Below are 57073 nucleotides of genomic sequence, written 5' to 3'. Positions count from 1 at the left end.
GGCGACCGCCCGTGCGGTCGAGATCGCGCCGCTGATCGAAATGGGCGAAGGCGTGCTGGCCGAAGGCGACGGCGCGCGCGCCGCGAGCATCTTTGCGCAGATCCTCGACATGGCACCCGACAATGCCCCCGCGCACGGCGGTCTGATTCGCGCATTCCTTCTCGCCGATGACATCGAAGGCGCGCAGGCCGCGCTCGACGCTGTGCCCGCCGACATCGCCGACGATCCCGCGATCGCGCAGGCGAAAAGCGCGCTCGCGCTTGCCGCCGATGCCCCCGACGCGGGCGAGCTTGCCGCGTTCGAAGCCGCGGTCGCGGCGAACCCGGACAACCATCAGGCGCGCTACGACCTCGCTGCCGCGCAAATCGGCGCGGGACAGCGCGACGCCGCCGCCGACAATCTCCTTCACATCGTTGCCGCCGATCGCGAGTGGCAGGACGGCGCCGCGCGCGCCAAATTGCTGTCGCTGTTCGAAGCCGTCGGGCTTGAAGATAGTTGGGTTGCGGCGCAGCGCCGCCGCCTGTCGCTGATCCTGTTCGGGTGATGGGCGAGACCGCGCCTTTGACAATCCAGCGGATCGCGATCTTTCCGCTGACCGGTGCGGTGTTGTTCCCCGGGCTGCACCTGCCGCTGCACATCTTCGAGCCGCGCTATTCCGCGATGGTGCAGGAGGTGCTGGCGCGCGACCGGCAGATCGGGATGATCCAGCCGCGCCAGATTCCCGGCGAAGAGGATCGCGAACCGCCCGCGCTCTATGACATCGGCTGCGTCGGCCGCATCGTCGACGTCGAGGCGCTCGACGAGGGCCGCTTCAATCTGGTGCTCGAAGGCGTCGCACGCTTTCGCGTCCGCCGCGAACTCGACGTCACGACGCCGTTCCGGCAGGTCGAAGCCGAGATCGAACTCGAAGCCGAAGACGACGCCGTGCTCGCGAGCATCGAGCGCGCGAGCCTCGAACGCGAGGCCAAGCGCTTCGCGGCGCGGCAGGGCTATGTCGTCGACTGGGACTCGGTCGGACAGCTCGACGATGCGACGCTGGTCAACGGCATCGCGCAGGTCGCGCCGTTCGACGCCGCGGCGAAGCAGGCGCTGCTCGAAGCGACGCCGATCGACGCACGCGCCGAGCTCGTCGTCCAGCTGATGCAATTCTTCGGCCGCTTCGACGGCGACGACGGCCGCGCCACGCTGCAATAATATTTGGCGGAACGGCACCGCTGCTTCGAATAGCGTTAGTGCGCCTTCCGCCCTGCGGTGTGGCGGATCATGTCGGCGAGCGCGCGGCGAACGATATGGCGATCGCTTTCGCGCAGCCGGTCGGCGGCCTCGGTCACGATCAGCTGATGACGGACAAGCTCCTTTTCGGCGGCGACGCGAACCATGATCCGCTTGCTGTCCCCGCCCGTTCCGCGGGACAGCCCGGCGCGCCGGCGCACCGCCCAGTCGCCGACGAGGCGATCGGCGACAAGCGCCGCGAGACTGTCTGCCGCGCCCTGTTCGGCCGCGGCTTCGGCGGCGGGGTCGACCAGCCAGTCATCCGCGCCATCGTCGCAGAGCGCGTCGAGCGACAGCGTTGCGGTGACGTGCCGCCGCCCGGCGCAGCGCTGGTCGCCGTGAAGACGGTGACGAAGCGCCTGTAATTCGGCGCGCAACTGCCAGTTTACATAGGTAGTGAAGCGCGCCCGCGCCGGATCATAGCGTCCGGCGGCGCGGTGGAGTGCGATCGCGCACACTTGCGCGGCGTCATCGGCGACGTCGGCGAGGCCATAGGCGCGGGTGAAATAGCGGATTCGCGGTGCCGCGAGCGCCGCGAGCCGGGCAAAAGCCCGATCGGCCAGCGCCCGGGTGCGCGCTCCCGGCGTCGCATCGAGCGCGGTTCGCGCCTGGATATAATCGGTCACCGCCGTTTCGAGCGCATCGCTTTTTGCCGACATGCTGCTGTCCCCATCCTGCCGCGGCATGGTTGCCGCCTCGACAGGGATAGGCGGTCATGCTTAGCACCGGGCTGCCCCGCGCCTAGGTAATAATACCTAGATTTCGGCGCCCGCGAGCAGGCGCGGCAGGTCGCCGGCCTCGCCGCGCGCTTCGTCCATGAAGAAACGCTTGAGCATCGGCATCCGCTGCACCGCGCCAAGCCCGGTGCGGCGCACCGCCGCGGCGGTGCGTCCGGGAATGCCGAACAGCCGCGTCAGCCCGTCGGTCGCGAGGCTGACCATCATATTGTCGAGCCCGCGCCAGCGCTGATAGCGCGCGAGCAGTGCCGCATCGCCGAGGTCGAGGCCAAGCCGTGCACCCTCGACGAGCACTTCGGCGAGCGCCGCGACGTCGCGGAGCCCGAGGTTGAGCCCCTGCCCGGCGATCGGATGGATACCGTGCGCGGCGTCGCCGACGAGCGCGAGGCGGTCGGCGACGATCGACGCGCTGTGATGGAAGCCGAGCGGATAGGTCATGCGCGGCGCGACGAGTTCCATCGCGCCCAGCACCCCGCCGGCGCGCTTCTGCAACTCGGCGATGAAGCCACGCTCGCCCAGCTTGGCAAAGCCGGGGCCGTCGGTTTCGGACACGGTCCAGACGAACGCCGAGCGGTGCCGGCCCTGCTCGTCGTCGACGAGCGGCAGCAACGCGAACGGTCCCGACGGATAGAAGATTTCGTGCGCGACGTTGCCGTGCGGCTTTTCGTGCGCGACCGCACCGATCATCGCATGATGATGGTACGACCAGTTCGCGATGCTGAACCCCGCCGCGTCGCGCGTCGGCGAACGGCGGCCTTCGGCGACGACCAGTAACGGCGCGGCGAGCCGCGTGCCGTCAGCAAGCGTCAGCGTGACGCCATGCGCGTCGGTGTCGCGCGCCACGACCTCGGCAGGCATGAACAGGCGAACGAGCGGCGTATCGGCGAGCCCCGCGGCGAGCGCGAGGCGGAGCTGGCGATTCTCGATCATCGTCCCGAGCGGCGGCGCGCCGTCGGCGGTGATGAAGTCGAGTTCACCGCCGCGGCCGCTGTCGGGCGCGCCGTCGCCGACCTTGATCGCGCGGATCGGGCAGCCATGGCCGGCGAGTCGCTCTGCGATCCCCAGCACCTCGAACATCTGCCAGGTCGCGCTGGCGATCGCCGAGGCGCGGCCGTCGAACCCCGGCGCGATCGTGCGCGTCGGGTCGGCGGGGTCGACGACCTGGACCGAGAGGCCGTGGTGGGCCAGGGCAAGGGCCAGCGCCTGGCCGACGAGGCCGCCACCCGAAATCAGGACATCGCTGCGCAGCGTTTCACTCATGCCGATGCCCTAGCGTGCGGCAGGACGGTTGGAAAGGCCGCGGTGGCGGCGGCCGCCCGCTTGACGGCGAGTCCCCCCCATGCGCATATCGCCGTGGTTAACTGACAGGGACCCGTAAAGAGCATGGCTAGCCGCAAGGCCGCACCCGTAAAGGCCGATTGGCGCACGGTTTTCCGCCAAAGCATCGCGCGATCGATCGTGATCGCGGCGGCGGCGCTGCTCGGGCTGTTCACGCTGTTCCTCGCCCTCGCGCTCCTCACCTACGACAGCACCGACGCCGCGCTCAACACCGCCGCGCATGGCACCGCGGCGAACTGGATGGGCAGCGCGGGCGCGTGGTTCGCCGACCTGGGCCTGTCGATCGGCGGCGTCGGCGTAGCGCTGCTGCTGCCGTTGCTCGGGATCATGGCGTGGCGGCTCTGGGCCGGCGAGGCGCAGCCCTATTGGCCGCGCCAGCTTGCGTACAGCTTCATCGGCATATTGCTCGTCGGGCTCGGCGCCGAACTCTGGTCGCCCGCGACCAACGCACCGATGCCCGCAGGCTGGGGCGGGATCATCGCGCTGCTGCTCGGCGGTGCGATCGCGCCTTTGTTCGCGCAGGCGGGCGAGCCCGCCGCGGCGCTGATCCGCTTTGCCACCATCCTGCTGCTCGTCGGGGTCGGCCTGTGGCTCGCGTGGCGCGCACTGCGGCTCGAAAAGGGCTGGGCGTCGCGTTTCAAACTGCCCGCGGCCGAGGGCAAAAGCCGCGTCGTCGAACCCGCACGCGTGGCGAGCGACGACATCCGCGCGCCCGAGCCGGTGGACCGCATCGTCCGCCCGCGCGCCGTTGCCGAACCGAGCGACCGCGCGCCGCCCGAAATCGCCGATCCCGCAGAACGCAGCGCGCCCTCGAAACCCAAACCCAAACCGCAGACCGAGCTGTTCACCAACTACCAGCTGCCTTCGATCGACCTGCTCGCGCCACCGCCGCCGGGGCCGACGGGGCAGATCGACAAGGCGGGACTCGAGCGCAATGCGCGCCTGCTCGAATCGGTGCTCGAGGATTTCCAGGTCAAGGGCGTCGTCACCGCGGTCCGCCCCGGCCCGGTCGTCACGATGTACGAACTCGAGCCCGCACCCGGTACCAAGGCGAGCCGCGTGTCGAACCTCGCCGACGATATCGCGCGCAACATGTCGGCGCTGTCGGCGCGCATCGCGCCGATCCCCGGGCGCACCGTGATCGGCATCGAACTGCCCAACGCGAACCGCGAATCGGTGGTGCTGCACGAAATCATCGGCAGCGCGCTGTTCCAGGACCAGACCGGCGCACTGCCGATCATCCTCGGCAAGAATATCAGCGGCGATCCGATGATCGCCGACCTCGCGCCGATGCCGCACCTGTTGATCGCGGGTACGACGGGTTCGGGTAAATCGGTCGGTTTGAACGCGATGATCCTCTCGCTTCTCTATCGCCTCGGTCCCGATCAGGTGAAGATGATCATGATCGACCCCAAGATGCTGGAACTCAGCGTCTATGACGATATCCCGCACCTGCTCGCCCCCGTGGTGACCGAGCCCAAGAAGGCGATCCGAGCGCTCAAATGGGCGGTCGAGCAGATGGAGGACCGCTACCGGATGATGTCGTCGCTGTCGGTTCGCAACCTTGCGTCCTACAACGACAAGGTGCGCGGCGCGCTCGCCAAGGGCAAGTCGCTCGGGCGACGCGTCCAGACGGGTTACGACCCCGACACCGGGCAGCCGGTCTATGAGGAAGAGACGCTCGACTATGCGCCGCTGCCGCAGATCGTCGTTGTCGTCGACGAACTCGCCGACCTGATGATGACCGCCGGCAAGGAAGTCGAATTCCTGATCCAGCGCCTCGCGCAAAAGGCGCGTGCCGCGGGCATCCACCTGATCCTCGCAACGCAGCGCCCGTCGGTCGACGTCATCACCGGCGTGATCAAGGCGAACCTGCCGACGCGCATCAGCTTCAACGTGACGTCGAAGATCGACAGCCGCACCATTTTGGGTGAAGCTGGCGCCGAGCAACTGCTCGGCAAGGGCGACATGCTTTATGTCCCCGGCGGCAAGCAGATCACGCGTATCCACGGCCCCTTCGTATCCGACGACGAGGTGCGCGCGGTCGCCGACCACTGGAAGGCACAGGGCCGCCCCGACTATATCGAAAGCGTCACCGAGGATCCCGAGGACGGCGGTTTCGCGATGGAGGGCGCGCCCGCGGGCGGCGACAGCGCCGAGGACCGCATGTACGCCAAGGCCTGCCAGATCGTCGTCGAAAGCCAGAAGGCCTCGACCAGCTGGCTGCAACGGCAATTGCGCATCGGATATAACAGCGCCGCGCGCCTGATCGAGCGGATGGAGGAAGAAGGGCTGGTCAGCCCGCCCAACCATGTCGGCCGCCGCGACGTGCTCACCGACCAGTACGGACAGCAAAGATGAGCAACCTTTGCCGGCTTCACGACTTGAACAGCGTCTAACGAAAGGTTCAGCGCGGGTTCAATGCCCGCCTGCGATGGACCGCAGACATATCGCAGAATGAGAGCCAGATGATCTTCAAGACCCCCATGACCCGCCTCGCCGCCTGGACGCTCGCCCCCGTCGCGGCGGCCAGCCTTGCCATCGGCGTTCCCGCGATCGCGCAATCGTCAGGCACGTTGTCGGCGGTACAGTCGCACCTCAAATCCACCAGCTCGATGACCGCAGACTTCGTGCAGACCGACCGCAACGGCCAGCGGCTAAGCGGCCAGCTGACCTTGAAGCGTCCGGGCAAGATCCGCTTCCAATATCAAAAGGGCGTGCCCTTGCTGATCGTCGGCGACGGCAGTTCGCTGACGATGATCGACTATGAGGTCAAGCAGGTGCAGCGCTGGCCGGTGAAGAACTCGCCGCTCGGTGCGCTGCTCGATCCCGACCGCGACCTGACCAAATATGCCAAGGTCCTGCCGACGGGCAGCGGCGACGTGCTGAGCGTCGAGGTCAAGGATCCGAAGCGCCCCGAATATGGCACGATCACGATGGTGTTCGTGCGCGACGGATCGGCGCCCGCGGGCCTGCGCCTGCGCGGCTGGGTCGCGCTCGATTCGCAAAACAACCGCACGCGCATCGACCTCAGCAACCAGAAATTCAACGTCGCGGTCGCCGATTCGGCGTTCAAATGGACCGATCCGCGCCCCAAGCAGCGCGGCCGCGCGGGCTGACCTACCCGCTCTTTTGACGACCCGTTCAAACGGCGCCGAATCCTCCGAAGGATTCGGCGCCGTTTTTCCGGACCAACCGTCGTCCTGCATCGACGAACTGCAAAAGCGACGCGAAGCCGTTCCTTTTCGTTCAGCTTGGCGACAGGGAAGACCCGCTATTCCAACTCTCGAAGGCGCCAACACGGCTCCCGGATTTGGGTTTCCCCCTGTTGCCCCACCCGGACTGCCAGGCACCTTCATTCAAGAGCGTGACGAACGCTGACCTTGAACCCCCGTTCCACCGCCCCTGGGACGGGGGTTTAATTTGTCCGGCATCCGGGCCGACAAAAGATTCGGCCGCAACGTTGCGCGCTTTCCCCCGCGCCGATAGAGCCACCGCATGACTCGCACCAGCATCGCTTCGTGGAACATCAACAGCGTCCGCGCCCGCATCGGTATCGTCGAAAAATTCCTGCGCGAAGAAGCCCCCGACATCCTCTGTCTGCAAGAGACCAAGGTCGAATGCACGCTGTTCCCGCCCGAGATGTTCAGGCGGCTGGGGTATGAGCATATCGTCACCCACGGCCAGCGCATGCACCACGGCGTCGCGATCGTCAGCAAGGTGCCGCTCGCCGACGTGCGCAAATATGACTGGCAGGCGAATGGCGAGGCGCGCCATGTCGGCGTGACGCTGCCGTCGGGCGTGCGGCTCGACAATGTCTATATCCCCGCGGGCGGCGACATTCCCGATCGCGAATTGAACCCCAAATTCGGCCAGAAGCTCGATTTCTTCGGCCGCATGACCGAATGGTCGGGCGCGCTGAATGAAACGCCGACAGTACTGACCGGCGATTTCAATGTCGCGCCGCTCGAAAGCGATGTCTGGAATCACAAGGCGCTGCTCGACGTGGTCAGCCACACGCCGATCGAGGTCGAAACGCTTGCGCGGTTGCAAGCAGCGTCGAACTGGGTCGACCTCGGCCGCCATTTCATTCCGGCGCCGGAACGACTCTATACCTGGTGGAGCTACCGCGCGAAGGATTGGGAAGCGTCGAACCGCGGCCGCCGGCTCGATCATATGTGGGTGACCCCCGACCTGACATCCAAAGCGGTGTCGCATCGTATCGTCCAGCCCGCGCGGAGCTGGGAACGGCCGTCGGACCATATTCCGCTCATCACCGAGTTCGATTTTTGAGCGATATCGGCGCCCGTCAGGCCGCGCGCGCGGTCGACGCGCTGCGGCGCGGCTGGCCGTTCCGCGTCGAGGGCGCGGACGGTGCGCTCGACCTGCTTGCGGTCGAAAGCGCGCGTGACGACGCGCTCGACGAATTCGCCAGTCACGACGTCCTGCTGTCGGGCGAACGCGCGGTCACGCTCAAACTCACCAACCAGCGCGTCGCCGCAACGCCCGGCCCAGTGCGGCTGGCAAAGGCCGCCGGCACGGTAGCCGCCGCGCTCGCGATCGCCGACCCGGCGCTCGATCTCGCCAATCCGCTCAAAGGCCCGTTCCGCACCGTGGCGACCGGCGGCGACGCCGCGGCCGCCGCCGCGATGACGATGGCACGCCACGCCGGCCTGCTCCCCGCCTTCTTCGTGCGCGAAGCGGCGGGGGAAGCCGAAACCGTCTGTACCACCGGCGATGTCGCCGCACTGCTCGACCCGACGCGGCTCGAAGTCGCGGCACGCGCGCGCCTGCCCGTCGAAGCCAGCGAAACTGCCGAGATCGTCGCTTTCCGCTCGCCCGAAGAAGCGTCGGACCATGTCGCACTGATCATCGGCAAACGCGACGGCAATCCGCCGGTCGTGCGCTTGCACAGCGAATGCCTGACCGGCGACGTGCTCGGCAGCCTCAAATGCGATTGCGGGCCGCAGCTTCACGCCGCGCTCCACGCGATGGCCGACGCGCCGTGGGGCGTGCTGCTTTACCTCCGGCAGGAAGGGCGCGGGATCGGGCTCGTCAACAAGCTGCGCGCCTACGCGCTGCAGGACCAGGGCTATGACACGGTCGACGCGAACCTGCGGCTCGGCTTCCCGGTCGAAGCGCGCGACTTCGCGATTGCCGGGCGGATGCTCGAACTGCTGAACATCCCGCGCATCCGGCTGATGACCAATAACCCGGAGAAAGTCGCGCGGCTCGAAAAAGAGGGCGTCGAAGTTGCCGAGCGCATCCCGCTCGCGCTGCCGACGAACAAATATAACGAGCAGTATCTCGCGACCAAGCGCGACCGGACAGGACACCAGCTCTAACGAAAAAGGCGCCGGACGATGCCGACGCCTTCTCAGATCATCAATGCACGAAGCGCGCGACGACGTCGCGATAGCTTCTGCTCACCTTCACCTGCGCGCCCGATCCGAGCACGAGGAAGCATTCACCGTTGGTGTGCGGTTTGACCTGCTTGACCTGGCTCAGGTTCACGATCGTCGAGCGATGGACGCGCTGGAAATTGCGCGGGTCGAGGCGCTTTTCGAGGTCCTTCATCGTCTCGCGCAGGATAAGCGAATTAGCGGCAGTGTAGATACACATATAATCGCCCGCGGCGTCGATGCGCTCGATGCTGTCGACGTCGACGCGAAAAATCTGCCCGCGATCCTTGATGTTGATCATCTTTTCATAGCGGTCGGCGGCGTGCGCGTCGGGGGCGGCCTCGGCGTCATAATCTTCGACCGCCTCGGGCGCGACTTCGGCGAGCACGGTCTTCAAGCGCTCGACTTCGGCGGCGCCGCGCTTTTCGGCGAGGCGCTGGCGCACGCGGTCCAGCGCATCGGCGAGCCGTTCGGGTTCGACCGGCTTCACCAGATAATCGACCGCCTGTGCCTCGAACGCTCGGATCGCATGGTCCGAATAGGCGGTGACGAAGACGACGAGCGGCGGCTCGACCTCCATCAGCCCCTGGATCACCGAAAAGCCGTCGAACCCCGGCATCTGGATGTCGAGGAACACGAGGTCTGGTTTGTGGGTCTTGATCTTCCTGATGGCTTCGCGGCCATTTTGCGCGGTGTCGACGACTTCGACATCCGAATGCGGTTCAAGCCGCAGTTGCAGGCCTTGGGTGGCCAATTTTTCATCATCCACGAGGATGGTTCTGATCGTCATGTTCTCTCGGTTCCAATCGTCATTTGCCCGTCGGGCTGGAACGGAAACTCGATTACCACCGTGAATCCACCCTCAGCGCCCATATGGACATCGAACCGGTGCTGGTCGCCGAAAGCCTGCGCCAGCCGGTCCCTGATATTGGCTAAACCCACACCGGTCGATTCCGTTGCAAAGCCAGTGGTGGGGTCCGTGGTCTCACCTGACAATCCCGCGCCGGTGTCAGACACGGTGATCCGGACATTTTGACCGGCCAGCTGTGCGGAAATGGTGATATCGGCTCCGTCCTCCTGCGGTGTGACCGCATATTTGATCGCATTTTCGATCAGGGGCTGGAGCAAAAGCGACGGCAAACGCGCCCGCGAAACCGCGGGATCGATCGCAAAATGCGGCCGCAGCCGTTCCTCGAAACGCATTTTCTCGATATCGAGATAGAGTTTCAGCGTCTCGATCTCCTGCGCCAGCGTAACCTGCGCGGTCGGCTCGTTCGCGAGCGTGTAGCGAAGGAACGCCGACAGGCGCGACAGCATCGCATTGGCGGGCTCCGACTGCTTGAGCAGGACGAGCGTCGAAATGCTGTTGAGCGTGTTGAACAGGAAGTGCGGGTTGAGCTGGTAGCGCAGCATCGCGAGCTGCGCCGACGCCGCCTGCGCCTCGAGCCGCAGCACGCGATCATTCTGTTCCTCGAGCTGGAGGAAATAGTTGATCGCGAAATAGAGCGCCGACCAGGCCGCGAGCGAGGTCGCGTCGATATACATCGCACCGAGCAACAGGCTGGTGAAGCCCGCTTCGCTCGCCGGATTCTGGATTTGCGCGACCCACGCGTCGATGAAGGCCCAGAGCGCGGTCGCGAGCCCCGCAAGGCCGAAGCTGACGCCCCACATCAAAAGCGGGCGGCGATTGATCAGCGCGCGATAGCAGACCGACAGGATCAGCGTCAGCGAGAAACCGGTGATCGCGGAGATCATCTGCGGAATCAGGAAGGTGAAGGCCTGCCCATTGGCAAGTCCCGACACCCCGCGCAGGCCAAGCCAGGCGGCCCAGCCCAACAGCTGCAGGTTCCAGAAAGCCCGCACCTTATTGTCGAAAAAGGGGCCGGGCGAAGTCAGTCGAAACAGCGGCATGGGGATCCGGGCGATAGGAAGATCAGCGGCCGCGCGCGCGGGGGTTGAAGCACGCGTCGCCGGTCATTCCGCCGCGACCGGCGCCGCGGCATTTTCGCTGCGCACGCGCGCCTGTCCCAGCGGCTGCAATTCCGAACGATGCTTCCACAACAGTTCCTTGTACCCGATCACGCGGCCGTCGTGCGCGGTCAGCGTCACCGGGCCGATCGGCTGTTCGTCGCGCGCGTCGACCAGCACCGGGGTCGAGGGAACGCCCGCCCCCATTTCTCGCCCCACTGGCGCAGCGCGATCATCGCGGGAAGCAGTTCGATGCCCTTTTCGGTGAGCTGGTAGCGAACCTTGCGCCGATCCTCGGCCATCACCTCGCGCGCCATGATGCCATGGTCGACCAGCTTCGACAGACGGTTCGACAGGATGTTGCGCGCGATGTTCAACTCCTGCTGGAACTCCTCGAAATGATGGACGCCGTTGAACGCCGCACGCAGGATCATGAACGACCATCGCTCGCCCATCGCCTCAAGCGCAAGCGGCAGGGCACAATTGCCCCCATCGAGGTCGTTCAACAGTTCGCGTAGTTTTCCCATAGCCAAAGCCCTAACGTAAAATCCGCCCATGCGCCAAAAAAATATAGTGCCTCCGTTGCATTTCGCAACTCAAACACTAGGCAGCGTTTCGCGACCTAGCGGTCGCGCAAAAACAGGAGGTCCAGATGCCCATATTCAAGCTTTCTCCCCTTCCAAATTCACGTTCGCTGGCCGGCGCCGCGCTGATCGGCGGCCTGGCCTTCTGGTCGGTTGCGGCCAGCGCCGCAGGCGGCGCCTATTACCGCGCCGAACTCGTCAGCCCGGCTTCCAATGCCCGTTTCGTGGCACGCGATGTCGTCTGGGCCTGCAAGGGCGCGAGCTGCATCGCCGGCCAGGGGACGAGCCGCCCCCTCATCATGTGCTCGGCGCTCGCCAAGGCGGCGGGTCCGGTGACGAGCTTTACCGCGGGCGGCAAAGCGCTCGATGCCGACGAACTCGCGCGCTGCAACGCCGGGAAATAGGTTTTTTGGAAAGGGCGGCCGCCGCGGCCGCCTTTTCCACGAAATCGGGAGCGATCAGGCCGCGAGGCGGTTGCGCGCGACGACGAGCGACCAGCGCGCGAGCGCGGGCAGCCGCGCAAGGACCGGCTGCGGGTCGGCGCGAAAGGCACGGCGCACCAGATCGAGGCGCCAGCTGCGGCTGCTGCGCAGCGCCAGCCCGAGAAGGATTTCGCTGCGGCTGCGCGCGGGCAACGTATCGGGCAATGCCCGTTCGACGATCTGGGCTGTCAGCGCCTGAATCTGTTCGGACCGCTGGCTGGTCAAGCTGCCGCCATGCTTGCGATAGAGATACAGATCCTCATGCAACGCAACGAAGGTGAAGCGCTGCGCCGCGCGTAGCCAGAAATCATAATCCTCGACCCCGAACAGCCCGGTGTCATAGCCGCCGAGCGCTTCGGTCACGCGCGCGCGATAGAGGAAGCAGGCGCCGATATTATTGCCGTAGAGCAACCGTTCGACCGGCCCGACGCGCGAAATGCCGAGCTCGACGCCCGCGTCGTCGATCAGGGCGAAGTCGGCGTGGACGATGTCCGCCTCCGGCTGCGCATCGAGCGTTGCGACAAGCCGGGCCAGCATATTCGGCCGGAGCAGATTATCGTCCGACGTCCAGCTGTGCATTTCGCCGCGCGCTGCGGCGAAACCATGATTGAGCGCCGCCGGCAAACCGACGTTCGTGTCGAGGCGCAGCAGCGTAATGCGTGGATCGCTTGCCGCGGCTTCGGCCATGATCGCGGGCGACGCATCGCGCGACGCGTCATCGACAAGGATCAGCTCGAAATCGCTAAAATCCTGGGCGAGCACCGACGCGATCGCATCGGCCAGCCAGCGCGCACCATTGTGCACGGGCATGACCATCGACACCCGCGGTGTCGGCGTCGAATCAAGAGCTTCAGTCCCCATCTGATGATTGTCCTACCCGCGACGAACGATGCTTCCAACGGGCTTTACCAAAGTTGCTAACCTCTGGCGGTCCTGCGCAAGCAAATTTCGCATTGCAATTGGGACCGCATGAACGACATTGAGGGCGATGCTGAGGCAATATGAACTTGTCGAGCGCGTACGCGCTTATGATCCCGACGTCGACGAGGCGCTGCTCAACCGCGCCTACGTCTTCACTGTCCAGAAGCACGGCAGCCAGAAGCGCGCGTCGGGCGACCCCTATTTCAGCCATCCGGTCGAGGTCGCCGGGATTTTGACCGACCTCCACCTCGACAGCGAGACGATCGTCACCGCGCTGCTCCACGACACGCTCGAAGACACGCTGACGACGCCCGAGGAAATCGAGCGGCTGTTCGGCGCCGACGTCGGCCGGCTGGTGGACGGGGTGACGAAGCTCAGCAAGATCGAGGCGCAGACCGAAAATGAGCGCGCGGCGGAAAACCTTCGCAAATTCCTGCTCGCCATGTCGGACGATATCCGCGTGCTGCTCGTCAAGCTCGCCGACCGGCTGCACAATATGCGGACGCTGCATTTCATCAAGAATCCCGAGAAACGCCGCCGCATCGCCAAGGAGACGATGGATATCTATGCCCCGCTCGCCGAGCGGATCGGCATGTATGAATATATGCGCGAGATGCAGCTGCTCGCGTTCAGCGAACTCGAACCCGAAGCCTATGCGACGATCACCGGCCGCCTCGCCAAACTGACCGCCGGCGGCAAGGACAAGGTTGCCGCGATCAGCCGCGAGTTCAAGGAGCTGCTCGCCAAGAACGGCATAGAGGCCGAAGTGTCGGGGCGCGAAAAGCACCCCTATTCGATCTGGCGCAAGATGCAGGAACGGCACGTCAGCTTCGAGCAGGTGACCGACATCATCGCGTTCCGGATCCTCACCCCGACCGACGCCGATTGCTACGCCGCACTGGGGCTGATCCATCGCAAATGGAAAATGGTGCCGGGACGCTTCAAGGATTATATCTCGACGCCGAAACGCAACGGCTACAAGTCGCTGCATACGACGATCATGCACCAGCAGAATATGCGGATCGAAATCCAGATCCGCAGCCTTGGCATGCACCAGCAGTCCGAATTCGGGCTTGCTGCGCATTGGGCATATAAGCAGGGCGGCGCCGCGCCCGACGGTCAGGCCGGCTGGATTCGCGACCTCATCGAAATCCTTGAGCAGACGCACGATCCCGAGGAATTCCTCGAGAATACGCGCATCGCAATGTACCAGGACCGCATCTTCGCTTTCACGCCGAAAGGCAGCCTGCACCAGCTCCCCAAGGGTGCGACTCCGGTCGATTTCGCCTATGCCGTCCACACCGGGCTCGGCGACCGCACCGTCGGTGCCAAGGTCAACGGGCGGCTCGTGCCGCTGCGCACCCAGCTCAACAACGGCGACACGGTCGAAATCCTGTCGTCCGACAAGCAGACGCCGCAGCCCGCGTGGCTGGGCTTCGCGGTGACCGGCAAGGCGCGCGCGGCGATCCGCCGCCATGTGCGGTCGAAGGAAAAGGTCGAACTCGCGGCGCTGGGCCGCAAGATGTACGACGAGATCGTCGCGCGCCTGCCGAACAAGGTCGGCGACAAGGCGCGCGCGGCGGCACGCGAGCGGCTGAAGCTCGACGACGACAGCGCGCTCTATGTCGCGATCGCGAAGCAGCGGCTCAGCGACAATGCGGTGCTCGAAGCCCTTGTCCCCGGCATCACCGCCGAGATGAAGACCAAGCCCGGCAAGCTCGTGCAGGGCGCGGCGGTATCGATCGCCGGGCTCACCCCCGGCGTCGCCTATCAGCTTGCCGATTGCTGCCATCCCGTTCCCGGCGACCGCATCGTCGGCCTGTCACGCCCCGGCGAGGGGATCGAGGTGCACGTCATCGATTGCCCGCGGCTTGCCGACGGGATCGATGCCGACTGGATCGACCTGCGGTGGCAGGAAGACAGCGAGGGCGGCAATGCGCGCCTGTGCATCGTCATCCTCAACGAACCCGGAACGCTCGCCGAAATGTCGGGCATCCTTGCCGCCAATATGGCGAACATCACCAATTTGCGCCTGTCGAACCGCGAGGGCGGATTTCATACCTATGACGTCGTCGTCGAGGTACGCGACGTCCAGCATGTGATGCGCATATTGTCGGCGCTGCGCGCGTCCGACACGGTGGTTCAGGCCGAGCGGCAGTAACCGTCATCCCAGCGAAAGCTGGGATCGCTGGCAATATTTCGGAACGATAGCGGTCCCAGCTTTCGCTGGGACGACGATTTATCAGTTCGCGTAGAGAAGCGGTGGCCGCCAGGCATTCTGGTCGACCTCGTCGCTGACCTTGTAGACGACGCCACGGCTGTTGAGGAACAATTTCTCCATTTCGGGCCGCGTGAACGGGCGCGAGCCGACACGCCCGAACACTGCCATCTGGCCGCCGGTCTCGTCGACGGCGCGGTCGCGGTCGAGCCCCTTCGACAGCGCGAGCGCGGGCGACGGCGTCTTCGCCCAGGCGATCAGTTCGGGGGTCGGTTTGGGCGAGAAGCCATAGAGGCCGGGGTTGTCGGGGCTGGTGAGCTGGAGCACCTTGATACCGTTCCGCCCGTCGGCGACATAACCGAACAGCGAGGCGTTGGTCGACGCGACGATCACGTCCTCGGCGTCGTTAAGCGCGCCGCCGAAGGTCAGCCCCGGCCAGACGATCGGCGCCGCAGGGCGCGTGACGTCGACGATGACAAGCCCGTCGGCCTTCGCCGCGACATACATATAGGTGCGTGCGAGATAGATCTTCCGCGCGTTGGCCAGCCGCACCGTACCCGACGGCACCGCGACCGGCTGCGCGAGGTTGGTGACGTCGAACAGCTTCACCCCCTCGGCATCGGTGACCCACAGGTAACGGAACTGCACCGCGCTCGCGCGCGCGTCGGTCAGCGGCAGCTGCGCCGTCACCCTGGGCTGAAGCGGGGTCGAGAGGTCGAGCACGACGAGTCCAGCGTCGGTGGCGATGTAGGCGATGCTGCCCGCAAGCGTCACATGCCGCGCGCCCGCCAGCACATTGCCCTCGTTCCACGTCAGCGCGCGCTTGAACTTGTTATTCCGGAATTCGCCATCGGCAAGCGTGTCGATGTCGACGAGCACCACCCCCTCGACGCTGTCGGTGATCACCGCATAACGATAGATGTCGTGCATCACCTGTTCGTGGTTCTCGGGGAAATTCTTCACGATATTCTCGTTGCGCGACACGCTGATCGGCTGCGTCGTCGCGATCGCCATGCACGTGGCATTCTTCGTCTTCACATGCGTGTCGTGCCCGAGCGCCGAGAAGGGCGCGCGGATGATGCGTTCGGAGAAGCCCTTGTTGCCGATCGAGGCGACGTCATAGACGCGGAAGCCGCCCTTGCCCTCGGCTACGAACATATATTCGCCGCGCTGTTGCAGGCAGTTCACGCGGCCGCTCGTCCCCTGGACGATGTTGGCGAATTCCTCGAGCGCGTGGGTTTCGCCCGAGCCCTTTTTGTCGAAGGTCTTGCCGCGTACCCAGTTCCTGAGCTCGCGCCCGTTCCGTTCGACGTGCAGCTTCCAATAATCGGGATAGGCATATTTCTGGAGGTAGCTGCCGATCACCGCCTGCGGCTCGTCCCATTCGGTGACGCGCGTCGCCTGGAAGCTGTTTTCCTGACCTGACCAGACGTTGAGACCCACGAAGTTGACGAAGTTGGTGCCGAGCAGATTGAGCTGCGCCATGATCGCATTGTTATCGTCGGCGGCCGACAGGTGGCAGTCGCTGCACTGCTTCGTTTCCGAGCGGCGCACCGTGTGTGGGAAGTGCGGCGCGAAGGCCTGGCTCGAATAACCCGCCGACGAGATCGGCGGCTGCTGCACATAGATGCGCTCGCGGTTGATGTTCGTCGACGACAGAACCAGCGCCGAGGTTGAGCGGACGGGCGTGATGATGCCGCGCGCCTCGCCATTCGGGCCGGGTTCGCCGGGCTTGGTGAGCTGGTGCCGGCCGAGCTGGAACATCTCGTCGCGCGCCACCTGCGGGTTATAGGTCGCGAAGTTGCGCGTCTCCTCGCCCTCGAAATGGTGCATCTTGGTCTTCCAGTTCGCCTCGATCGGCAAATGGCAGCCGCCGCAACTGGTGGTCCAGCTGAGGTGACAGGTGAAACAGGTCATCTTGTCGTCGCCGTGCGCGCGGTCTTCCTTCGCGACCCCCGGCCCCCACTCGAACTTGCCGTCCTCGCTGCCCGCCCGCGCCATCAGCTTCGCGCGCGCCGCCTTGGCGTTGAAATGCGGCCCCGGCATCACCGCCTGCTTCACGAGGCTGACCTGCCATTCGAGCTTCGGATCGACGATCGAACGCTGGATCAGGCCGATGACTTCGGCATCGTCATTATACTGGAATTCGAAACGCCGCCGCCCGTCGGGGTTGCGAAGCAGCGCGAGATTATTGCCCTGCGGCCGCGCCGCGACGTTCGAGGTCAGGAGATTCGGGAAGGCGTCGGCGGTGCCGTGGCAGTCCTTGCAGCTGATTTCCACTGCGTTCGCCACTTCGCCCTGGATATAGCCGTTGCCGTGGCTGTCCTGCGCGAAGTGGCAATCGGCGCATTGCATGCCCTTTTCGGCATGAATGTCCATCATATGGACCGCCTTGCCGGGGTTGATCCCCGGCGGCACGAATTTGCCCTCGACGCCCGGTTTGCCCGGATCGGCGCTCGAAATGCACAGATCGCGCTGCTTCGGGTCGCTGTAGTGGCTACAGCTCTTGCGCCATTTCTCGGGATCCTTCGGATCGATGATGTTCGCGGTGTCGGTGCCGTAGGTCGACATATTGCCGTCGGCGGTCAGCAGATTGCCGCTCCGGTCGCGCTTGAAGATGCCGCGGAAGTTCCAGCCATGGCCGTGATAGTCGGCGAACTGCGTATCCTTGTTGCTGTCGTTGACGTCATAGACGTCGCGCAGGAACTCGACATCGGCCCACAGGCCGCGCGTCGCCGCCCCCTCCGGATTGCGTTCGAGCACCTGATGCACTTCGGCGGCTGTCGGATAGCGCTGCTGCTTGTATTTCTTCTGATATTCCTCGTCGCTCATCCCCGGCGGGCGCGGCGCGGTGTTGTCGGGGCCCGGCCACATCTGCGGCGCGTCGGATTCATAATCCCACATCGTGTAGCCGAGGTACGAGTTCAGGAAGATGTTCGGCTGGTGCATGTGGCACGACATGCACTGCGATGTCGGGATCGCACGTGTGAAGGCGTGGCTGATCGGGTGGCCCGATTCGCCGCGCGCCGGCGATCCCGGGCGGGCCGGAACGTCGGGATCGGCGGGGTCGATCAGCGCGCCATGACCGCCGCCGGCCTGGTGGTCGTTATCCGCCCCATGCGCATCGCCGCCATGCCCGCCCTCGGGTTTCCGCTTCTTTTCCGCGATCGTCGGATCGACCGTCGCCGTTTCGCCATCGCGACCATATTTGGCGTAGGTCAGGCTGTGCCGCGGCTCGCGATCATTGGCGTAGACGACATGGCAGCCCGAACAGCCCGAATGACGATAGTCGCCGGGCTGGTCGTTCGTCCCCATGAACCACGACAGCGGGTCATTGAGGCGCGTCTTGTGGATGTTGAGCACGGGGATCGAGACGCGCAGGCCGGTGCCGGGACCGCGGTTCGACTGCTTGAGGTCGGGGCGCCCCGGCTCCTCGAGCCGCTGGATGCTGCCGGTCGGGTTCGGCAAGCCGATTTCGGGGAATTGCGTGTTGATGTTGCGCCCGCCGCGCTCGAACACACGGAAAACGTCGCCCGGCGGCAGCACGCTCCAGCGCGGCAGCGGATACATTTTCGCGAGCGCGCCGCGCTTCTTTTCCTCATCGGTCAGGATCTTGTCGAACCCGAAGCTCGGCTTGCATGCTTCCTTATATTCCTCGGCGGTCAGCCGCGACGAGGGTGAGAGGATGCACGCGGGTTCGCCGGTGCGCGTGTAAGCCTCACCGAAGACGTAATTCTTATAGGGGACGATGCCGTTGTTATACGCCGCGCCGCCCCACAGCATCGCACCCGTCGACATCATCGACCGCTCGGTCGCCTCGATCACCTCAAGATGGCATGCACCGCACGCCTCGCGCGCGACGCGATAGTCGCTGGGGTTCACGAAGCGGATGAATTCGGGCGATTCCTTATTGAGCAACGTGTAGCTGCGCTGCGGGTTCGCCGAACTGTCGTGCCACGCGCCGGGTAAGGTCGGCTGCGGGTGCGCGAGCTTCATCACCGCCTTGTTCGTCGGATGCTTGTAGCCGAGGCTGGGCGTCCCGCGCTGGCTCGCGTCGCCGCCATGGCAGTCGGTGCAGCCGAGCTTCACTGCGGGCGTCGCGTGCATCGACGGCTGGTCGGTGCGCGTGTGGCAGCTGTAACAGCCCTCCGACTTGGCGCTGACGTCGGCGTCGCTCTGCTCGCGCGGCGCGGGCGGCGTGAAGCGATATTCGATCTTGAGCGGTTTTTCTTCTTCCGCCGCGCGCACGACGCTCGCGCCGAAGGCGGCGCACATCGTCACAAAAGCGAACAGGGCGAAGAGTTTGCGCAGCAGCATCAGAAGCTCAAAATCACATTGGCGAGGATGGAGACGTAGGCGTCGTTCTTTTTCTTGTTGTCGAACAGGTCCTTGAACCCCTTGCCGGGCAGCAGCACCGCGCCGCTGAGGCGCCCGACGATGTTCTGCGTCGCCTTCGGCCGCCAGATCGTCGCGAGCGACAGGTCGAAGCCGATATCCTTGGGGATCGAGCCTTCGGTGCGCAGCGCCTGCAGGCTCGACGTATTTTCGAACCACAGATGGTTGAAATTGGTGCTGACGCGAAATTCGGGGGTCAGGTCGAAATCGGCGCCGGCGCCGATGAAGACGGTGCCGGGGTTGTTGAAGTTCGACTGCCCTTCTTCTTTCGACGAGCGGAGCGAATTGAGAATGCCGTTGCGACCGTTGATCGAAATCACGCGACCGCCGCCCGCAAAGGGAATCGTCTGGCGGATCCAGTAGCTGGTGTCGGCGCCGCCGAAGATCGGATTCTCGAAGATCGCGTCGAAGCCGCCTTCGGTCTTGTTATACGGATCGCCGTCGCCGGTCGCATAGAGCCCCGACAGCCGGAAACGCATCCAGTCATGATCGTAGCTGAGCTCGACCGCGCCGAAACCCGCGCGAATTTCGGCCGGTTTGCTGGTGAAGAAGCTGTTCCGGTCCTCGCCCAGCGCAGCATAGAAGCTCGCGGTGACGTTGATCCGCCCGATGCGGCCGTCGGCGCTGTAGCCCAGATAAACGACATCATATTCGCGCCCGCGCAAATCGCCGAGCAACGCCGGGCGCACCGGGAAGCCATTGTGGTCGATCTGCACGTCATTCTTTTCGCGGTTCATATTGTAGGTCACGCTGACCTGGCTGGTCAGCCCGACGACCGGGAAATCCTGGCGATAGAGGTTGCCGGTGAAGATGAAATCGCTGCGCGGGGTCTGGGTGATGTCGTTGAGGCCGCTGTTGGTGTCCTTTTCGAGCCGCCAGAAGGCCGCGAGATTATATTGGAAGCGGTTGTTGTCGCGGTTACCGAACAGGCGGATGCCGAGCTGGCTGTCGTTGAACAGGAAGCCGCGAAAATCGCTCTGGAACGGCTGGATGCCGAGACGGATCGAGTAGAAATCATAGCGGTCGGACGTGTTGCCGAGATGCTTGTCGACGAACAGTTCCTGCACGCCGAGGAAGCTGTCGTAACGGTGGCTCGCCTTCGACGGGCGCACGTCGAGCACGCGCCGTTCGGGCACGTCGACATAATTGGCCTGATAGGCGAGCGTGACGCGATATTCGATGTCGGGCGGCTTGAACGCGGTCGAACCCTTGATCAGCGCCGCGCCGGCAATGAAAGTCTGCGCAAAGACGAAGCTGCGGTCCTTGCCGAACACGTCGAGGCTGCCCGGCCGCTCGGTCGTCTGGACGCCGACGGGGATCGGGAAGGTGCGCGGCTCGAACACGGTGTCGGACACCGCGTTGGCGACGATGAACCAGTCATCGCCCTTGATCGGCAGCCATTTGACCTTGCTGCGGTCGATCGCCCGGTCACCCTTGTAGGTGTTCTGGTGATAGGGGTCGAACCAGCGTTCCTTGACCACGCCCAATGTCTCGATCAGGCGCCAGCGGTCGGGGACCGGAAGCTGGTCCTCCATCCCCGGGAACGCCTGCGGCGGCGGCGGGCGGAGCGCGCCGACATTGTCCTGCGTCAGCGCGTCGGGCAGGTCGGGGCGATAGCCGGGGCGGCGGCGCCCCTCGATGATGTCGGTGACGAGATCGTCCTTCACCATCTGCTGCCAGTCGACGGGCGGCGGCGGCGGGATCAGCTCGTCGGCAGGCTGCTGCGCGGGCGCGGCATCGCCGGCAACCGGCGGCCCCTCGGGCGCGGGTGGCGGCGGCGTGACATCGGCTCCCGGCGCACCCTGCGCCGCGAGCGTTGCGATGATCGGCCAAAGGCTTCCCCCCGTCATCATCGCCTATAGCCCGTCGCAGACATTCTGGTTCGCCGTGTCGAGGAACGGGGCGAAGGGACAGCTGATATAGCGCAGGCGCACGCCCGCGCCGACATTGACGACGACATTGTCCGACCGGATCGCCTTGGGCGCGTTGCCGATGCCGCCGACGCGCGCACCGCCATTATGCGCGCCAAGGAAGCTGATCATGTCGTCCTGATCGATGCCGTCGCCCGACACGCCGATTGCGCCAACGAGCTGGTTGCCGCGATAGATGGGAACCGATCCGGGAAAGATCTGGATGCCGTTCTGCAGACGGTTCTGCCCCGCCGCGATGTCGGGCAGCGTCGTGCAGCGCGCGGGCGTATCGGTCGGGCTGGCGCCCGAAACGAAGCCGAGGTGCGCGCCGAGATTGCCGATGATCAGCGCCGATTGCAGCCCGGTCGAGAACGGATTGAACTGCGCGATCGGGCGCGACAGCGGTCCGTTCGGACGGCCGACCTCGCCGTCGGGGAAATAGGGGCGCGACAGATTGCCGTTCGCGCGATCGGAAAAGGCGATCGTGCCGGTCAGCGCGGCCGGGTTGTTCAGGAAAGTCCGCGTCGCGGGGACGAACTGGCGGACGTCGGCGCTCGCATTGGCGCCGAGTTCATTGCCCGCCTGGGCGCCCGAGAAGAAGGCGGCGGTCCGCGCCTTTTGCAAGCTGACGTCGGTGCCGAAAATCGGCGCATCGGGCGAGCGCACGATACCGAGCACCGCGCCGTGCGTGTCGACGATGCTGATCGTCACCTGCGCGCGGCTGTCGAGCGGGCGGCGGATCTGCGCGCGCGCGCGGCTCATCACGGTGAAGGCTTCCTCGAGCACGGCGCGCGCTTCAGCCTGCGTCAGCGGCGCGCTGTTCGTGGCACCGTCGGTGCCGGCGCGCAGCGGATAGCGGTTGGTGCCGCTGCCGTTGGTCAAGACAAATGCGTCGCGGTTCGAAAATTCGGCGGCGGTCGATGCGCGGATGCCCGACGCTTCGCTGCCGTAGGCGATCCCGGCGGTCACCGCGGCATTGGCATAACCGATGACCGCGACGAGGTTGCCTGCGGTGCCGTTGAGGCTCGCGAAGCTCGCCCCCCCGCTCGACATCACCCCGGCGAAGGTCGCATCGGAGAAACGCAGGCTCGTCCCGTCGACGGTGATCTTGTCGGCGGTGATCGTGCTCGGCGCCTCGAACCCGCGCGTGCCAGCGAGCGCGATGAATTCCTCGGGATCATTGTCGATGTCGAGGATGTTGGCGTCGCTGCCGTAGACGCCATCACCCATCACCCCGATGCCGCCGACGAGCACGCCATTCTTGTAAAGCGGCAGCCCGCCGGGATCGGCGGCGAGCCCGAGCGGCGAGCGTTTGGGCCCGATCAGCGCCGCCGCGCCCGGGGCGCCGAAGCGCGCCGACAGGTCGCTGCACGGGAGCTGGCTGAACTGCACCCCGAACAGCGGACCACTCTCCAGCCCGACGGTCGTCGGGGCGGGCGGGAAATGCTCCTGCACGATCTGGCTCGCGGTGCGCGTCGAAAAGGCGTTGCCGCCGCTCGACAGATACGCGCCCGTGATCGCCTTGGCGATCGCGCCGCCCTCGGCGGGGAAGGTGACATTCTGCGCGTCGATGTTCACACCATTGGGCGCGGGTGCGGTCGTCGCGGTCGCGCGCGCGCCGGTCATGCGGAACACGCCCAGCACATTGCCGACGCGGTCGGTCACCGCGATCACCGACGGCAGGCTGCGCGCCTGCGCTTCCGATATCGCCTGCGCGAGCACGCGCTCGACGTCCGCCGTGGTCAGCGCTTCGGCGGCGGGCGGCGTGTAGACGGTCGTCGGCGTGGGAGTCGGCGTCGGGGTGGGTGTCGGGGTCGGCGTCCCGCCGCTGCCTCCACCGCCACCCCCGCACGACGTCAGCAACAATGCGCCCATCGCAGCGAAGGCGGCCGAACGGAAAAGATGGGTCTTGCTGTGCATGATCTTACCGCAGCGCCCCGATCGCGCGCACCGCGCTGCCGAACGACGCCTGGAATTCGGACGGCTTGTAGGCGTTGGGATCCTTCACCGAAGCATAGGCCCGGTCGATATCGCCGCGGATACCCGCTGCGGCACCCACGGTGACGCGCCCCGACGACACCATCGCGTTGAGCAAGGTGTCGACACCCATCACCGCCTGCTGCGACCCCGAATAGTCGGTGTAGCGTTCGCTGATCGCCTTCGCCGAGATTGCGTCGACCATCGCAAAGGCGTCTGCGCCCGAGAAACTCCGCGACGCGAACGCATTTTTGAGCGCCGCGACCGTCTGCGACAGCTGCGCCGCGGCGGCGACCGCGCTTTGCCGGTCGGTCGCCATCGCCTTGTGGAAGGCGGCAGTCCGCACCGCGAGCTGGTCGGCGAGCGCGGGGGCGGCCAGCCGCGCGGCGGCGGCGAGCATGATCAGATTTTCGTCATTATAGGCGGGCATGCCTTCGGGCAGGTTGCGCCCGGGATTGTCGAGCCCCGTGCGCACGGGCTTCGCCTGATCGAAGATGCGACGATGACAGCTGTGGCAGTCGAGGAAATAAAATTCGGGGAACATGCCCTCGGTCCCGCGCCGCGTCTGGAACAGCGCGAGGCTGCGTTCGATCGCCGTCGCCTGCCCCACCGCCCACATCTGGACATGATCGGTGCGGCGGCCCGCCGCGCCGAACTTGCGCCAGCCATAGTCGGCATCCTCCTGGTGATGCGCCTGCAGCGACGAGAAGAGGTCGAGCTCGAACGAAATGCGTGGATGGCCCGCGGCCATGATGCGGTGCGTAACGAACTGACCATCGGCGGCCGACCCGAAGTGGCAGTCGACACACACGCCCGCGCGTACGACCGGGTCTTCGAGCTTCTTCAGCCCCGCCGACAGGTTCGCCAGATGCTTGGCGCGCATTTCGCGGTCGGGATCGGCGTTCGTGCCGACCCCGGCGTAATGGCTCGCGAGCCAGCCGCCCGCCGGGCCGTGGCACGATTCGCAGCCGACGCCGTCCTCGGCGGGCACCGCCCGCGCCGTGCCCGCGGTGCTGTGACAGCCGAGGCACATCTGCGCCTTCGACGGATCGCCGATGCCGAGGTTACGCGCGATGAACTGGCTGCGGTTGTTGTTGAGTACGGCCCAGGCGCGGCTGTGCGCGCCGCCGGGGGTCGAGGGCTCCTGCCACTTCATCAACTCGTCCTGGCGAACGACGGTGCCGTCGCCTTCCATCCGGCCGTGGCACGTCGAGCCCGCGCACGAGGCAACCCCGGTATAGCGTGCGCCGCTTTCGCCCTGCGAGCGGGCGGGGGCTGCGAAGACGAACGCCGCAACGGCAAGCGCGAACAGCAGCAAGGCGGCAAACACCGCAAGCTTCGGAACAAGGACGGCAAACGCCGCCCAAGGCCGATCAGCGCGCTCCTTTCCAGCGTGCGTCGTCATCCGCAGAACCCCTTTTCCCCAACCCGGCGCCTTTACGCCTTGGGCCGAATTATACCACCCCGAATGCCAGCATCGCGTCGGCTACCTTCTTGAAGCCCGCGATGTTCGCGCCCTTTACATAATCGACATAGCCGCCGCCGCGGTCGCCATAGGTCAGGCAGCTCGTGTGGATGCCGTCCATGATGTCTTTCAGCATCTGTTGCAACTCGCCTTCGCTCCACGCGCGCCGCCCGCTGTTCTGGCTCATTTCAAGCCCCGACACCGCGACGCCGCCGGCGTTGGCGGCCTTGCCCGGCGCGAACATGATCTTCGCATCCTTGAAGACATGCACGCCCTCGAGGTTCGTCGGCATGTTGGCGCCTTCGCTGACCGCGATACAGCCGTTCTTGACCAGCGCCTTGGCGTCCTCGCCGAGCAGTTCGTTCTGCGTCGCGCACGGCAGCGCGACGTCGCACTTTACGCCCCACGGCGTCTTGCCCGCCGTGAAGCTCGCGCCCTTGAACTCGTCGCAATATTCCTCGATCCGGCCGCGGCGGTGCGTCTTGTGCGCCTTCACCCAATCGATCTTTTCCTGCGTGATGCCGTCGGGGTCGTGGATAAAGCCGCCCGAATCCGACAGCGTCAGCACCTTGCCGCCCAATTGGACGATCTTTTCGGCCGCATGCGTCGCGACATTGCCCGATCCCGAGATGACGGCCGTCTTGCCGACCAGGTCCTGCCCCTTGGCCGCGAGCATGTTGGCGAGGAAATAGACTGCGCCATAGCCGGTCGCCTCGGTACGGATCAGCGAACCGCCCCATTCGAGCCCCTTGCCCGTGAGTACCCCGGTGAACTCGTTGGTGATCCGCTTATACTGGCCGAACATGAAGCCAATCTCGCGGCCGCCAACGCCGATGTCGCCCGCGGGAACGTCGATGTCGGCACCGATGTGGCGATAAAGCTCGGTCATGAAGCTCTGGCAGAAGCGCATGATCTCGCGCACGCTCTTGCCCTTGGGATTGAAATTCGATCCGCCCTTGCCCCCGCCCATCGGCAACCCGGTGAGCGCATTCTTGAACGTCTGTTCGAACGCGAGGAACTTGAGCACGCTTTCGGTGACGCTCGGGTGGAAACGGATACCGCCCTTGTACGGCCCGATGGCGTTGTTATTCTGGACGCGCCAGCCGCGCTGGACGCGAATATTGCCGTTATCGTCCTCCCAGCAGACGCGGAAGGACACGACCCGGTCGGGTTCGGCGATGCGCCGCAGGATCTGCTGCGCGTGATATTCTTCCTTGTCGGCGATGAAATCGAAGATGTCCTCCGACACCTCCTGCACCGCCTGGACGAACTCGGGCTGACCCGGGTTGCGCTTTTTTACGCCTTCCATGAACGTCGAAAAGTCGACGTGATCCGATACTGCCATGCACCCCTCCCCTGTATGACTGGGAAAGCCGGTGCGACCCCTGACGATTTTATCGTTGACCGACCTTGTATGCCAAAGGCTACACCATCGCCAAGCAAAGGCAATATGACAGCGCGCACAGGCGGCATTTTTTCGCGGCGCGCACTAGAGGGGTAAAAATGAGCGAGAGCAACGGCATGGCGGAGAGCCGAAAGCAGGGCATGACGGGCGCGAACCGGGCGATATTGATCGCGGCCTTCATCCTGCTGGCAGCAGCGATCGGCTATGCAATCTGGCGCGATTCCGCCTCTCCGGCGAGCGACAAGGCGATGCAGGGCACCGCCGGACCGTCCGACCAGCTCGCCGAGCTGGAGGCGCGGACGAAGCGCGAACCGAACAGCGCCGATGCCTGGACCGCGCTCGGCGCGGCACGTTTCGACATGAGCGATTTCGCCGGCGCCACAGCAGCCTATGAAAAAGCCGTCGCGCTTTCGCCCGAATCGGCGGGTCTGTGGTCTGCGCTCGGTGAGGCGCGGGTGATGAAAAGCGACAGCGATCCGATGCCGCAAGCCGCGCTCGACGCGTTCAACAAGGCCGTCGCGCTCGACGCCAAGGATCCGCGCGCGCGCTATTTCCTCGCGGTGAAAAAGGATATCGGCGGCGACCACAAGGGCGCGATCGAGGACTGGTTCGCGCTACTTGCCGACACGCCGCAAGGCGCGCCGTGGGAGGCGGACCTGCGCCGCACGATCGAGCAGGTCGGCAAGATCCACAAGATCGACGTCGCCGCGCGCCTCGCGAGCACGCAGCCCCGGCCGCTGACCGCCGATGAAATGCCCGTCGCCGCGCGCGCGATACCGGGGCCGAGCCGCGCCGACATGGAAGCGGCGTCGCAGCTCCCCAAGGGCCAGCAGGACCAGATGATCGAAGGCATGGTCAGCGGGCTCGAAGCCAAGCTCAAGGCCAACCCCGCCGACGTCGACCGCTGGATCATGCTGATGCGCAGCCGGATGACGCTGGGCGAGACGGCCAAGGCCGCGCAGGCGCTGAAGGACGGGATCGCCGCGAACCCGGGGGCGGCGGGCCGGCTGAACGCGCAGGCGCAGCTGCTCGGCGTTCCGGGTGCGTAAAATTACCCATTGGCGCGCCCACGCCAAAGCGGTAGGCCGTCATCGCTGCGGGGGGCAACCAGAACATAGGGTCGCCGCGGCATGAAGCCGCGAGACGATTTCGGACGTATTTGCCCGGGACAGCCGTCCACTCTGTATCGGGCCTCGTGGTCCTAGCCGACTGTTAGCCCGCCATCAGCGCCGCATTGCCGCCCGCCGCGGTGATATCGGTGCTGATCGACTTTTCTTCGGCAAAGCGGTGCAGATAATGCGGGCCGCCCGCCTTGGGGCCGGTGCCCGACAGGCCGCGCCCGCCAAAGGGTTGAGATCCCACGATCGCGCCGATCTGGTTGCGGTTGACATAGACATTGCCGACCGCCGCGCGCGCTGCGATATGCGCCGCGACGCCATCGATGCGCGTGTGAACGCCAAGCGTCAGGCCATAGCCCGAAGCGTTGATCGCATCGATGAGCCCGTCGAGCTCGCCGCCTTTCCATGTCGCGACGTGCAGCACCGGGCCGAAAATCTCTTGGCTGAGGTCGGTGACATGGTCGAGGCGAATCAGCGCTGGCGGTACGAAATGGCCGTCCGCCGGCAGGTTCGTCCGTCCCGCTTCCGCGACCACCCGCCCCGCGGCGCGCGCTTCAGCGACATAAGCCGCGATGTTGGCGCGCGCCTCTTCGTCGATGATCGGGCCGACATCGGTGGCGAGAATCGACGGATCGCCGACATTGAGTTCGGCCATCGCGCCCGCGACCATCTCGATCATCGTGTCGGCGACGTCTTCCTGCACGCAGAGCAGACGGAGCGCCGAACAGCGCTGGCCCGCCGACTGGAAGGCCGAGGCAACGGCGTCGCGCGCGACCTGTTCGGGGAGCGCGGTCGAATCGACGATCATCGCGTTGGCGCCGCCGGTTTCGGCGATCAAGGTCGCGATCGGGCCGTCGCGCCCGGCGAGACTGCGGTTGATCATCCGCGCGACCTCGGTCGATCCGGTGAAAGCCACGCCAATAATATCATCGTTGCCCGTCAGCGCCGCGCCGACGGTTTCGCCGCGGCCGGGGAGAAACGCGAGAACATCGCCGGGGATGCCCGCTTCGAGCAGCAGTTCGACCGCGGCGTGCGCGATCAGCGGGGTCTGCTCGGCGGGTTTCGCGAGCACGCTGTTGCCCGCCGCCAGCGCCGCCGACACCTGACCGAGGAAGATCGCGAGCGGGAAGTTCCACGGGCTGATGCAAACGAACACGCCCTTGCCTTCGAGCATCAGTTCGTTGCGCTCGCCCGTGGGACCGGGCAGCGCGACCGGATAGGTGAAATCGGCGCGCGCCTGGCCCGCATAATAGCGCAGGAAATCGACCGCTTCGCGCACCTCGGCGACGGCATCGACGAGCGTCTTGCCCGCCTCGTCGATCGCGAGGCCGAGGAAAAGCGCATCGCGCTCTTCGAGCAGGTCGGCGGCGCGTTCGAGCCGCTCGGCACGGAAGGCGCCGCCGGCGAGGCTCCAGTCGCCCTGTGCCTTTTGTGCCGCGGCGACGGCGTCGGCGACGGTGGCCGCATCGGCCTCGATCACCTGTCCGACGACGGCGCCCGTCGAAGGGTTGCGCACCGCTTCGGCCTTGCCGTTTCGCGCTGCACCGCCGACGATCGGCGCCGCGACGAGATCGCTCCGCCGCGCCGCGCCGATCGCCGACACGAGCGCTTCGGGCACGCCCGGATCGCCTAGGTCATAGCCGCGCGAATTGCGCCGCACGGGGTCGAACAGGCCGAGGCCGGTCGCGATGTTCGAGGTCGCCGCGCTTGCGACGCTGCGCGGGTCGACCGCGAGCTGCTCGGCGGTGACGCCGGGGTCGGAGAATTGATGCACGAAGCTGGAGTTCGCACCATTTTCGAGCAGGCGGCGGACGAGATAGGCGAGCAGGTCGCGGTGCGTGCCCACCGGCGCATAGACGCGCACCGGGCGCGGCGGCGGGAACAAGGCGACGAGCGCGTCGTGCGCGCCCTCGCCCATGCCGTGCAGCCGCTGCAGCTCGTAATCGGCGCCCGCGAACAGTTCGGACACAAAAGCGAGCGTCATCGCATTGTGGCTCGCGAACGCCGGAAAGATGCAATCCTGGCAATCGCGGAGCAGCTGGGCGCAGCGCATATAGTTGAGGTCGGTGTGGAGCTTTGCCGTGAACACCGGGAAATCGCCGAGCCCCAATGTCTGCGCGCGCTTGATCTCGGTATCCCAATAGGCGCCCTTGACGAGGCGCATCGACAGCTTGACCCCGCGCGTCCGCGCGCGGTTCGCGAGCCAGTCGATCACCGCCGGCGCACGTTTCTGATACGCCTGGATCACGATGCCGAGCCCGGTCCAGCCGTCGGCGATCCCGGCGTCGATCAGCGCCGCGAACACGTCCATATGCGGTTCGAGGCGGTCGCTTTCCTCGGCGTCGATCATCAGCGGGATGTTCACCGCGCGCGCCGCCTTGGCGAGTTCGATGACGTTCGGGATCAGCTCGCCGACGACACGCGTGTGCTGGAGATATTCGTAGCGCGGGTGGAGCGCCGACAGCTTGATCGAAATGCCGTGATTGGCATGCGGGTCGCCCGGCTTCGCGCCCTTGCCGATTCGCGCGATCGCATTCGCATAGCTGTCGTAATAGCGCGCCGCATCCTCGGCGGTGCGTGCCGCTTCGCCGAGCATGTCGAAGCTCGCGAGTTCGGATTTTTCCTTGTCGGCGCGCTTGACCGCGGCGTCGATCGTCTCGCCCATCACGAACTGCTGGCCGAGCATCTTCATCGCCGCGAGCGCGGCCTGCCGAATCACCGGCTCGCCCGAACGCCGGACCATCGATTTGATCAGGGTGAGCGGGTTCGCCTTGCTGCCCATCGCGTCGAGCATCAGTGTCGCCGACCCCAGCGAAAGCCCGCGCGACGACAGCGCGACGATCAGCGGGCTATCCTCATCCTCGCCGTCCTTCCAGTGCCGTCCGGCGATCTTGTCGCGGATCAGCGCATTGGCGGTCGCATTATCGGGGACACGCAGCAGCGCCTCGGCGAGGCACATCAGCACGACGCCCTCCTCGGTCGACAGGCGATAGCGGTTCATCAGCTGCGCGACGAGCGTCTCACGCTCGCCCTCGGCCTTCGCCTTGCGGATCAATTCGAGACCGCGCTGCGTCACGGCTTCGACGCTGGCCGACGAGGTGGCAAGGGCGCTACGCAGCTCGCCGACGATGTCGGATTCGCTGCGGCGGGCGAGGGCGCGGATGGCGGCGCGGTCGGGGCTTTGGGTCATGGCCTCCGATACCATATTGGCCGAAGTCGATCCGACTTGTTTCTGCCCATTTGATATATGAATTGACCAAGTTTTGGATCGATCTTAGTCAGAACGTATGAAAAACTCCTCTTCAACAGTCGAGATTGACGAGTTCGATCGCAAGATCCTCGCGATTCTGGGGCGCGACGGACGCATCACCTTTACCGAACTTGCGTTACAGGTCGGGTTGTCGAAGACACCGTGCCAGCAGCGCGTGAAGCGCCTTGTCGACAGCGGGCTGATCGTCGGCTTCCGCGCGATCGTCGATCCCGCCAAGGTCGGGCTCGACCATGTCGCCTTCACCGAAGTGAAGCTGTCGGACACGCGCGAGGAGGCGCTCAAGCAGTTCAACATGGCGGTGCGGCAGATTCCCGAAGTCGAGGAATGCCATATGATCGCGAGCAGCTTCGACTATCTGCTCAAGGTCCGCACCCCCGACATCCGCCGCTACCGCATCGTGCTCGGCGAAAAAATCTCGAGCCTGCCGCATGTCGCGAGCACCTCGACCTTCGTCGCGATGGAGACGATCTGCGAATCGGCGCGCTGACACAGGCGATTGACCGCCGCGCGCGGCTGTGCCAATCGCGCAGGCCACGCGGGTGTAGCTCAATGGTAGAGCAGAAGCTTCCCAAGCTTACGACGAGGGTTCGATTCCCTTCACCCGCTCCAGCATCTTACCCCGGCCGCACCGACACCGACTGTTCGATGAGCTCGATCTCGCGATAGGCGGTGAGGAAGGCGATGTCGGCGGCGTCGCGGCCGACGCAGATGCGCGCCATCGCATCCGCGCGCGACATGCCCGTCGCGTCAACCGGATGCCAGTCGCCATCCAGATAGACTTCGGCGACCGCGTGAAAATCCTGCGGATCGACGCCGAGCGCATAGACGCTCGCCATGCGCGCAGGGATGTGCGCGGCGCGGGCAAGCGCGATCATGACATGTGCATAGTCGCGGCACACCCCGCGGCGTTCGACAAAGCTATCGAGCGCGCCGGTTTCGGCGGTGCTGGTGCCAGGCAGATAGGTGAAGCGACTTTCGATCCAGTCGCGCATTCGTGCGATCTTGGCCCCGCCCGCAAGCTCGCCGAAGCGCCGGTCGACGAAGGCGTGGAACTTGTTCGACGGACAATAGCGCGATTCGTTGAGATAGGGGACCGCATCCGCCGGGAGGCGATGCAGCGGTACGGGCGCAAGCCGCTCCAGATCGGCGGGTGGGCGATCGATCGCAATATGAGCGCGATAGGCGACATGCAGTTCGCCATGCTCGCGCAGCCAGATCGGTTCGCAAAGGCCGTTCGGGGTTGGCACCCGCGACATACGGTCGGGGGCACCGAGGTCGAGCGTCGCATCGAGGACACGCTGGCCATGCCCGTCCGCGGCCTCGATCTGGAGCATCAGGTCGACCGGCTCGGGCAACCGGTAATTTAGGGAGGCGGAAATTTCGAGTTTCATCTATCGGCAACGCATGAGGAAGGGTTCGGTGGCGCTAGGCATGGCAGGGGCAAAGAGCAAGTGACGGCGAAGCGTACCATCCCGTTCATCGTTGCGACCATCTTCATGGACGCGGTCGGATTCGGCATCATCATGCCGGTGCTGCCGCAACTGGTGATGGAGGTCGGCGAAATCGACCTTCCGCACGCGATCGAGGTTGGCGCGTGGATCGGCCTTGTCATGGCGGTCGCGACCTTCCTCGCGTCGCCCGTGCTCGGCAATTTGTCGGATCATTTCGGGCGGCGGCGCGTGCTGCTTCTCGCGCTCGGCGGGCTCGCAGTCGATTATGCGCTGCTGACGATCGTCGAAACTTTGCCCTGGCTGTTTGTCGCGCGGGCGCTGTCGGGGATTTTCGGCGGCAGCTATGCCGCGGCGCAGGCGGCGATTGCCGACATCACCGCGCCCGAGGAGCGCGCGCGCAATTTCGGCTTCGTCGGCGCGGCGTTCGGTATCGGCTTCGTCGCAGGGCCGGCGCTCGGCGGCTTCCTCGGCGAGATCAGCCCGCGCGCGCCGTTCGTCGCGGCCGCGATCCTCGCCGCCGCGAATATGCTCTACGGCTATTTCATCTTTCCCGAAACGCTGCCGCCCGAACGCCGCCGCGCCTTCGACTGGCGCCGCGCCAATCCGCTCGGTGCGTGGAAGACGATGCGCGCGCTGCCCGGCATGGACGGGGTCGCGGGGGTGCTCGTGCTGTGGCAGATCGCCAGCCTCGTCTATCCGATGACGTGGAGCTTTTACTGCATCGCGCAGCTCGGCTGGACGCCCGGAATGATCGGCGCGAGCCTTGCCGCGGTCGGGGTGATGATCGCGCTCGGCCAGGTCTTCGTCGTCGGCCCCGCGGTCGCACGCTTCGGCGAACGCGACGCGGCGACGCTCGGTATCCTCGTCGCGGTGGCGGTCTATATCGGTTACGCCTTCACCACCTCGACGATCGGCGCTTTCCTGCTGCTGATCCCTGTCGCGTTGCAGGCACCGGTTCAGCCGTCGCTGATGGCGATGATGTCGCGCCGCGCGACGCCGGAGACGCAGGGCGAGGTGCAGGGGATTTCGGCCATGGCGATGGGATTGGGCCAGTTGTTCGCGCCGCTGCTGCTCACCGGCACAATGGCATATTTTACGGCAGACGCCGCGCCGGTACATTTTCCCGGCGCGGCGTTCGTCGTCGCAGCGATTTTCGGCCTGTTCGCGATCCTGATGCTGCGCCGCCTCCCGCGCGCGCAGCCGGCCGATCAGATGCCGCCGTCGGTCACTGCATAGCCGAGCGCTTCGAAGCCCGCGGTGAGCATCGCGACGCACGCCGCAACCTGTTCGCCGTCGGTCGAGCGAATGACGAAATTCGCGCCGGTCTTGCCCTCGCGAAAGAAGGGATAGCTGCCGATCGCCACCCCCGGATGATCCTTTTCACCGAGGCGCAGCAGGTCGGCGATCTCGCTTTCGGGTGCCCAGGCGCCGATCGTGTGCGCGACGAGCGGCGCGCCGCCCTCGAGCTCGCCGGTGAGCGCATCGAGCATGCCTGCGGTGATGTGCGGCACCCCCGCCATCACGAACAAATTGCCGATGCGGATGCCCGGCGCGCCCGACATGCGGTTGGGGATCAGCTCGGCGCCGTCGGGGACGCGCGCCATGCGCAGCCGCGCCTCGGTCAGCTCGCTGCCGCGTGCGGTGTAATAGCGTTCGAGGATCGCCCGCGCCGCAGGATGGATGATGACGCCGACCCCCAGCGCCTTCGCCACCGCGTCGACGGTGATGTCGTCGTGCGTCGGCCCGATGCCGCCGGTGGTAAAGACATAATCGTAGCGCGCGCGGATCGCGTTCAGCGCATCGACGATCTCCTGCTCGACGTCGGGAACGATGCGCACTTCGCGCAGGCGAATCCCCTGCACTTCGAGCCAGGTCGCGATCTGCGCGACATTCTTGTCCTGCGTGCGGCCCGAGAGAATCTCGTCGCCGATCACCAGCACGGCGGCGGTCCAGATGCGTTCGTCGCTCATGCCTTTGCCTTAGCTGCCTATGGTGACAAAACAAGCCTGCTGGCAGTTGGATGATGTTCTTGATATGTTCTCGTCCGAATCGAACCACATGGGAGAAGCGCGATGGCCGACGACCTGATTTTCTATACCAACCCGATGTCGCGCGGGCAGATTGTCCGCTGGATGCTCGAAGAGGTCGGCGCTCCCTATGAGCCGCGCATCCTCGATTACGGCACGACGATGAAAGACACAGCCTATCTGGCGGTCAATCCGATGGGCAAGGTTCCCGCGATCGTCCACGGCGGCAAGGCGGTGACCGAATGCGCGGCGATCTGCGCCTATCTCGCCGATGCTTTTCCCGAAGCCGGCCTTGCCCCCGCCGCCGCAGACCGCGCCGATTATTACCGCTGGCTGTTCTTCACCGCGGGGCCGGTCGAACAGGCGATCACCGCGAAGCATTTCGGGGTCGAGCCCGACGCCGACCAGCAGCGCATGGCGGGCTTCGGATCGCTGCCCGCCGCGCTCGACGCGCTCGAAGGCGCGGTCGCGGGCAAGGCCTTCGTCGCGGGCGACCGCTTCAGCGCCGCCGACGTCTATGTCGGCAGCCAGATCGACTGGGGGCTCCAGTTCGGCACCATCGCGTCGCGCCCGGCGTTCGAGGCCTATGTCGCACCCTTGCGCGAACGCCCGGCATACAAGCGCGCGAAGGAAATCGACAACGGCCTGATCGCAAAGATGCAGGCGGCGGGCGCGGCCCCGGCCTAGGGCAGCGACTTCAGCAATCCGGCGGCGAGCGGCGCGAGCCGCCGGACCTGCGGATCCTGCGATTCGCTGGCCGCGACATAGATGGCGTCGCCGAACGCGCTGCTGTTGTGAACCGCCGCGAGCCCTGCCGCGCTGGCATAGGGCGCTTTCCAGCGCGGCGCGTCGTCGGGATGCAGCGCCTGGAACCACGCCGCCCATGCGGCATCGTCGATGTCGGAACGTTTGGCGAGGAAGAGTACCGGTCGCGCGAGGCGCCGCGCCTCGCCATGAATATAGGAAGGCGATGCGGCGGGGGCGACCTGCGCCGCGATGGCGGCCAGCAACAGGTCGGCGTCGGGGCGCGCGAGCCGCGGATTGAGCGCGAGCTGCATCAGGAGGTCGGCGCCATGCGCGACCCCATGACGCCACCCCTCGCCCGCCACAAAGCCGCGATAATCGGTGACGCCGCGCAGATAGGCGGCGCCCGATCCCGCGAGCGCGTGCAATTCGGCTTCGCTCAAATAGGGCGCGACCCGGTCGGCGCGCGCCACCTCGGACAAGGCGAGGGCGGCGAAGGGTTTCTGGAAGCCCGCCGCATCGTCGGGGCCGGCGACGATGGCGCTCAGCCGCGCCAGCACGTGGCGCATCTGGTCGGCGGCCAGATGCCGCCCGCGCAGCCCTTCGGACCAAAGCGTGAAGGCAAAATCGTCGCGCACCGCGGGATCGGGATCGCCAAGGCACGCGGCGAGCGCATCGAGATCGGCAAGGCTGGCCTTCGGAAAGTAGGTCGCCGCATAGGCTTTGAGGTCGCCGCCTGCCGGCCGGGCGACAACACAGCCCGGCGCCGATTGAGCCGCTTGGGCCGCTTGGGCGGGAAGGACCAGCATCGCCGCGACTGCAGCCATTCCGATGCGAATCATGCCAATGCCCCTCTCCCAAAAGAAAGAGCCCGGCGAATCGCTTCGCCGGGCTCCCTTGTTTCGTTCCTGTCCGCCGCGCTTAGTCGCGGCTACCCAGAAGGTTGAGCAGGAAGGTGAACATGTTGACGAAGTCGAGATAGAGCGTCAGCGCGCCCATGATCACCGACTTGCCGACAAAATCGGTCCCGCGGACATAGAAATACATGCTCTTGATCTTCTGCGTGTCATAGGCGGTGAGGCCTGCGAACAGCAGCACGCCGATGACGCTGATCGCCATCGCAAGGGCGCTCGACTGCACGAACAGGTTGATCAGCATCGCGACGAGGATGCCGACGACACCCATGATCAGGAAGGTACCGAAGCCCGACAGATCCTTCTTGGTCGTGTAGCCATAGAGGCTGAGACCGAGGAAGGCGGCCGCGGTCGCGAAGAAGGTCGTGGCGATCGACGAGGCCGTGAAAGCGAGGAAGATCGTCGACATCGACAGACCCATCACCGCGGCATAGACCCAGAACAGCGCCTGTGCGGCACCGGTCGAGAGCTTGTTGATGCCGAAGCTCAGCACCAGCACGAAAGCCAGCGGCGCAAGCATCACCACCCACATCAGCGGGCTGCCGATCAGCGAAGCGGTGAAGCCGCTGTTATACGCCAGCATCGCGACGATGCCGGTCAGCAGCACGCCCGAACCCATATAGTTGTAAACCGACAGCATGTACGACCGCAGGCCGGCATCGACGGCCTGGTCCATTGCGTTCGCGCCGGCGCCAAAACCGGAAGCCGCCATATTGGGGTCGTTCCAATTCGCCATTGTCATTACTCCATCACCGGCCAGCCCATACCGGCCGTATGCAGCAATATCGGGAGTTTGGCCGCCTGTTTCAAGCGAAACCGGACATGAGCAATATTAAGCAACAATATCGGCGCCCGGCGGTAAGGGGTCGCGATCGCGCGACAAGCCGCTTATGCTCTGCATTATGTCGACGCACCGCCTCTTCGTCGCGCTGCGCCCGCCGCGCGCGACCCGCGAAATCCTGATCGCCGCGATGCACGGCATTGCGGGCGCGCGCTGGCAAATCGACGACCAGCTTCACCTGACTCTGCGTTTTATCGGCGAGGTCGACCGGCATCGGGCGGAAGATATCGCCGCGGCGCTCGGTGCGCTGCACGCGCCGACCATCGTCGCCCGTGTGGCGGGGGTCGGCGTGTTCGAACGTCAGGGCCGGTCGCACATGGCCTGGGCGGGGGTCGAACCGGACGAGCCGCTTCATGCGCTACACCGCAAGGTCGACCAGCTGCTTGCGCGCGTCGGGATCGCGCCAGAAGCGCGCGCCTTTGTCCCGCACATCACACTCGCGCGGCTGAACCGCAGCGCGGGGCCGGTCGCGCCCTTCCTGGCGCTGAACAGCGGCCTTGCAAGCCCGGCCTTCGAATTCGGGCATGTCACGCTCTACGAAAGCGAGCTCGGCCACGGCGGCTCGCGCTATCATCCCGTCGCGCGTTATCCGCTGGACGGCGAAAATTCGGTGACGAGCGCTGCCGCGACCGCGTCGACATCGTCCCAGGTGGTCGCGAAACCACCGTCCTCGCCATAATAGGGGTCGGCGACGCCCTCGCCGCCCCGTCCAGGCAGCAGGTCGAGCATCAGCCGGAGCTTGGCGGTTGCGCCGACGGGCCTGATCGCCCGCGCGTCGCGCAAATTGCTCTCGTCGGCGGCGAGGATCAGGTCGAAGCGGTTGAAGTCGCCGGGTGACAGCTGGCGCGCGCGCAGACCCGAAATATCGACCCCGCGGCGCCGCGCCTCGGCCTGCGCGCGGGTATCGGGCGGATGGCCGACGTGCCAATCGCCGGTCCCCGCCGAATCGAGCAGCGCGTCGATCCCCGCCCTTGCAAAGGCCGCACGCGCCGCTCCCTCGGCAAGTGGCGAACGGCAGATATTGCCGAGGCATAGGAAAAGGATCGCGGGCCTTTTTTCGGTATCGTCGTGCATGTTTCTCCCTTCGCACAAAGTTGAACCGACTTTCAACTTGCGCCTTCGCCCCGCTCTGCTAGCCATGATCGCCAAGAGATAATGGGTCAGGGAGAGGGTTGCCAGATGGCCGAGACCGCCAGCGAAAATGTCATGTCCGGCGCGCCGGGTTCGGCCGAGCCGCAAGCCACGGGTTATAGCTGGTACGTCCTGTCGGTGCTCGTCGTCGTCTATATCCTCAATTTCATCGATCGGCAGATCATCAGCATCCTCGCGGTCGACATCAAGGCCGACCTCGGACTCACCGACGGCGACATGGGCTTTCTCGGCGGCGCCGCTTTCGCGGTCTTTTATGCGCTGTTCGGCATCCCGCTGGGCCGCCTCGCGGACAATTGGAGCCGCGTCAAACTGCTGTCGATCGGCCTGACCCTCTGGTCGGCGATGACGGCACTGTCGGGTTTCGCATATAATCAGCTGACCCTGACGCTCGCGCGCATGGGCGTCGGCGTCGGCGAGGCAACCGCAAGCCCGACCGCTTATTCGCTGATCTCCGACTATTTCCCGAAGCGGCAGAAAGCGACCGCGCTCGCCATCTACTCGTCGGGGCTCTACCTCGGCGGCGGTGTCTCGCTGTTCATCGGCGCATCGATCGTCGAAACATGGAACATGGCGTATCCAGCGGGTGGCCCGATTGGACTGGTCGGCTGGCAGGCGGCCTTTCTCGCGGTCGGCATTCCCGGCCTGTTGCTCGCGCTGTGGGTTGCCAGCCTGCGCGAACCGGTGCGCGGTGCGATGGACGGCGCACCGACTCAGGGATCGCCGACACCCTTCCGCGAATTCGGCAAGGATCTGTCGATGATCGTGCCGCCGCTGACGCTATGGGGCGCGTGGAAGCGCGGTCCGGCGGCACTCGCAATCAACATCGGCTTCGCCCTCGCGATCGCCGCCTTCGCCTGGTGGATGATCGGGCTGACGGGCAACCTTCCGCAATGGTCGGCGGTTGCACTGGGCTATTATGCCGTCTTTTCCTGGGCGAGCGGGCTCCGCGCGCACGACCCCGCGACCTTCCGGTTGATCTGGGGCACGCCCGCCTTCATTTGCACGACGCTCGGCTATGGCCTCGTGGCGCTCGCCGCTTATGCGCTCGCTTTCTGGTCGGCGCCCTATGCCGAAACCGTGCTGGGCCTGCCCAAGCAGGAACTGGCTTTCTATCTCGGTGCCAACGGCGCGATCAGCGGTTTCGTCGGCGTGATCATCGGCGGCCGGATCGCCGATGCACTGCGCGCGCGGAACCCCGCGGGACGGATTCTGATGATCATCTTCGGCGTCGTTGCACCGGTCGTGCCGATCTGGATCGGCTATACGACGGACAATGCGGCGCTGTTCTACATCATGAATTTCCTTGCCGGCCTGTTCGGCGCGGCGGCGCTCGGCGCCGCGGCCGCGACGACGCAGGACCTGGTGTTGCCGCGGATGCGCGGGACGGCGACTGCCGCCTTCTTCCTCGGCACGACGCTCGTCGGCCTGTCTTTCGGCCCGTATATGGTCGGGCAGATTTCGGACCTCGCCGGCACGATGGTCGACGGGAAACCGGTCGGCGACTTGCGCACCGGCATATTGTCGCTGATCGGCGTGGCGCCGATCGCGCTCGGCCTGCTGATCTATGCCTATCGCGCCGTCCCGCGGGCCGAAGCGACGATCGCCGAACGCGCGGCGGGCGCCTGACCTTTCGGTCGAGACGCCCGCCCAAGCTTTCATTGAAGCTCCGGGACCGCGCCGTCGTCCCCCCGTGGTGGGAAGCGACGAAGCGGAAGCCGTTTTACTTCGCGCCCTCTTTGACGATCACGCCGCACGCGACGCGGCCGCCGCTATTGCCGCTGGGATCGGTCTTGTAATCGTCGGGCCCGGCATGGATCACGAAAGCGGCACCGTCGGCGTCGAGCAAGCCGCCGTCGCCCTCGAAGCGCGAACCGACGAGGCGCAGCGTCGCGCGGCCGATCTGGTCGGGCTCGATGACAAGGTTCGGAAGATCGCCGTGATGTGCACCCATCGGATTGTCGCGGCCGTGCTGAACCCCGGTCGGGTTCCAGTGCGGCCCCGCGCTCGCGAAATCTGGCGCGTTGCACTGGCCGACCGCATGGACGTGCATCCCGTATGTGCCCGGCGCGAAACCGCGCGCGACGAGTTCGACGCGAAGCCCGCTCGTATCACGATAAATGTCGGCGCGGCCGCGGTCGGCGCCCTTCGCGTCATAAAGCTGGGCATAGGCGTCGGGCGCGGGCAGCGTCGTCGTCGACTTCTTGCCCATCCCGGCACAGCCGCCGAGTGCGAGGGCCGAGATGACAATCAGCCCCTGTGCCATTGCCTGTTTGCGGCGCGAACCAATCACCATCTTGCTGCTCCCTGCACTTGAAACCTGAATCTATACGTCGCGACCGCGCGTTTCGATCCCATGCGCCGACGATGCCGCCATTTGCCCCGCGTTCCAAGCCCTTATGAGGGCGGAGCTGTGACAAAGCGTTGCGGCACAGAAAAAGGGGCCGCGAATTTCTTCGCGGCCCCCATTTTCGCCTCACGGCTCCGATCAGAGATCAGAAGACGCGGGCATATTGCTCGTTGCCGACGAAGCCCAGCTTGCCGACGCCGCTGCGCTTGATCACCGCCATGACATTGTCGACGACGATATAGCGTGCATAGGGGTCGGGCTGGACCTGCAGTTCGGGTTCGACCGGCAAGGCCTTGGTCTGTTCCAGATACTGCGCCAGCTGAGCGAGATCGACCGGCGAACCGTTCCAGGTGATCGTCCCCGCGGGGTCGATCATCACCTTGTTCTTTTCGGGGTCGACATTGCTCTGGCTGTCGGTCGGGATCGGCAGATCGATCTTCACCGCGTGGGTCTGGACCGGGATGGTGATGATGAACATGATGAGGAGCACGAGCATGACGTCGATCAACGGCGTCGTGTTCATGTCCATCATCGGTTCATTTTCGTCCCGATCTCCAACTGCCATGGACATGCGATTATTCCTTCGTTCCTAAACGGAGCGCGCCCTTACAGGCGGCCCACCGTACCCGACCCAGGAGCCGGTTCCGAAATGAACCCGATCTTCTGGAAGCCGGCATATTGCATCGTATAGATCACACCGCCGATGCACTGGTACGGCGTGTTGACGTCGCCGCGAATATGCACTTCGGGGAAATTTTCCTCGGTGATGTTCTGCGGGCCGCCGATGTCTTCGAGCAGCTTTTCCAGCTTCTGCTGACCGCGTTCGAGCAATTGTTTCGAATCGACCGGGGTCTGGCCCCAATAGACTTCGCACGCCGTGCTCTCGGGATTCGGCTCGCCATCGCCGTCGGTGTCCGCCGAACGGATCGACAGCAGCACGTTTTCGGGCTTCGTCGTCGTCGGTTCAAAGGGCACGTCGGGCAGCTTGAGGTTCACCGTCTCCAACACCACGGGAACCGTGATGAGGAAGATGATGAGCAACACAAGCATGATGTCCACGAGCGGAGTCGTGTTGATTTCGGACATTGGGGCTTCTTCGCCGCCCTTGTCGCCTACACTCATCGCCATAGGATTAGCATCCTGTCACAAAATTTCTGTCACGGACATCGGGTCGACACGCCAGACGGCCTGGCAACCCTGTCCAACGGACCCCGCCCGTCGCCCCATGGCGAAAGGCGGGGGTCCAGGAGACCAATCAGGCCTTCTTCGGTGCCGCGGCCGGAGCAGCGGCCTTGGCGGCAGCCTGCGTCGAAGCCGGCTTCACCTGACCGTTCGACATGATCGAACCGAGAACGTCGTTCGAGAAGGTCGACAGGCGGCGGGCAATCGCCTTGTTGCGGCTCTGGAGCCAGTTGAAGGCGAGCACCGCGGGAACCGCCACGATCAGACCGATGGCGGTCATGATGAGCGCTTCACCGACCGGGCCGGCAACGGTGTCGATCGAGGCCTGGCCCGATGCACCGATCTTCACGAGCGCGCGAAGAATACCGATAACGGTACCGAACAGACCGACGAACGGTGCGGTCGAACCCACGGTCGCGAGGAAGGCGAGGCCGCCGTTGAGCTTCGAGTTGATGTGGTTCTGCGAACGCTCGAGCGTGCCGTGCATCCAGTCATGTGCTTCGACGGGATCGGTCAGCTTGTTGTGCTCTTCGTTGGCGCGCAGGCCGTCTTCGACAACCTGGCGGTACGCGCTGTTCTTTTCGAGCTTCGAGGCACCATCGGCCAGCGTCGGCGCGCGCCAGAAATTGGCATCGACCGCCTTGCCCTGGTTGATCACCTTGTTCTGTTCGAACAGCTTGGTGAACAGGATGTAGAGCGTGCCGATGAACATGATCAGCAGGACGAGGAAGGTGACCTGCGAGACGATGCCGCCTTCGCAAAGCGCGGGGACCAGACCATAGGGGTTCTGGCCTTCTTCCTTCACGCACATCGATGCGGGCATCAGGCTGAGGCCTGCGTCGTGAGCGGCAGCCGGCGCCGCAGCGGCGGCATTTGCGATCAGATTAAACATACTGGAAAATCCCTCTCAAAATATTCGGTAAAATCGAAAACAGATGTCCTTGCGCCGGATCAGCGCGGAATCTGCCAACGGATACGATTGCTGTAGCTTCCGCCCACGGGGTTACCCGCGCGGTCCTTGCCCGGATTGAACCGGCCGCGGCGCTGGATAAGCTTGCAGGTTTCGGCATCGAGATCGGCGTGGCCGCTCGACGAGGTCACGTCACACGAGGTGATGCGGCCATCGGCGCCATAGGTAACGCGGAACCCGGTGGTGCCTTCACGCTCTTCGCGCATCGCACGGGCCGGATAGTCGTCGTTCGTCGCCCAGCGACCCGGATTGCCCTTCGGCGTACCGGCGGCGCTGAGATCCGGCGTCGGCGGCGGCGCGGGCGGAGCCGGCGGCGTATAGACGGGCGGGGGCGGCGTCGGCGGCGCCTTCGGCACCGACTGGACCGTATTGGTCGTCACCGGCGGCGGAATGGGCGACGGCGGCGTCACGACCGGCGGCGGCGGCGGCAACTTGTTGTCCGGCGGCGGCGGCGGCGGGGGTTCCTCCGGCGGCGGCGGCTCTTCAACGTCCACCACATCCAATTTTTCGGCGAGCTTCTTGACGATACTGATATTCAAGCCGTTCACCAGGCCATAGCCCAGCACAGCAGTAAACAGACCAACCAAGACAATCGCCACTACCCTGTTTTTAGGGTCGACATTATCACCATAAGCCATTCAGGGACGACGCTCCTTGCTAGATCATCCTGACACCAATTCCCTGCCGGCGGGTTCGGTTGCCAAATGCCCGGATGATTTCCGATGCGTTCCGCGAGACCCGACGGCGCTACGTTCGGCTTATTATGTTTTTGCCGGACGCTTCGCGGCCCGTCCTATCGCGGTGGCGGCAAGTTCGCAAACCCTTTATCAGCGGTTAATGTGCCTTGTCCCATCATGGGGATTCAGGCGCCGATACCGGTGTCATAAACGACGGAAAGTGGATCGACCATGCGCCTCCCCCACCCGGCAGCTATCGCCGGAATCCTGACCCTTACCCTTGGAATCCCAAGCGTTTCCGCCATGCAGGCCCCGGCCCCGGCGGCGGCGGCCAGCCCCTACAGCTATGCCGATATCGCCGATCTGGCGAGCGCCGCACCGATCGCGCTCCACGCGCGCATATATAGTGCCGCCGCGCTCAAACCCGCACAAGCGCCCGGAGTCGCGGCGGGTCACGCGCGATTCTATATCGAGGCCGATGTCGTCAGCCTGATTCGCGGATCGGGACCGCTCGCGGCGCGAATCTCTTACCTCGTCGACCTGCCGCTCGATGCCAAAGGCAAGCCGCCGAAGCTTAAAAAGAAGCAGCCGGTCCTGCTCTTCGCCCGCCCCGTCGCGGGCGCGACCGCGGGAAGCAGCAACACCGGCAGCGTCCGGCTGATCGCGCCCGACGCCCAGTTGCCGTGGGATCCGGCGACCGAAGCGCAGCTGCGCGCGATCCTGACCGAGCTGGTGAAACCCGGGGCGCCGCCCGCGATCACCGGTATCGCCAACGGCTTCCACGTACCCGGCACGCTGCCTGGCGAAGGCGAAACCCAGCTCTTCCTCAACACGCGGACCGGCGAACCGGTCTCGCTGACGATCCTTACCGCCGCCGACGGGTCGCGGCGCTGGGCCGCGGCCTTTGGCGAGATCGTCGACGGATCGGCCGCAGTGCCCGCGCGGGGTACGCTGGCCTGGTATCGGCTCGCCTGCGGCCTGCCGCGCACGCTGCCGCTGAACAAGCTCGCGGGAACCGCGCCCGAGGATCGCCGCAAGGCGGCGTCCGACTACGCCATCGTCCTCGGCGCGCTGGGCGAATGCACACGCACACGCAAGCCGCCGGTTGCGGGATAATAAAGCTCAGCTTCGGCGCGCCCTAGGCGCAGCGGGCTTGTTTCCGCGACAAAAGCCGATAGGGCGCTGGCACCCGGCGGGCGATTGCCCGCGCATCCAGTCCGGAGTCCCCGCATGTCGCCTTATTCCGCCCCGACCGCTCCCCGTCCGCCGCTGCGTGTCGCGCTTGCGGGGATTGGCGTCGTCGGCGGCGGGGTCGTCCGCCTGCTCGAGGCGAACCGCGACCTGATCGCACGGCGCGCGGGGCGGCCGATCGAGATCGTCGCGGTGTCGGCGCGCGACCGCCACAAGGACCGCGGCATCGACCTTTCGCCCTATCGCTGGGAAGACGATATGGACGCGATCGTCGCCGCCGACGATGTCGACGTCGTCGTCGAGATGATCGGCGGCGCCGACGGATCGGCGCTGACGCTCGCGCGCCATGCGCTCGGCGCGGGCAAGGCGCTCGTCACCGCGAACAAGGCGATGATCGCGCACCACGGGCTCGACCTGGCGCGGCTCGCCGAGCAAAAGGACACGCCGCTGAAATATGAAGCCGCGGTCGCGGGCGGCATTCCCGTCATCAAGGCGATCCGCGAGGGCGCGTCGGCGAACGAGATCGCGCGCGTCTATGGCATCCTCAACGGCACGTGCAATTATATCCTGACGCAGATGGAGCGGAACGGCGCGAGCTTCGCCGACGCGCTGGCCGCCGCGCAGGCGGAGGGTTATGCCGAGGCCGACCCGACCTTCGACGTCGACGGGATCGACGCGGCGCATAAATTGTCGATCCTTGCGGCGCTGTGCTTCGGAACCAAGCTCGACATCGGCGCCGTAACCGCGAACGGCATCCGCAATCTGATCGCCGCCGACATTCGCGAAGCCGAAGCGCTCGGCCACCGCGTCCGCCTGATCGGCATGGCCGAGCGCGATGCTGGCGGGCTGTACCAGCATGTCCAGCCGTGCCTCGTCCCCGCAGACCATCCGCTCGCTTATGTTCCGGGTGCGCTTAACGCCGTCGTCGCCGAGGGCAATTTCGTCGGCCGCCTGTTCTTCGAAGGTGCGGGCGCGGGCGCGGGGCCGACGGCTTCGGCGATCGTCGCCGATATCATCGACATCGCGCGCGACGAATATGGCCCCGCCTTCGCGATGCCCGTCGATTCGCTCGACGCCGCGCCGGTCGCCGACGCGGGGGCGCGCGTCGGCAAACATTATGTCCGCCTGATCGTCGAGGACCGGATCGGCGTGCTCGCCGAAATCGCGACGGCGATGCGCGATGCGGGCGTGTCGATCGAAAGCTTCATCCAGCGCGGCACCGACGAGGAAGATGGTGTCGTCATCGCGCTCGTTACTCATGACGGACCGGCGAGCGCCATCCATGCCGCGCTCGGCATTCTCGCCGCGTCGGATCATGTGGTCGGGACACCGATGCACATGCCGATCCTCGCGCTTTGAACCACGCTTGAAATCGCGCGCACCGCTGTTACCCCGACGAGGGGAAAAGGGGGGCAAGCATGGATATCGACATCAGGCGAGGTCTGGCCGAGGCGCGCGTACTGGCGGGCGAGCATTGGCGGGCACTGCTCGCCTATATGCTGCTCGGCGTTGTCCTGCCCTTCCTTCTCCTCGCGAGCGAACCGGTGCTGAGCATGGACGCCATCCTCGCGTTGGCGATCGCCCCCGATGATTTCCGGCTTACGGGGTCGATCGTCGGCCCGCTCTATCTGCTCGGCATCTGCGCCGCGCTGATGTGCGGCGCGATGCTCGCGCTGTGGAACGCGCTGCTCGCCGAAATCCGCGAGGGCTATGTCTCCGAAATCATGTACGGCATGGTCGCGGGTGCGGCGTACCTGATCGCCGGGCTCCTCTTCTATTATCTCGTCGGCTTCCTGCTCGCCCTCCCCTTCCGCCTGACGGTCGGGATGGAGGTGGCGCGCGCCGACGGTACGCCGATCGCGATCGCACGCCAGATCCTGCTCGCGATCGTCAGCGCGTGGATCAGCGCGCGCCTCTGCCTGATCGGGCCGATCATGGCCGCAGGCGGCAAGCTGGAGCCGGTGACCGCTTTCGTCGAATCGTGGCGCCGCACCGCGCGGCCGCAGTGGCGGCTGTTCGCGCTCTATATGGCGTTCAATCTTGTCGTGGCGGCCGCCGTCATGCTGCTCATCCTGCTCCACAGCTATCTGATCCTCGGCGGCGAGGAGACGCGGCCTGCCGCTATGGCGATGAGTTCGGGATGGCTGCTTTTCTGGTGCGTCTGGTTCGCCGCCGTGACGGTGGTGCCGGCAGGCCTGTATCGCGCCGCGCAATCCGGCGGCGCGGCCGAGGCGTTCGCCTAGGGCTCTTCCTCAGGCGGCGCCGGGGTGCCCGTTTCGGGGTCGGTCGCGCGCTTCACGGCTTCAAACTGCGCATTATATTCGGGACCGGGTTTCGCGCGGCCGCCGATCGAAATCCAGTTATATGGCAGCTTGTCGAGCGACATCGCCTTCGCCTCTGCGCGCGGCAGCTTCGGCGGCGCCTCGCGGCCCTCATTCGCAATCGCGCGCAATTCGGGGGTCAGCCGGTGGCGTTCGGTGTCGGTGCCGCACACATTGATCGATCCGTCCTCGGCAGGTTTGCAGCGCTTGATCGGGTCGACCATCTCCTTCGCATTGGCCGCCGCCGCCTCGGCATTGCGCGGCGGCGGGGGTGCGGGCGGCCCCTGCGTCTGCGCGCTCGCCGGTGCTGCAATCCCCGCCATTGTCATTCCGATGACACAGGCCATCGCGAAAGGCGCCCCGAATCGGGCGAAGCATCCTCGACAAGTGGCTTCGGCAACCATATGGGCGCCACCATGCCGACGGGGCCGAACAAGTAAAGACGGAGAGTGACCGACATGACGAATAGCAGCAACCTCGACCGGGTGCTCGTGCTCGAAATGGTGCGCGTCACCGAAGCCGCGGCAATCGCCGCCGCGAAGCTGATCGGCCGCGGCGACGAAAAGGCCGCCGACGCCGCCGCCGTCGAGGCGATGCGCACTGCGTTCAACACGCTCTATATGGACGGCACGATCGTGATCGGCGAAGGCGAGCGCGACGAAGCCCCGATGCTCTATATCGGCGAAAAGGTCGGCAACGCGCCGGGCAAGGGTCCGAAGATCGATATCGCGGTCGACCCGCTCGAAGGCACCACGATTACCGCCAAGGCCGGGCCGAACGCGCTCGCGGTGCTCGCGATCGCCGAGGAAGGCTGCCTGCTCAACGCCCCCGACGTCTATATGGACAAGCTGGCGGTTGGCGCGGGCTATTCGCCGGGTATCGTCAATTTCGACAATAGCGTGCGCGAGAATGTCGAAGCCGTCGCGCGCGAAAAGGGCTGCAAGCCCGAACAGATCATCGTCTGCGTGCTCGACCGTCCGCGCCACGAGGCGATCATCGCCGAACTGCGCGCGATCGGCTGCGGCGTCGCACTGATCCCCGATGGCGACGTCGCCGGCGTGATCGCGACGACGAACCCCGAAACCAATATCGACATCTATATGGGATCGGGCGGCGCGCCCGAGGGCGTGCTCGCCGCGGCGGCGCTGCGCTGCGTCGGCGGCCAGTTCAAGGGCCGCCTCTTGTTCCGCAACGACGACGAACGGCTGCGCGCGAAGAAATGGGGTATCGACGACCTCGACCGCGTCTATGACCTCGAGGACCTCGCCAAGGGCGACGTCATCTTCGCCGCGACGGGCGTCACCGACGGATCGCTGCTGCGCGGCGTCAAGCGCCGCCGCGACGGCGTGATGACGACCGAGACGGTCGTGATGCGCGCATCGTCGGGCACCGTGCGCTGGGTGAAGGGCGAACATCGGTCGCACTGACCGACTCTGAAACAGCCCCCCTTGCCATGACCGAAAATTCCGGCTTCACCGAAGCGTCTTGATGACATCGGGGGAGGGGCAAGGGTGAGGACTGGACTGGCAATCGCCGCGGCGTTGGCCGCGGCGACGACGAACGGCATTGCGCCGGCAGCGCTTGCGGACGAGGCGAAGGGCGGCAAGGCGCCGTCGCTCTATCTGCAATGCGACGGCAATCCGAACAATATGTCGGCGGGCGAAGGCATCGCGCGCTTCATCGGCGCGGTAACGCTGCTCGCGCTGTTCGCGCCGCCCGTCGAAGCCCCCGATGCGGAAGCGCGAAAATTCGGAAGCGAAGGCGTCGACGCCTGTTCGACATTGATCGACGGCGCCAAGGCCGAAGGCAATGTCGCGCGGCGCCTGCCGCTGATCCTCGCGCGCGCGGTGCACCGCGTCGAGGCGCTCGACTACGCCGGGGCGCGCGCCGATGTCGACAAGGCGCGCGGTGAAGCTGCCGCCGCCGGGCTGAACGGCGACATCTATTTCGACCGCTCTTTCGGCCAGTCGCTCGACCGGATCGAGGCCGCGATCATGGCGCGGCAGGGGCTGGTCAATGAGGCCAAGGCCAAGCTGCTCGAAAAGGCGGTCGCTTATCCCAACAGCCTGTTCGTTGTCGGTGCGACCGAGGATTTCATCGGCCTCTCTACCGACGTCACCGAAGCCGAGATCGCGTGGCTTCGCAGCCTCGCGCGGGTGGACCACAACCAGATATGGGTGTTGTCGGCACGGCTTCAGCTTGCCGGCCGCTGGCGGGAAGCGGCCGAAGCCGACGAGGGCTATCTCGACTATCATGGCGGGCTGGGCTTCGACGAACGCAACACCGAATATCTGACGGCGACGGCGATCGCGCAGCATATCGCGGGCAACCGCGACCGCGCCCGCACGCTGATCGCCGACGCGCGCCGCAATTTCGAGGACCGCAAGACGCGCGGAAAGCCCGAAACCGATACCTCGCGGATCATCGAACATTTCGACCTGTTCGAGATTCTCGAGCTGGTCGACCGGGGCGAAATGGCCGAAGCGCGCCGGCGCTATGCCGGGCGTTCCGAATGGGTAGGGATCACCTTGGCGCAGTCGCTCCACCTGAACGGCCTGCTGCGGGCGAATGCGGGTCCCGCCGAGTTGGTCGGCGCGCTGGCGACCGATCCCGCCGAAATCCGGAAGAAGCGCCGCGAGACGCGGCTCGCCGAACTGCTGGCGCAGGACAAGGACAACAAGACGCTGTTCGGAAAGATCCTGCCCTATGCCGACGTCGGCTCGTTCGAGACGATGTCGGGTCGCGTGTGGAAGGTCGAGAAAAGCAAGATGCTGGGCAAGGAATCGCCCAAGGCCAAGGGCATGTTCTACATCGATTGCCGTCCGGCCGCCTGGCAACCGTGCAACGACAGCATGCTGCTCCACGCCGCGCTGCTCGCGAAGCAAAAGGGCAAGGCGGGCTTCACCTTCTGGCGCGACCGCGAACAGCCCTTCTACGGCTTCGTCCGCTTCGGCAATCCGGGCGAGCCGATGATGGCGCCGACGCAATATTTCGCCGCCGACGACGTGATCGCCGAACTGCGCCGCGCGATCCCGTCGCCCGCCGAGCTCGAAACCCGCAAGGCAGCGCGAAAGGCCGGCGGCAAATAGCATAGCGCCGTCCCGGCTTGACCGCGCGATCCTTACTGTATTATGTATGCAATACAGCAAGGATCGCGATGACCCGCAGCTCAGAAGATTCCCGCCGCAAGACCTTCGGCGAGGGCCGCGCCCAGGTCACGCGCCGCCGCGAGCCGATCCGCGGGGATCGTCTTGGGCGCGAGGATCGCTTCGGGCGTCTGCGCGGCGGTGTTCACGATGACCGGATCGGCGACGCGCTTCAGCCGCCAGCCCGTCGCGATGCGGTCGAGCTGGCGCTGGGCGTTTTCGCCGTCGGAGCCCGCGCAGATGATCGTCGCATAAGGCCGCCCTTCGAGTTTCCCGAGGCAGGGATAATAGCAGCGGTCGAACATCTCCTTCATCGCGCCCGACAGCGCGGCGAGATTTTCGGGACCGACGAAAAGATAGCCGCCCGCGGCTTGCAGCGCCTCCGGCGTGACATCGTCCGCCGCGACGAGCTTCGCCGTCTCCGAGCCCTCGGCAGCGGCACGCGCAAGCGCCTCGCTGCCGCCGGTGCGGCTGTGCCATGCGATCAGGAGGTGCGGCGCGGCGGTCATGCCCAGATGCTTGCCAAGCACCGGCCCGCGGCGCAAGCTGCCCCGAAACATGGGGGAGACATGATATGCGCCGACTGACCGCCCTGCTGCTTGCCGGCACCCTGCCCTTCGCCGCCACCGCGCAGGATACCGCAAGCGAGGCGACGCGCGCGGCCCAGGCCGAAATCGCCAAACGCCTGCCGCTGGGCGATCCGAGCGACGAAGCCAATGTGATGCGCGGCAAGCTCGCCGAGATTCCGGGCGGCGTGATTCTGTCGAAGGACGGCAAGACGGTGTGGGACCGTCGGCCCTACGCCTTCCTCGATGCCAAGGAGGCGCCCGATACGGTGAACCCGTCGCTGTGGCGGCAGGCGCGGCTGAACGCGGTGCACGGCCTGTTCGAGGTCGTGCCGGGCAAGATCTGGCAGGTGCGCGGTTACGATATTTCGGTGATGACGATCATCCGCGGCAAGACGGGGTGGATCGTCGTCGATCCGCTGCTCTCGGAGGAAGCCGCCGCGGCGAGCTGGAAGCTGTTCGCCGACACGGTCGAGGCGAAGGCGGGCAAGCTGCCGATCCGCGCGGTGATCTTTTCACACAGCCACAGCGACCATTTCGGCGGCGTCGGCGGCATCGTGACCCCCGAGCAGGTCAAGGCGCAAAAGATCCGCATCATCGCGCCGCACGGCTTTTCGGAGGAAGCCACGTCGGAGAATGTGCTTGCCGGCACCGCGATGGGGCGGCGCGCGCTCTATATGTTCGGATCGATCCTGCCGCCCGGACCCGCGGGACAGGTCGACACCGGGCTGGGTCCGAAACTGTCGTCGGGAACGATCGGCTATATGGAGCCCACCGAGACGGTCGGCTCCAAGGGCGGCACGCTGACGATCGACGGGCTGGCGTTCGACTTCCTCGACGCGGGCGGGACCGAGGCACCGTCGGAGTTCGTCTTCTATATCCCCGCCTACAAGGCGCTGCACACGACCGAAGTCGTCACGCACACGCTGCACAATGTGCTCACCCTTCGCGGTGCGCAGGTCCGCGATGCGCTGCACTGGTCGAAGGTGATCGACGCCGCGCTCCTCCGCTGGGGCGGCAAGGCCGAGGTCGCGCTCGCGTCGCATCACTGGCCGACGTGGGGCGCGGGCGAGGTTTCGGCGCTGCTGACCAGCCAGCGCGATATCTATCGTTATGTCCACGACCGCACATTGTTTCTCGCCAACCGCGGCGCGACGCTGCACGAGCTCGCCGATGTCACCCCCGAGGCTCCGGGACAGGCGGCGGACTTCGCCTCGCGCGGCTATTATGGGACGGTCAATCACGACATGAAGGCCACCTATCAGCGTTATTTCGGCTGGTGGGACGGCAACCCCGCGAACTTCAACCCGCTGCCCCCCGAAGCGAGCGCGCCCAAATATGTCGCGCTGGCGGGCGGTGCCGACAAATTGCTCGCGGCAGGCAAGGACGCAATCAAGGCGGGCGAGTATCGCTGGGCGGCCGAACTGCTCAACAAGCTCGTGTTCGCGCAGCCGGACAACAAGGATGCGCGTGGCGCGCTGGCTTCGGCTTATGACCAGCTCGGCTATCAAGCCGAGTCGGGCGCATGGCGGAACTATTATCTCGCCGCCGCCGCCAGCTTACGCGGCACCGCAGTCGAGAATCTGTCGGGGAACGGACAAAGCCGGTCATTCGTCAGCGCGATCCCGACCGCGGTCTTTTTCGATGCGCTGGCGACGCGGTTCGACGCCGCAAAGGGCGCCGCGCTCAAAGGCACATTCCAATTCGTGCTGCCCGACAGCAAGGAGACGATCGCGATCGTCGTCGGCGGCGGGGTCGAAGTGCCGCGATATGGGGTGACCGACGCCGCGCCGACCGCAACGGTGACGCTCGACCGCAAGACGCTCGACGATGTGATGCTGGGCCAGGCGCAGTTCCCGACGCTGCTCCAGTCGGGTGCGATCAAGATCGACGGCGACCGCATGGCATTCCTGTCATGGTTCGCGCTGCATCCCCCCGCCGACCCGCGCTTCAATGTGGTTGTCCCCTGAGGGCTTAACCGACTAACGGAGGATCATGACCGAAACCCCCACTGCGCACCCGACCGACCCCTTCGACGCCGATGCACTGGGCGGAATCGAGGGGCTCGACCCGGTCGATCCGGCCTATGCACAGGTGCTGCGCATCGCGACGGCGCTCAACCTGATCCCGCTGGCGATTGGCGCGAGCATCTTCGATGCGCTGCTGATCCGGCATATCGAGGGACCGTACGGGCTGATCACCGCGGCCGCCTGGCTGACCGCAATCATCGTCATCGCTACCTTCCCCTCGCGGCGCGTGTCGCGCTGGGGGTACAGAATCGGCGAAGGGCAGCTTCGCGTCGCACGCGGCTGGCTGTTCCGTACCGACACGATCGTGCCCTTCGTGCGCGTCCAGCATATCGACGTCGGGCAAGGACCGATCGAACGCTGGTTCGGGCTGTCGCACCTGATCGTCCATACATCGGGGACGCACAACAGCACGGTGACGCTACCGGGATTGCACAGCGACCTTGCCGCCGCGATGCGCGAGACGATCCGCCGCCATATCCAGACCGATTTCGCATGAGCGACATCGCCGCAGCGATCCCCGCCAGCGAAGGCGAGCCGGAGTGGCAACGGCTGCACCCCGCGACGCTCGCGCTCGCCATCGTCGATCTAGGGCCGCGGTCGCTGCAGTTCCTGCCCGCGGTCGCGGCGCTGGGCTTCACCGGCAACTGGGTCTGGATCGTCCCCGCGGTCGGTGCCTTCCTCCTCATCTCGCTGCTCGCCGCATGGTTCCAGTGGCTGCGCTTCCGCTTCCTTGTCGGCGACGACGAGGTGGTGATCGAAAGCGGCGTCTTCGCGCGCCAGCATCGCACGATCCCGTTCGACCGCATCCAGGACGTCAGCATCGAACAGGGGCTCGTCTCGCGGGCGCTCGGCATCGCCAAGGTCGGGTTCGAAACGGGCGCGGGCGGCAAGGAGAATGACGCGAGCCTCGACGCGATCGCGCTCGATGCGGCGCAGGCGTTGCGCACGACGATCCGCGCGCACCGCAGCGGCGAAGCGGCGCCGGTCGCCGCATCGTCCGAGACTCCCGGTGCGTCGGTCGTACCCGTCGCCGAAGACCGGCTGCTCTTCGCGATGACGCCGCGCCAGTTGCTGGTTGCGGGGCTGTTCAACTTCTCGCTCGCCGCGCTCGCCGTTGTCGGCGCCGCGATGCAGTTCTTCGACGACCTGCTGCCCTTCGACTTCAACGTCTTCAACCCCGGTGATTGGATCGACCTCGCCGAGCAATATGGGCTCGACCAATGGGTAATCGCGCACCGCTGGATCGCGGGGGTCGGCGCGGGTATCTCGCTCCTCTTCATCGGCTTTGCGAGCGGGATCGCGACGATGTTCTTTGCGAACTGGGATTTCCGCCTGACGCGGGAGCCACGCACGCTGCGCCGCACCCGCGGCCTCACCACGCGCACCGATGTCGCGGTGCCGGTGAAGCGCGTACAGGCGGCGATCCTCGTGACCGGCTGGTTCCGCCGGCGCTTCGGCTGGCACGAGCTGCGCCTGCAAAGCCTTGCGAGCGACGGCGGGAAGGAAAATGACCACCAGGTCGTCCCCTTTGCGCAGCTCGACGCGATCGACCCCGTGCTCGCCGAGGTCGCGATCGTGCGTCCCGATGCCGGTCAGGCGTGGCAGCACAGCCACCGCATCGTCGCGCTGGGACCGATCGTCGGTGCGATCTGTGCGACAATCGGCGGCGGGGTGGCGCTGTATCTCGGCAACGCGGTCGGCTGGCTCGCGCTCGGCGCGGCGCCGCTGATCGCGCTGATCGCGCTGTGGGCCGCACGCTTCCATCGCTGGGCCGACCTTGGCGATCAGGTCGCAATCCGCCGCGGCGCGTGGAAACCCAAGATGACCCTGCTCCCGCACGCATCGGTGCAGAGCGTCGACCTCAAGACCGACTTCATCCTGCGCCCCCTCGGCCTCGCGACTCTGGTCTTCGGCGTGCCGGGCGGCAGTTCGCTTGCGACGCACGAGATTCCCGCGATCCCGGCCACCGCAGCGCGCGACCTGCGCACCCGAATCCTTGCCGCGAGGGCGCGGCGATGAGCGATGCAAGCAACCTCGCCCTGGGCATTATGCATTCGATCAAGGGCCAGCCGTGGCACTGGCGGCGCGCGAGCGCCGACATGGCGTCCGAAAATCTCGCACCCGACGACCTTGTCACCCAATTGCTGCTCGCGCGCGGGGTGACGCGCGACGATCTCGACCGGCAGCGGACGCCGACGCTGCGCGGTTTCATGCCCGATCCCTCGCTGTTCCGCGACATGGACGCCGCCGCGGCGCGGCTCGCCGATGCGGTCGAGCGCAAAGAAGCGGTGACGATCTTCGGCGATTATGACGTCGACGGCGCGACCTCCGCAGCGTTGCTCGTCCGGCTGCTGCGCGGGCTCGGACTGCCTGCGGGCGCCTATATCCCCGACCGGCTGATGGAAGGCTATGGGCCCTCGGGCGCGGCGCTGGTCAGGATCGGCGAGGCGGGGTCGAAACTCGTCGTCACCGTCGATTGCGGCGCGCAGGCGTTCGACGCGATTTCAGAGGCGAAGGCGGCGGGGGTCGAGGTGATCGTCGTCGACCACCATCAGTGCGCGACGATGCTTCCCGAAGCGCTCGCGCTCGTGAACCCGAACCGGCTCGACGAGGAACCCGACGCCGCGATCCACGGCAATCTCGCCGCGGTCGGGGTCGCCTTCCTGCTTGGCGCCGCGCTGCTCCGCACCTTGCGTGCGCGCGGTTTTTTTGCAGGCCGCGACGAACCCGCACTGATCGACCTGCTCGACCTTGTCGCGCTTGGCACCGTCGCCGACGTCGCGCGCCTGACCGGCTTCAACCGCGCACTGGTGACGCAGGGGCTGAAGGTGATGGCGCGGCGCGGCAACACGGGGCTCGCGGCGCTGATGGACGCCGCGCGGCTGACCAAGCCGCCGAGTGCGAGCGACATGGGGTTTGCGCTCGGACCGCGGATCAACGCCGGCGGGCGCGTCGGCAAGTCGGATCTCGGCGTGCGATTGCTCACCACGTCGGACCCGCAGGAAGCCGCCGAAATCGCGCAGGAGCTCAACCGGCTGAACGAGGAACGGCGCGCGATCGAAGCCGCGGTGCTCGAACAGGCAATCGAAGCGAGCGCCGCATGCGGCAATGCGCCGGTCGCGATCGTCGCGGGACAGGGCTGGCACCCCGGCGTGATCGGCATCGTCGCCGGACGCCTCAAGGAACGCCTCCACCGCCCCGCGATCGTCATCGCGGTCGACGAAGACGGCGTCGGCAAGGGGTCGGGGCGCTCGATTTCGGGCGTCGACCTCGGCGCCGCGATCCTCGCCGCGAAGGAAACGGGGCTGCTCGTCGCGGGCGGCGGCCATGCGATGGCGGCTGGGCTGACCGTCGCCGCCGACAAGGTCGACGCGCTCGGCATCTTCCTCAACGACCGGCTCGCCGCCGACGTCGAGCGCGCGAGCGGCGACAAGTCGCTGCTGATCGACGCGGTGCTCGCGCCGCGCGGGATCAATCCCCTGTGGTGCGATGCGATCGAGAGCGCCGGTCCCTATGGTGCCGGCTGGCCCGCGCCGCGCGTTGCGACGGGGCCGGTGCGAATCGTCGAATCGGGGATCGTCGGGACCGACCATGTTCGCCTGATCGTGTCGGGCGACGATGGCGCGCGGTTCAAGGCGGTCGCTTTTCGCAGCGCCGAAACCGAACTGGGGCAGGCTCTGCTCCACGCGCGCGGCGGGCGCAAGCTGTGGCTCGCGGGCCGCGCGAAACGCGACGATTGGGGCAGCCGCCCGGCGGCCGAGCTCCATCTCGAGGATGCTGCCTGGGCCGATTGATTTGCCGCTGCGCAACATTTTTGCGCGCGACCCCGCCGCCGCGCTTGACCGCGCCGAAACGCCCGTCTAAGGCGCCCGCTCACCGATCAGACGGCCCCTTCGTCTAGCGGTCTAGGACGTCGCCCTTTCACGGCGAAAACACGGGTTCGAGTCCCGTAGGGGTCACCAATATTCGGGTATTGCCGCCGTCGCCCGGACGGTCGAGACCGCGAAGTGCTCCGAAATGACGCCGTTGCCGAGCCTTTCGCGCTGTTCCTGCGCGGGCCGCGCGGGCAGCACAGCCGGGTGACCGACATCGGGGGCCATATCCATCTTGTCCTGCCCGACGCGACCGAACGCGCCGCCTGTTTCCGTACGCTGGCGGCGGGGGGCGGGCGCATCGTGCGCAGCTTCGCCAGCGCCGACGCGTGGATCGAAGCCGAGAGCGAAGATTCGTGCGCGATCCTGCTTTTTCACTGGCGCCAGCCGGGCACCGCCGATGGCGCCGCGCTGCTCGACCGTGCTGCGGCGCGGCCCGGCATCGCGGTCTTCGTCGCCGCCGAACAGCTCAGCATCGCCGAATCGCGCGCGATCCTGTGTGGAGGCGCGCGCGACCTGCTGCCCGCGCCGCTCGATCCGCGGCTCGTCCGCCGGACGGTCGATGCCGCACTCGCGGAATGGCGCCACCGTCAGGCGACGCTCGACCGGCATCACGAGGCCGAGGCGCGGCTGGCGGCATTGACACCGCGCGAGCGCGCCGTCCTCGACGCGATTGCGGCGGGACTCGGCAACAAGGCAATCGCGCGCCAGCTCGACCTCAGCCCACGAACGGTCGAAGTCCACCGCGCGAACATCATGCGCCGCGCCGGTGCGGGCAATGTCGCCGAGCTGCTGCGGCTGCAGTTCATCGCCGAATTTACACGCGACGTGCCGGCAAAACAGGTCCGTTTCGGTGCATGATCGCGGCGGAACCTGGCCGGGAGCCGGTCGACGCACCTATAAGGGATATGAACGGCGTACCGCTCCTGAGTTGGTCCCCATGGGCGCTGCCGTTCATCCGTACGGGGTCAACCCCACCTGACCTTGTACAAACGACAGGGCCGGCAAGGAATATTCCTTCCTTGCCGGCCCTTTTGTCCTCCGATATTTTCAGACGACCAGCGCGCGCTGTTCGGCGCGGCCCATCGACAGCAGGATCGGGTCGGCCGCCTGCCGCGCGGCAAAGTCAGCCTTGCCCGCAATCCCTTGCCATCCGATGCCGATCAGCGACTGCGCGAT

Annotated in this window: 48 protein-coding genes, 2 tRNA genes and 1 pseudogene (2 of these 51 running past the window's edge); 26 read left to right on the top strand and 25 right to left on the bottom strand. The window is 66.0% G+C overall.

Annotated features, from left to right (window positions below):
* Together VGN62_RS19380 and VGN62_RS19375 are read left to right on the top strand one after the other, a co-directional pair.
* Window positions 1-544 carry the 3' portion of a tetratricopeptide repeat protein gene (locus VGN62_RS19380; protein ID WP_327456951.1) on the top strand. The gene continues 368 nt to the left of window position 1, outside the view, so only the last 544 of its 912 coding nucleotides appear in the window; its start codon lies beyond the left edge, outside the window; its stop codon occupies window positions 542-544.
* Window positions 544-1194 (top strand): LON peptidase substrate-binding domain-containing protein, encoded by a 651-nt coding sequence (locus tag VGN62_RS19375; RefSeq protein ID WP_327456949.1) that lies wholly within the window; start codon window positions 544-546, stop codon window positions 1192-1194. Before VGN62_RS19380 ends, VGN62_RS19375 begins: the two co-directional genes overlap by 1 nt.
* A gap of 35 nt (window positions 1195-1229) precedes the next feature.
* Here the strand turns inward: VGN62_RS19375 and VGN62_RS19370 are convergent, their stop codons facing one another.
* Both VGN62_RS19370 and VGN62_RS19365 read right to left on the bottom strand, forming a co-directional pair.
* The gene (locus tag VGN62_RS19370; RefSeq protein ID WP_327456947.1) at window positions 1230-1931 is read right to left on the bottom strand and encodes a sigma factor; all 702 of its coding nucleotides are present in this window, start codon (window positions 1929-1931) and stop codon (window positions 1230-1232) included.
* A gap of 96 nt (window positions 1932-2027) precedes the next feature.
* Window positions 2028-3269, bottom strand: a complete 1242-nt coding sequence (locus VGN62_RS19365; protein ID WP_327456945.1) for an FAD-dependent monooxygenase — start codon at window positions 3267-3269, stop codon at window positions 2028-2030.
* Between the two features lie 123 nt (window positions 3270-3392).
* Between VGN62_RS19365 and VGN62_RS19360 the strand changes: the two genes are divergently transcribed.
* From VGN62_RS19360 to ribA, 4 genes are all read left to right on the top strand, one after another.
* Entirely contained in the window at window positions 3393-5708 is a 2316-nt protein-coding gene (locus VGN62_RS19360; RefSeq protein ID WP_327456943.1) for an FtsK/SpoIIIE family DNA translocase, read from the top strand.
* Window positions 5709-5815: 107 nt separating this feature from the next.
* Complete coding sequence (locus VGN62_RS19355; RefSeq protein ID WP_414713303.1) at window positions 5816-6466, top strand: LolA family protein; 651 nt, start codon at window positions 5816-5818, stop codon at window positions 6464-6466.
* 379 nt (window positions 6467-6845) lie between these two features.
* Window positions 6846-7640: an exodeoxyribonuclease III gene (locus tag VGN62_RS19350; protein ID WP_327456941.1), complete on the top strand. Its 795-nt coding sequence runs from the start codon at window positions 6846-6848 to the stop codon at window positions 7638-7640.
* 5 nt (window positions 7641-7645) lie between these two features.
* Window positions 7646-8692, top strand: coding sequence for a GTP cyclohydrolase II (gene ribA / locus VGN62_RS19345; protein WP_327457039.1), 1047 nt, complete (start codon window positions 7646-7648; stop codon window positions 8690-8692).
* Window positions 8693-8732: 40 nt separating this feature from the next.
* Here the strand turns inward: ribA and VGN62_RS19340 are convergent, their stop codons facing one another.
* The 3 genes and pseudogenes from VGN62_RS19340 to VGN62_RS19330 form a co-directional block, all read right to left on the bottom strand.
* Window positions 8733-9539: a LytTR family DNA-binding domain-containing protein gene (locus tag VGN62_RS19340; RefSeq protein ID WP_327456939.1), complete on the bottom strand. Its 807-nt coding sequence runs from the start codon at window positions 9537-9539 to the stop codon at window positions 8733-8735.
* Window positions 9536-10660, bottom strand: coding sequence for a sensor histidine kinase (locus VGN62_RS19335; RefSeq protein ID WP_327456937.1), 1125 nt, complete (start codon window positions 10658-10660; stop codon window positions 9536-9538). Before VGN62_RS19335 ends, VGN62_RS19340 begins: the two co-directional genes overlap by 4 nt.
* Before the next feature lie 63 nt (window positions 10661-10723).
* Window positions 10724-11244: pseudogene (locus tag VGN62_RS19330) on the bottom strand (winged helix-turn-helix transcriptional regulator).
* 125 nt (window positions 11245-11369) lie between these two features.
* Between VGN62_RS19330 and VGN62_RS19325 the strand changes: the two are divergent.
* Window positions 11370-11705: a CC_3452 family protein gene (locus tag VGN62_RS19325; protein WP_327456935.1), complete on the top strand. Its 336-nt coding sequence runs from the start codon at window positions 11370-11372 to the stop codon at window positions 11703-11705.
* A gap of 54 nt (window positions 11706-11759) precedes the next feature.
* Here VGN62_RS19325 and VGN62_RS19320 read toward each other — a convergent pair whose 3' ends face one another.
* Window positions 11760-12644 (bottom strand): glycosyltransferase family 2 protein, encoded by an 885-nt coding sequence (locus tag VGN62_RS19320; protein ID WP_327456933.1) that lies wholly within the window; start codon window positions 12642-12644, stop codon window positions 11760-11762.
* Window positions 12645-12771: 127 nt separating this feature from the next.
* Between VGN62_RS19320 and VGN62_RS19315 the strand changes: the two genes are divergently transcribed.
* A complete protein-coding gene (locus VGN62_RS19315; protein ID WP_327456931.1) occupies window positions 12772-14865 on the top strand; it encodes a bifunctional (p)ppGpp synthetase/guanosine-3',5'-bis(diphosphate) 3'-pyrophosphohydrolase in 2094 nt (697 codons plus the stop codon).
* Between the two features lie 81 nt (window positions 14866-14946).
* Here the strand turns inward: VGN62_RS19315 and VGN62_RS19310 are convergent, their stop codons facing one another.
* The 5 genes from VGN62_RS19310 to gdhA are packed head-to-tail and all read right to left on the bottom strand — an operon-like array spanning window position 14947 to window position 26014.
* Window positions 14947-19239, bottom strand: a complete 4293-nt coding sequence (locus VGN62_RS19310; protein WP_414713302.1) for a hypothetical protein — start codon at window positions 19237-19239, stop codon at window positions 14947-14949.
* Window positions 19239-21170 (bottom strand): hypothetical protein, encoded by a 1932-nt coding sequence (locus tag VGN62_RS19305; RefSeq protein ID WP_327456928.1) that lies wholly within the window; start codon window positions 21168-21170, stop codon window positions 19239-19241. The genes VGN62_RS19310 and VGN62_RS19305 overlap by 1 nt, the downstream gene beginning before the upstream one ends.
* A 3-nt stretch (window positions 21171-21173) precedes the next feature.
* Complete coding sequence (locus VGN62_RS19300) at window positions 21174-23147, bottom strand: heme-binding protein (protein ID WP_327456926.1); 1974 nt, start codon at window positions 23145-23147, stop codon at window positions 21174-21176.
* Between the two features lie 4 nt (window positions 23148-23151).
* Window positions 23152-24609, bottom strand: coding sequence for a multiheme c-type cytochrome (locus VGN62_RS19295; protein ID WP_327456924.1), 1458 nt, complete (start codon window positions 24607-24609; stop codon window positions 23152-23154).
* Window positions 24610-24658: 49 nt separating this feature from the next.
* Window positions 24659-26014, bottom strand: coding sequence for an NADP-specific glutamate dehydrogenase (gene gdhA, locus VGN62_RS19290; protein ID WP_327456922.1), 1356 nt, complete (start codon window positions 26012-26014; stop codon window positions 24659-24661).
* Between the two features lie 158 nt (window positions 26015-26172).
* Here gdhA and VGN62_RS19285 point away from each other — a divergent pair, with 158 nt between their 5' ends.
* Window positions 26173-27123, top strand: a complete 951-nt coding sequence (locus VGN62_RS19285; RefSeq protein WP_327456920.1) for a TPR domain-containing protein — start codon at window positions 26173-26175, stop codon at window positions 27121-27123.
* A gap of 163 nt (window positions 27124-27286) precedes the next feature.
* Here VGN62_RS19285 and putA read toward each other — a convergent pair whose 3' ends face one another.
* On the bottom strand, window positions 27287-30382 hold the full coding sequence (gene putA, locus VGN62_RS19280; RefSeq protein ID WP_327456918.1) for a bifunctional proline dehydrogenase/L-glutamate gamma-semialdehyde dehydrogenase PutA: 3096 nt from the start codon (window positions 30380-30382) through the stop codon (window positions 27287-27289).
* A gap of 97 nt (window positions 30383-30479) precedes the next feature.
* On the opposite strand from putA, the gene VGN62_RS19275 reads away from it, so the two are divergent.
* A complete protein-coding gene (locus VGN62_RS19275) occupies window positions 30480-30950 on the top strand; it encodes an Lrp/AsnC family transcriptional regulator (RefSeq protein ID WP_327456916.1) in 471 nt (156 codons plus the stop codon).
* A 48-nt stretch (window positions 30951-30998) separates the two neighbouring features.
* Window positions 30999-31072 (top strand) — tRNA-Gly (locus VGN62_RS19270).
* A 5-nt stretch (window positions 31073-31077) separates the two neighbouring features.
* On the opposite strand, the gene VGN62_RS19265 is transcribed toward VGN62_RS19270, so the two are convergent.
* Window positions 31078-31854, bottom strand: a complete 777-nt coding sequence (locus tag VGN62_RS19265; RefSeq protein WP_327456914.1) for a transglutaminase family protein — start codon at window positions 31852-31854, stop codon at window positions 31078-31080.
* 60 nt (window positions 31855-31914) lie between these two features.
* On the opposite strand from VGN62_RS19265, the gene VGN62_RS19260 reads away from it, so the two are divergent.
* Complete coding sequence (locus VGN62_RS19260) at window positions 31915-33150, top strand: MFS transporter (protein WP_327456912.1); 1236 nt, start codon at window positions 31915-31917, stop codon at window positions 33148-33150.
* On the opposite strand, the gene VGN62_RS19255 is transcribed toward VGN62_RS19260, so the two are convergent.
* Entirely contained in the window at window positions 33123-33884 is a 762-nt protein-coding gene (locus tag VGN62_RS19255) for a competence/damage-inducible protein A (protein WP_327456910.1), read from the bottom strand. The two genes, VGN62_RS19260 and VGN62_RS19255, sit on opposite strands and share 28 nt — an antisense overlap.
* A 102-nt stretch (window positions 33885-33986) precedes the next feature.
* On the opposite strand from VGN62_RS19255, the gene VGN62_RS19250 reads away from it, so the two are divergent.
* Window positions 33987-34628, top strand: coding sequence for a glutathione S-transferase family protein (locus VGN62_RS19250; RefSeq protein ID WP_327456908.1), 642 nt, complete (start codon window positions 33987-33989; stop codon window positions 34626-34628).
* Here VGN62_RS19250 and VGN62_RS19245 read toward each other — a convergent pair.
* Window positions 34625-35527 (bottom strand): DUF2785 domain-containing protein, encoded by a 903-nt coding sequence (locus VGN62_RS19245; RefSeq protein ID WP_327456905.1) that lies wholly within the window; start codon window positions 35525-35527, stop codon window positions 34625-34627. The two genes, VGN62_RS19250 and VGN62_RS19245, sit on opposite strands and share 4 nt — an antisense overlap.
* A gap of 79 nt (window positions 35528-35606) precedes the next feature.
* Complete coding sequence (locus tag VGN62_RS19240) at window positions 35607-36335, bottom strand: Bax inhibitor-1/YccA family protein (RefSeq protein ID WP_327456903.1); 729 nt, start codon at window positions 36333-36335, stop codon at window positions 35607-35609.
* 166 nt (window positions 36336-36501) lie between these two features.
* Here VGN62_RS19240 and thpR point away from each other — a divergent pair, with 166 nt between their 5' ends.
* Entirely contained in the window at window positions 36502-37119 is a 618-nt protein-coding gene (thpR, locus tag VGN62_RS19235; RefSeq protein WP_327456901.1) for an RNA 2',3'-cyclic phosphodiesterase, read from the top strand.
* On the opposite strand, the gene VGN62_RS19230 is transcribed toward thpR, so the two are convergent.
* Window positions 37026-37514 (bottom strand): low molecular weight protein-tyrosine-phosphatase, encoded by a 489-nt coding sequence (locus VGN62_RS19230; RefSeq protein ID WP_327456899.1) that lies wholly within the window; start codon window positions 37512-37514, stop codon window positions 37026-37028. The two genes, thpR and VGN62_RS19230, sit on opposite strands and share 94 nt — an antisense overlap.
* A 105-nt stretch (window positions 37515-37619) precedes the next feature.
* Between VGN62_RS19230 and VGN62_RS19225 the strand changes: the two genes are divergently transcribed.
* Window positions 37620-39218: an MFS transporter gene (locus tag VGN62_RS19225; RefSeq protein ID WP_327456897.1), complete on the top strand. Its 1599-nt coding sequence runs from the start codon at window positions 37620-37622 to the stop codon at window positions 39216-39218.
* Between the two features lie 94 nt (window positions 39219-39312).
* Here the strand turns inward: VGN62_RS19225 and VGN62_RS19220 are convergent, their stop codons facing one another.
* The 5 genes from VGN62_RS19220 to VGN62_RS19200 all read right to left on the bottom strand — a co-directional run bounded on the left by VGN62_RS19220 (window position 39313) and on the right by VGN62_RS19200 (window position 42729).
* Window positions 39313-39885, bottom strand: a complete 573-nt coding sequence (locus VGN62_RS19220; RefSeq protein WP_327456895.1) for a superoxide dismutase family protein — start codon at window positions 39883-39885, stop codon at window positions 39313-39315.
* A 199-nt stretch (window positions 39886-40084) separates the two neighbouring features.
* Complete coding sequence (locus tag VGN62_RS19215) at window positions 40085-40510, bottom strand: biopolymer transporter ExbD (protein ID WP_327456893.1); 426 nt, start codon at window positions 40508-40510, stop codon at window positions 40085-40087.
* 35 nt (window positions 40511-40545) lie between these two features.
* Window positions 40546-41067, bottom strand: a complete 522-nt coding sequence (locus tag VGN62_RS19210; RefSeq protein WP_327456891.1) for a biopolymer transporter ExbD — start codon at window positions 41065-41067, stop codon at window positions 40546-40548.
* A 127-nt stretch (window positions 41068-41194) separates the two neighbouring features.
* Complete coding sequence (locus VGN62_RS19205) at window positions 41195-42013, bottom strand: MotA/TolQ/ExbB proton channel family protein (protein ID WP_327456889.1); 819 nt, start codon at window positions 42011-42013, stop codon at window positions 41195-41197.
* A gap of 59 nt (window positions 42014-42072) precedes the next feature.
* Entirely contained in the window at window positions 42073-42729 is a 657-nt protein-coding gene (locus VGN62_RS19200; RefSeq protein WP_327456887.1) for an energy transducer TonB, read from the bottom strand.
* Window positions 42730-43071: 342 nt separating this feature from the next.
* Here VGN62_RS19200 and VGN62_RS19195 point away from each other — a divergent pair, with 342 nt between their 5' ends.
* The 3 genes from VGN62_RS19195 (at window position 43072) to VGN62_RS19185 (ending at window position 46202) form a co-directional block, all read left to right on the top strand.
* Window positions 43072-43884 carry a hypothetical protein gene (locus tag VGN62_RS19195; protein ID WP_327456885.1) on the top strand — a complete coding sequence of 271 codons (813 nt, stop codon included), beginning with the start codon at window positions 43072-43074 and terminating at the stop codon, window positions 43882-43884.
* Between the two features lie 114 nt (window positions 43885-43998).
* Complete coding sequence (locus VGN62_RS19190; RefSeq protein ID WP_327456883.1) at window positions 43999-45318, top strand: homoserine dehydrogenase; 1320 nt, start codon at window positions 43999-44001, stop codon at window positions 45316-45318.
* Window positions 45319-45377: 59 nt separating this feature from the next.
* Window positions 45378-46202 (top strand): hypothetical protein, encoded by an 825-nt coding sequence (locus tag VGN62_RS19185; protein ID WP_327456881.1) that lies wholly within the window; start codon window positions 45378-45380, stop codon window positions 46200-46202.
* On the opposite strand, the gene VGN62_RS19180 is transcribed toward VGN62_RS19185, so the two are convergent.
* Complete coding sequence (locus VGN62_RS19180) at window positions 46199-46603, bottom strand: hypothetical protein (protein WP_327456879.1); 405 nt, start codon at window positions 46601-46603, stop codon at window positions 46199-46201. The two genes, VGN62_RS19185 and VGN62_RS19180, sit on opposite strands and share 4 nt — an antisense overlap.
* A 135-nt stretch (window positions 46604-46738) precedes the next feature.
* Here VGN62_RS19180 and glpX point away from each other — a divergent pair, with 135 nt between their 5' ends.
* Both glpX and VGN62_RS19170 read left to right on the top strand, forming a co-directional pair.
* Window positions 46739-47707, top strand: a complete 969-nt coding sequence (glpX, locus tag VGN62_RS19175; protein WP_327456877.1) for a class II fructose-bisphosphatase — start codon at window positions 46739-46741, stop codon at window positions 47705-47707.
* An 84-nt stretch (window positions 47708-47791) separates the two neighbouring features.
* Window positions 47792-49369, top strand: a complete 1578-nt coding sequence (locus VGN62_RS19170; protein ID WP_327456875.1) for a hypothetical protein — start codon at window positions 47792-47794, stop codon at window positions 49367-49369.
* 80 nt (window positions 49370-49449) lie between these two features.
* Here VGN62_RS19170 and VGN62_RS19165 read toward each other — a convergent pair whose 3' ends face one another.
* On the bottom strand, window positions 49450-49935 hold the full coding sequence (locus VGN62_RS19165; protein WP_327456873.1) for a flavodoxin family protein: 486 nt from the start codon (window positions 49933-49935) through the stop codon (window positions 49450-49452).
* Between the two features lie 65 nt (window positions 49936-50000).
* Between VGN62_RS19165 and VGN62_RS19160 the strand changes: the two genes are divergently transcribed.
* The 6 genes from VGN62_RS19160 (at window position 50001) to VGN62_RS19135 (ending at window position 56755) form a co-directional block, all read left to right on the top strand.
* Window positions 50001-51962 carry an alkyl/aryl-sulfatase gene (locus VGN62_RS19160; protein WP_327456871.1) on the top strand — a complete coding sequence of 654 codons (1962 nt, stop codon included), beginning with the start codon at window positions 50001-50003 and terminating at the stop codon, window positions 51960-51962.
* A 25-nt stretch (window positions 51963-51987) separates the two neighbouring features.
* Window positions 51988-52518 carry a PH domain-containing protein gene (locus tag VGN62_RS19155; protein ID WP_327456869.1) on the top strand — a complete coding sequence of 177 codons (531 nt, stop codon included), beginning with the start codon at window positions 51988-51990 and terminating at the stop codon, window positions 52516-52518.
* Window positions 52515-54041, top strand: a complete 1527-nt coding sequence (locus tag VGN62_RS19150; protein ID WP_327456867.1) for a PH domain-containing protein — start codon at window positions 52515-52517, stop codon at window positions 54039-54041. Before VGN62_RS19155 ends, VGN62_RS19150 begins: the two co-directional genes overlap by 4 nt.
* The gene (recJ, locus tag VGN62_RS19145; RefSeq protein ID WP_327456865.1) at window positions 54038-55816 is read left to right on the top strand and encodes a single-stranded-DNA-specific exonuclease RecJ; all 1779 of its coding nucleotides are present in this window, start codon (window positions 54038-54040) and stop codon (window positions 55814-55816) included. Before VGN62_RS19150 ends, recJ begins: the two co-directional genes overlap by 4 nt.
* Window positions 55817-55908: 92 nt before the next feature.
* A tRNA-Glu gene (locus VGN62_RS19140) sits at window positions 55909-55984 on the top strand.
* A 45-nt stretch (window positions 55985-56029) separates the two neighbouring features.
* Window positions 56030-56755: a response regulator transcription factor gene (locus tag VGN62_RS19135; protein ID WP_327456863.1), complete on the top strand. Its 726-nt coding sequence runs from the start codon at window positions 56030-56032 to the stop codon at window positions 56753-56755.
* A 189-nt stretch (window positions 56756-56944) separates the two neighbouring features.
* Here the strand turns inward: VGN62_RS19135 and VGN62_RS19130 are convergent, their stop codons facing one another.
* Window positions 56945-57073: the 3' portion of an ACP S-malonyltransferase gene (locus VGN62_RS19130; protein ID WP_327456861.1), read on the bottom strand. Its footprint extends 915 nt past the window's final position; 129 of the gene's 1044 nt are visible here — the last part of the coding sequence; the start codon falls outside the window, past its right edge — the gene reads right to left on this strand; its stop codon occupies window positions 56945-56947.

Origin of the sequence: Sphingopyxis sp. (assembly GCF_035998905.1) — a bacterium.
Lineage (GTDB): Bacteria > Pseudomonadota > Alphaproteobacteria > Sphingomonadales > Sphingomonadaceae > Sphingopyxis.
This window is presented reverse-complemented; position numbering and strand designations above follow the sequence as displayed.

Bases quoted from the DNA above. Each gene is read 5' to 3' on its own strand.
- VGN62_RS19275 (WP_327456916.1), top strand. From the start codon at position 30,480: ATGAAAAACTCCTCTTCAACAGTCGAGATTGACGAGTTCGATCGCAAG.
- VGN62_RS19310 (WP_414713302.1), bottom strand. From the start codon at position 19,239: ATGCTGCTGCGCAAACTCTTCGCCCTGTTCGCTTTTGTGACGATGTGC.
- VGN62_RS19230 (WP_327456899.1), bottom strand. From the start codon at position 37,514: ATGCACGACGATACCGAAAAAAGGCCCGCGATCCTTTTCCTATGCCTC.
- VGN62_RS19215 (WP_327456893.1), bottom strand. From the start codon at position 40,510: ATGTCCATGGCAGTTGGAGATCGGGACGAAAATGAACCGATGATGGAC.
- VGN62_RS19210 (WP_327456891.1), bottom strand. From the start codon at position 41,067: ATGGCGATGAGTGTAGGCGACAAGGGCGGCGAAGAAGCCCCAATGTCC.
- glpX (WP_327456877.1), top strand. From the start codon at position 46,739: ATGACGAATAGCAGCAACCTCGACCGGGTGCTCGTGCTCGAAATGGTG.
- VGN62_RS19300 (WP_327456926.1), bottom strand. From the start codon at position 23,147: ATGCACAGCAAGACCCATCTTTTCCGTTCGGCCGCCTTCGCTGCGATG.
- VGN62_RS19255 (WP_327456910.1), bottom strand. From the start codon at position 33,884: ATGAGCGACGAACGCATCTGGACCGCCGCCGTGCTGGTGATCGGCGAC.
- VGN62_RS19370 (WP_327456947.1), bottom strand. From the start codon at position 1,931: ATGTCGGCAAAAAGCGATGCGCTCGAAACGGCGGTGACCGATTATATC.
- VGN62_RS19155 (WP_327456869.1), top strand. From the start codon at position 51,988: ATGACCGAAACCCCCACTGCGCACCCGACCGACCCCTTCGACGCCGAT.
- VGN62_RS19200 (WP_327456887.1), bottom strand. From the start codon at position 42,729: ATGGCTTATGGTGATAATGTCGACCCTAAAAACAGGGTAGTGGCGATT.
- VGN62_RS19360 (WP_327456943.1), top strand. From the start codon at position 3,393: ATGGCTAGCCGCAAGGCCGCACCCGTAAAGGCCGATTGGCGCACGGTT.
- VGN62_RS19190 (WP_327456883.1), top strand. From the start codon at position 43,999: ATGTCGCCTTATTCCGCCCCGACCGCTCCCCGTCCGCCGCTGCGTGTC.
- VGN62_RS19305 (WP_327456928.1), bottom strand. From the start codon at position 21,170: ATGATGACGGGGGGAAGCCTTTGGCCGATCATCGCAACGCTCGCGGCG.
- VGN62_RS19165 (WP_327456873.1), bottom strand. From the start codon at position 49,935: ATGACCGCCGCGCCGCACCTCCTGATCGCATGGCACAGCCGCACCGGC.
- VGN62_RS19250 (WP_327456908.1), top strand. From the start codon at position 33,987: ATGGCCGACGACCTGATTTTCTATACCAACCCGATGTCGCGCGGGCAG.
- VGN62_RS19150 (WP_327456867.1), top strand. From the start codon at position 52,515: ATGAGCGACATCGCCGCAGCGATCCCCGCCAGCGAAGGCGAGCCGGAG.
- VGN62_RS19365 (WP_327456945.1), bottom strand. From the start codon at position 3,269: ATGAGTGAAACGCTGCGCAGCGATGTCCTGATTTCGGGTGGCGGCCTC.
- VGN62_RS19295 (WP_327456924.1), bottom strand. From the start codon at position 24,609: ATGACGACGCACGCTGGAAAGGAGCGCGCTGATCGGCCTTGGGCGGCG.
- VGN62_RS19315 (WP_327456931.1), top strand. From the start codon at position 12,772: ATGCTGAGGCAATATGAACTTGTCGAGCGCGTACGCGCTTATGATCCC.
- VGN62_RS19245 (WP_327456905.1), bottom strand. From the start codon at position 35,527: ATGATTCGCATCGGAATGGCTGCAGTCGCGGCGATGCTGGTCCTTCCC.
- VGN62_RS19185 (WP_327456881.1), top strand. From the start codon at position 45,378: ATGGATATCGACATCAGGCGAGGTCTGGCCGAGGCGCGCGTACTGGCG.
- VGN62_RS19195 (WP_327456885.1), top strand. From the start codon at position 43,072: ATGCAGGCCCCGGCCCCGGCGGCGGCGGCCAGCCCCTACAGCTATGCC.
- VGN62_RS19225 (WP_327456897.1), top strand. From the start codon at position 37,620: ATGGCCGAGACCGCCAGCGAAAATGTCATGTCCGGCGCGCCGGGTTCG.
- VGN62_RS19325 (WP_327456935.1), top strand. From the start codon at position 11,370: ATGCCCATATTCAAGCTTTCTCCCCTTCCAAATTCACGTTCGCTGGCC.
- recJ (WP_327456865.1), top strand. From the start codon at position 54,038: ATGAGCGATGCAAGCAACCTCGCCCTGGGCATTATGCATTCGATCAAG.
- VGN62_RS19220 (WP_327456895.1), bottom strand. From the start codon at position 39,885: ATGGTGATTGGTTCGCGCCGCAAACAGGCAATGGCACAGGGGCTGATT.
- VGN62_RS19205 (WP_327456889.1), bottom strand. From the start codon at position 42,013: ATGTTTAATCTGATCGCAAATGCCGCCGCTGCGGCGCCGGCTGCCGCT.
- VGN62_RS19160 (WP_327456871.1), top strand. From the start codon at position 50,001: ATGCGCCGACTGACCGCCCTGCTGCTTGCCGGCACCCTGCCCTTCGCC.
- VGN62_RS19180 (WP_327456879.1), bottom strand. From the start codon at position 46,603: ATGGCGGGGATTGCAGCACCGGCGAGCGCGCAGACGCAGGGGCCGCCC.
- VGN62_RS19350 (WP_327456941.1), top strand. From the start codon at position 6,846: ATGACTCGCACCAGCATCGCTTCGTGGAACATCAACAGCGTCCGCGCC.
- VGN62_RS19240 (WP_327456903.1), bottom strand. From the start codon at position 36,335: ATGGCGAATTGGAACGACCCCAATATGGCGGCTTCCGGTTTTGGCGCC.
- VGN62_RS19355 (WP_414713303.1), top strand. From the start codon at position 5,816: ATGATCTTCAAGACCCCCATGACCCGCCTCGCCGCCTGGACGCTCGCC.
- VGN62_RS19265 (WP_327456914.1), bottom strand. From the start codon at position 31,854: ATGAAACTCGAAATTTCCGCCTCCCTAAATTACCGGTTGCCCGAGCCG.
- thpR (WP_327456901.1), top strand. From the start codon at position 36,502: ATGTCGACGCACCGCCTCTTCGTCGCGCTGCGCCCGCCGCGCGCGACC.
- gdhA (WP_327456922.1), bottom strand. From the start codon at position 26,014: ATGGCAGTATCGGATCACGTCGACTTTTCGACGTTCATGGAAGGCGTA.
- VGN62_RS19320 (WP_327456933.1), bottom strand. From the start codon at position 12,644: ATGGGGACTGAAGCTCTTGATTCGACGCCGACACCGCGGGTGTCGATG.
- VGN62_RS19375 (WP_327456949.1), top strand. From the start codon at position 544: ATGGGCGAGACCGCGCCTTTGACAATCCAGCGGATCGCGATCTTTCCG.
- VGN62_RS19285 (WP_327456920.1), top strand. From the start codon at position 26,173: ATGAGCGAGAGCAACGGCATGGCGGAGAGCCGAAAGCAGGGCATGACG.
- VGN62_RS19335 (WP_327456937.1), bottom strand. From the start codon at position 10,660: ATGCCGCTGTTTCGACTGACTTCGCCCGGCCCCTTTTTCGACAATAAG.
- putA (WP_327456918.1), bottom strand. From the start codon at position 30,382: ATGACCCAAAGCCCCGACCGCGCCGCCATCCGCGCCCTCGCCCGCCGC.
- VGN62_RS19340 (WP_327456939.1), bottom strand. From the start codon at position 9,539: ATGACGATCAGAACCATCCTCGTGGATGATGAAAAATTGGCCACCCAA.